This window comes from Cryobacterium sp. TMT2-14, assembly GCF_004402465.1.
Taxonomy (GTDB): domain Bacteria; phylum Actinomycetota; class Actinomycetes; order Actinomycetales; family Microbacteriaceae; genus Cryobacterium; species Cryobacterium sandaracinum.
In genome coordinates, this window is the sequence record NZ_SOFV01000015.1 from 1 (window position 1) to 43,144 (window position 43,144).

Consider the following 43,144-nt stretch of genomic DNA (forward strand, 5'->3'; position numbering starts at 1 on the left):
CACCTGATCGGCATTCAGTGACGACGCCTCGGTGAGCAGCGCCGCCAGGGCCACCCCGAGCTTCTCCGCGGTAACTGCCGCATCGATCTGGCCGAGCCCTGCCCGGATCGCCTCGGCCGCGTCAACCGAGAGCGTGCCGGCGGTGACGGCCCGGGCGATCGGCGCCTGCCACGGCACCTTCGCCTCGAATTCGGCGACCTCGGCGGCATCCCTGTCGGGCGAGGACAGCGCCGCCTCGACGAGCCTGTCGGCCGCCTCGGCATCGGCCATCATGGTGCCGACTGCGACCAGCTTGTAGGCGTCGCCCTTGGACGAGCCGGTCGAGTTCTGAATCAGGGCCTCCGGCGAGAGGTACCCCTGCTGCGCCGCCAAACCCGAGTGCCCGAGCTCCGGTCGGGAACGTTCGGCGATGGTCGCCGCCATCCAGGCAGCATAGGTATCGACGAGACGGCGGATCGAAGCGATTCGCTTCTGACCGGCCAACACCTCGGCATCAGGAAGGGCCGAGAAGTCAGCGCATGACGAGCCCAGCAGGGCCACGGCATCGGCCGCCTGCCTGAGGTCTTCCGCGAGGTTGGTCATGTTANAAGAGAATACCTCAACTCGCACCCAGTGTCGAGAGTTACTCACACAATTTGAGAGAATAATCGAATTTATCTCTGAGCAAATCCGGCCGCTCCGAAGCCGTCCAAGGCCGCCGGTTGCCTCAATGGAGACCCCGGGGCGGTGAAGGTTTCCCGGGCGCAGGCGAGACCCCCGGAACCGCCACCGTGACGCCCGCCCCGACCAACGCACCCACCGCTACAGATTCTCCGACCACCACCACGCCCCCGGCAACCCTCAAGCCGACTCAATCCGCACCCGGGCAGACCGCGGCGCCGGGCGATCCACGTTCAACCGCGTGCACGCAGCTCTACAGCCCGGCCATGGTCGAGGCGCTCGGCGACCTGACCTTGAACCCCGTCTGGAGCCAGGACCCGGATGCCGGCGTGTCCCACGGCACCGACAATGCCGAGCTGCGCGTCCAGATCGACGCTCTCGACCACCTGACCTGCGTCTGGGCGAGCCCGTACGGGGGATCCGACACCGGGATCATCACCACTGTGGTCTGGGTGACCCTGGAACAGACCGTCGCGGTGGAGGCCCGGCTCGTCGCAAACGGACTGGAGTGCTTCACCCAGTCGGAGGGCCGCCGCTGCATCATCCGGACGACACGGCAAACGGCGCTTTCGGTGAGTCCCACTTTCTGAGGGGCGGCATCTGGCTCGCCACGAAGTACACGAATGCCGGCCCGCTGGGCTACACACAGAACATCATCGATAACCTTTGGATGGGCGTCTAGACCGTTTCGAGCAGGCCGAGACCGGCCCGGGCATCGCCCAGCAGCGGCCGTATTCCGCCTGCCGCCCCGCGGGCCGCAACCGGGCCGCAACCGGGTCGAGGCCGTGTCGATGCCGGGTCGATGCCGTGTCGATGTCGGGTCGAAGCCCCGCCCCGTTAGGATCACTGAACAGAGGCTGCTTTCGAACCGTGTCCCCCTCATTGTGGGTCTGGCCGGATTCCCTGCCCCCGAGATAGCGTTGTCCGTTACTTACTTACCGAGCCTGTTCGAGAGGATCGCGTGGCCAGCCTCACCGAAATCTTGATCCTGCACGGTCTGCTGCCGATCGAGGAGCTCGACCACCTCATGGCCGGCGACCCCGCCGATGAGAGCGCCGTCCGCGCCCTCGTCGCCAAGGGCGTCATCACCGAGGTTCAATTCGCCAAGGCTCGGGCCCAGCAGGCCAACCTGCCCTTCGTCGAGCTAATCGACTACCCGGTCGATCGCCTCGCCGTGGCTCTCGTTCCGGTGGCCGTCTGCAAACGCCACGAAGTGCTCCCGATCGCCGTCGACAACGGCCGCCTCATCCTCGCCATGGTCGACCCTGGCAACGTCTTCGCCGTCGACGACGTGCGCGAAGCATCACGGATGCGCGTCACCCAGGTTGTCGCCGAGCGCAGCGATCTACTCGCCGCCATCACCCGCTACCACCGCGCCGACGACGAGCTCAGCGACCTCACCTCCACACTCGAGGAAGAGAACGCCGCCACCGAGAGCTCCTCTTTCGGAGTCTCGGACTCCATCGACGACGATGCCCCGATCGTGCGGTTCGTGAACCTGTTGGTCAGCCAGGCCATCCAGGACCTGGCCTCGGACATCCACATCGAACCCGGCGAGCACAGCCTGCGGGTGCGCTACCGCATCGACGGCGTGCTGCACGAGATGCAGACCGCACCCAAGAGCATCCAGAACGGTGTTATCTCCAGGCTCAAAATCATGAGCGATATCGACATCGCCGAGCGGCGCAAACCCCAGGACGGCCGCATGACCGTGCGCCATGCCGGCCGTCAGATCGACCTGCGCGTTGCGACTCTCCCCACAGTGTGGGGCGAGAAGGTCGTTATGCGAATTCTCGATAACTCGAACACGACCCTCGACGTGCGCGCGCTGGCCCTGCTCGAGCACAACTTCGAGGCCTACAAGACCTCCTACTCCAAGCCTTACGGCATGATCCTGATCACCGGTCCGACCGGTTCGGGCAAGTCCACCACCCTCTACACGACCCTGGGTGCGGTCGCTCGTCCCGAAATCAACGTGATCACGGTCGAAGACCCGGTGGAGTACCGCATGGCGGGCATCAACCAGGTTCAGGTGAACCCGAAGGCGGGCCTCACCTTCGCGAGTGCGCTGCGTTCCATCCTGCGAAGCGACCCGGATGTCGTTCTGCTGGGTGAGATCCGCGACCACGAGACCGCGCAGATCGCTATCGAGGCCTCGCTGACCGGCCACCTCGTGCTCTCTACTTTGCACACCAACGACGCGCCGAGCGCCATCACCCGGCTGACGGAAATGGGCATCGAGCCCTTTCTGGTGGGTTCCGCCCTGGACTGCGTGGTCGCCCAGCGCCTGGCGCGGCGCCTCTGCGACAAGTGCAAGACGCCATCCGTGCTGACCGTCGACTACCTGACGCGCCTCCGCTTCGCGTTCGACCCGGAGCGCCCGCTGCCCACGATCTTCGAGGCGGTCGGCTGCACGCAGTGTTCGAAGACCGGTTACCGGGGGCGCATCGCCGTGCACGAGGTGATGACCGTGACCGAGGAGATCGAGCGGCTCGCCGTGGCCCGAGCATCGAGCGCCGAAATCGGCCGGGTGGCGCGCGAACAGGGCATGATCACCCTCCGCGAGGACGGCTGGGCCAAGGCCCAAATGGGTTTGACATCGATCGAAGAAATCTTGCGAGTGGTCGCATAGTGCAAAAGGGGATATCTGCATGAGCCAGCCCATCTATGAAATTCCGGTCACGCCTCCTGGGGCTGCCGGGGGCAGCTGGAGCCTCGGCGATCCCGATCGTCGTGGTGCCGAACCGACGGAGCACGATGCCGCGCCGGCCGCTCCTGACTCGGCGGAGTTCGAGTTCGTCGATGTGACCGATGCCGCGCAGCCGGCGACAACGGTCCTTCCGGTGGACACCGGCGCGGTCGAGACGACCGGGCGCCGCGCCCGTGCCAACCGCACCGGCGACAACGAGGTCTCCGACCTTGACCTGCTGAACGCCCTGGCCGAGGTTCTCGACCTGAACGCCTCCGACCTGCACATCACCGTCGGAGCGCCGCCGAGCATTCGTGTCGATGGCGGCCTGCGGCCGATTGAGGGCGCGAGCAAGTGGATGGGTGACAAGGTCACCTCTGCGCTCTACAGCATCCTCTCGGCGAAGCAGCGCGCGCAGTTCGAGGAGGAGCTCGAGCTCGACTTCGCGTATACGGCCGGCGGCGCGCGCTTTCGCGTCAACTACTATTACCAGCGCAACTCGATCGGCGGGGCGTTCCGCCTGATCCCGCGCGAGATCAAGCCGCTGAAAGACCTCGGCATCCCCGAGACCGTCGGTCAGTTCGCCAAGCTGCCTCGCGGCCTGGTGCTGGTGACCGGCCCCACCGGTTCGGGCAAGTCCACCACGCTGGCGGCACTGATCGACCTGGTAAACCGCACCCGTGCCGACCACATCGTCACGGTCGAAGACCCGATCGAGTTCCTGCACAAGCACCAGAAGTCGCTGGTCAACCAGCGCGAGGTCGGCCACGACACGAAGAGCTTCGCCTCCGCACTCAAGCACGTGCTGCGCCAGGACCCCGACGTCATTCTGATCGGCGAGCTGCGCGACCTGGAGACCATCTCGGTGGCCCTGACCGCGGCAGAGACCGGCCACCTCGTCTTCGCCACCCTGCACACCCAGTCCGCGGCCCAGACCATCGACCGCGTGATCGACGTGTTCCCGCCGCACCAGCAGGGCCAGGTGCGTGCACAGCTTGCCGCCACCCTGCAGGGTGTGGTCTGCCAGACCCTGGTCAAGAAGGTCGGTGGCGGCCGCGTCGTCGCCACCGAGGTTCTGGTCACGACTTCGGCGGTCGCCAACCTGATCCGCGAGGGCAAGACCTACCAGGTGGCGTCCGCGATGCAGGCCGGCCGTGCGCTCGGCATGCACACCATGGATCAGCACCTCGCCGAGCTAGTTGACGCGGGTCTGATCACCCGGGCGTCCGCCGAGGAGAAGGCGCAGGACCTTGAGGGGCTCAACCAGCTGATCCGTCGCGTGGACCACGTCGAGTCGTCCGTTGGCGGCAGGAACGGCATCGACTTCGGCGACCAGTACTCTCCCCGGGGACAGTAGATGGCAACCAGTCTCGCCTTCTCCTACAAGGGGCGTAACGCCGCCGGCAAGGTCGTGAAAGGGCGACTGGATGCCGCGTCCGAGAACATAGCCATGTCGCGAGTTCGCACGATGGGCCTTACGCCGATCTCGGTCACCGAGGTGGCAGTCGGCACCGGGCTGAACGCGGAGATCAAGATCCCCGGGTTCAGCAAGGGCATCACCCTGAAGGATCTCGCCATCATGAGCCGCCAGATGGCAACCATGACCTCGGCCGGTTTGTCGCTGCTCCGCACACTGAACATTCTTTCTGAGCAGACCGAGAACAAAGAACTCGCCAAGATTCTTACTTCGATCCGCAACGACGTTGAGACCGGAATCTCTTTGTCGGAAGCGATGGACAAGCACTCCACCGTGTTCCCACCGATCATGATCAACCTGATTCGCGCAGGTGAGACCGGTGGGTTCCTCGAGAGTTCGCTGAACTCCGTGGCCGGCAACTTCGAGTCAGAAACCAGGCTACGTGACACGATCAAGTCGGCGTTGGCCTACCCGACCATCGTGTTGATCATGGCGGTCGTTGCCGTCATCGGCATGCTGACATTTATCGTGCCTGTCTTCGAGAAGATGTTTGCCGGTTTCGGTGGACAGCTTCCGCTGCCTACCCAGGTGCTGGTCGTGCTCTCCAAAGCCATGGTTTGGCTCCTGCCTGTGCTCATCATCGGCGGAATTGCCTTCGCGGCCTGGTGGCGGAAGAACAAGAATACCGAGCGAGTACGCAAGGTCATTGACCCGCTCAAGTTGAAGTTGCCGGTCTTCGGACCGCTCATGACCAAGCTGGCCATCGCCCGCTTCAGCCGAAATTTCTCGACCATGATCGGCGCGGGTGTACCGATCCTGCAATCGCTGAATATCGTCGGCGAGACCTCGGGCAACTGGGTCGTGGAATCGGCGCTCCGCAAGGTGCAGGAGTCCGTGCGCCAGGGCAAGTCGATCGCCGGGCCGCTCAGCTTGGAACCGGTCTTTCCCGCAATGGTGGTGCAGATGATCTCGGTCGGCGAGGATGCCGGCGCCCTGCAGCAGATGCTGGGAAAAATTGCGGACTTCTACGACCAGGAAGTGCAGTCAACAGCAGAACAGCTGACCGCCCTGATCGAACCCTTGATGATCGCCTTCATCGGAGTTGTGGTGGGCGGAATGATCGTGGCCCTCTACATGCCCATGTTCAGCATCTTCGAGTACATCAAGTAGCACCCTCCCCGTACTGGGGGCACGATTTCGGCCCTTTACCCCTGAACGCGGGATGGCACAAGGTCGCGTGGCCCATAGGCTCAAATCAGGCAAACGCAATCGCCTTTCCCAGCACCCATTCAGAAAAGGACTTCCACATGATCCGCAGCATCTCGGAAGCGCTTGCCCACAAGCGTTCAGAACTCGGCCAGAAGGAAAAGGGCTTCACGCTCATCGAACTGCTCGTCGTCGTCATCATCATCGGCATTCTCGCCGCGATCGCCATCCCGATCTTCCTCGGACAGCAGGCGTCGGCTCGTGATGGTGCAGTGAAGTCTGACATCGCAAACGCAAAGGTTGCCGCAGTGGGCTTCATGGCCGCCAGCCCGACAGGTGCCGCACCGGCAAACACTGCCGCCCTGACCGACTTCACTCCGGGAACCGACACCAACATCACCGTCACGGCCACTGCGACCGGGTTCTGCATTGCCGGTTTCAGCTCAATCAACGGAACTGGTGCCGTCAAGTACAAGGCGACGGACAAGACGGGTATTACAACAGGTAACTGCTAAGTAACAACCGGTACTGGATCGGTGGGGCACTGCAGTTGCGGCGCCCCACCGTTTCTCAATGAACGAAGTCCGACGGATTCCAGAGAGGGTCTGCGCGATGATTACCCAGCAGCTCCCTGAAGAGTCGGGCGGAAGCGAGAGCGGTTTTGGCCTGATCGAGATCGTGATCTCGATGTTTCTGCTGGGGCTGCTCGCCATTGCGTTCTTGCCCCTACTCGTGACCTCGATCAAGACAACGGGCGTGAACGCCACGGCAGCAACAGCGACGCAACTGGTCAACCAACAGATGGAACTCGCCCGTGGTGCCGGAGACACCTGCACTGCCCTCACGGCATACAACAATGAAACATTGCCGGTGATCACGGACTCCCGCGGCTTTAGCTACCAGCCCACGCGTGCGGGTGAGGACTGCACAGCCCTGGTGAACTATCCGGCAACTGTATGGGTCACTGTCTCAGCTGTTCCCTCCGTGGGGGCAACTGTGAGTGCGACAACCTTGATTTATCTGAGCGGTCCATGATGAAGACGAAACGTCCCTCGGCCGGCCTGCAGTCCTCGAATGCTGGGCTGACCTTAGTCGAGTTGCTCATCTACTCCGTCCTAATGGTCGTGGTCTTGCTCGTTGTGGGCGGAATCCTGACCAGTGCACTCAGGGGGCAGAATACTGTCAGTAGCACAACCCAGGCGAGCAACGCCGGGCAGCTTGTATCCCGGTCGGTCGGCCACGGCATCCGCAATGCCAGCTCTGTCTGGCACAGTCTGCCTGGTGCTGATCCGGAGATTCTTATGGCTCGAACGATGCGTACAGACGCGGCTGGAACGTGGATTTGCCAGGCGTGGGCCTTCGACGGCGGTGCGGTGCGCACGACCACATCCACCGGGCCCATCTCGGCAACTCAGACAGCGACAACATTGCTGTCCTGGACACTTCTTGGAGTTGGGATGCAGTCCGTTTCCGCCGGATCAGCTCCAATATTCACGGTCACCGGAAATCCTGTCGCTCCCTATATCGACCCCTACAGGGTCGACCTCAATCTCGAAGTGGTGGCGACCGGCAGCCGACCTATGCTGGTACAGACTTCATCAGTAAGCCGCCAACCGACTGCAGCGACAGGGGACCCATGCTTCCCGTAAGACAGCTTCGAGGCATTCTCCTGCGTCCTCGCCCTGACGAGACCGGCAGCGCACTGATGGCTGTTATCGGTGTCATGGCGGTCACCGCAATCATTGCCGTCACGGTTAGCGCGGCCACGATCAACGCCCTGGGTTACACCACTACGAGCCGGGCCTCCGTGCAAGCCAGGGCTGCAGCGGATGCCGGGATCGACGTGGCCATTCGAGATTTGCGAACCACGAACGGCTGCGCGACTGACATCAATGGACAGTTCAAGTCAATTCCGGGCGACGTACCTTCATATGACGTACTGCTCGAACACCTCGACCCCGTCCTCGGATGGGTAGTTGGCTGCCCGGATGCGCAGTCAACATCGATGCGGATCACCTCTACGGGCGCTGCGCAGAGCTTGGAGGTGGCGGGCAATCGCTTGGGCGACAGTGCCACGCTAGAAGCCGTTTACGCCTATGTACCGGTCATCGTTCAGGTTCCGTTGGACGGCGTTGCCGTCTACGCCTACACCGTTGACGGTGTGCTCAAGAAGTTCGTCCTGTCGTCTGCGGATAACAGCGTGGCGACGTCCATCATGGTCAGAACTGGCGACGTCGAATGCTCAAACAATGCCAAAATCGGTGGCGACCTCGTCTTGGGCGATGGCAGCGCGACGATGGATATGTGTGACGTGGCGGGTTCCGTTCAGGTGTCTGATGACATCACCATGAACAAGAGCAACATTGGCGGAAACGTCTCCGCTGGAGGTCTTGTGACTCAAACGAATAGCGTGATCGGTGGAGTCGTGACGTCCGGCCCGACGGTCGCTGCGCCGGTAGTGCCTAACTGGGTTGACGTTGGCTATGACCCGGCAAAGTGGGTAGCCCAAGGCTACAACGTTGTCAACTGGACAGGTTCGTGCAGCATCGCAAAAAACAATACTGCCTGGACAAATCTGAAGAACTACACGCATCCGACGGTGGTCAACTTCCGGACCAAGTGTCCGGGGGCAGTAACCACGAGCAACAACATGGACTGGGTCACGTTGAACACGGATCTGGTCCTAATCGCAAATGAGTTCGTTTTTGACAGACTCTACTTCAAGTCGTTGGTGAACGAACATCAGCTGTCGTTCATCGTTCCCGATAATGTTGCGGATGGAAACCCCACTTGTGTGGCCCCCAGCGGCGGTGTAACGCTATCCAACGAGACCGACTTCGGGCTCAATATATCCGCCATGATCTACACACCGTGCAAGGTCTACAGCGACAGGAACGGTTTTCGAGGCCAGATCTATGGCGGCGAGGTAGAATTTGCGCAGCAAGCCCAACTTACGTTCGTTCCGGTCGGCATTTCTGGTTTCGACCTTTCTGGTGGCGTGACAGTGCCGAAGATCACCGGTGCCGAACTGGGCGACCTAACGAGCCGTCGCCAGCTGGCCGGCGGTGATTAGTGCAGTTGCGACCGTCGTCGGGGTCTTCGGTGCCCTGATTGGCTCGTTCCTCAACGTCGTGATTCTCCGTGTCCCCGCCGGTCGCTCGATTGTGTCGCCACCGAGTACGTGTGGCTCCTGCGTGGCCCGAATCCGCCCTTGGGACAACGTCCCGGTACTCTCCTGGCTTCTGTTGCGTGGACGCTGTCGAGACTGTGCGGCGCGTATCTCGGTGCGTTATCCGCTGGTCGAAATGGGCACAGCGGTGTTCTTCGGTTTGGTCGCTTGGTGGGTCTTGTTGGTGGTCTTGACCGGCTCGACCGCCGCGTTCGAAACGACTGCGCTATCCGCGACGGCACTTACGCTTCTGGCATTCCTATACCTCGCGGCGGTCAGTGTGGCCCTAGCGATGATCGACATCGATACTCACACTCTGCCCAACCGAATTGTCGTGCCGGCCTATTCCGTCGGGGCGGTTCTTCTGACAGCGGCCGCCTTGTTGGCCGGTAAGCCGGAACGACTGCTTCCGGCCCTCATCGGTGGTGTTGCACTCTTCGGCCTCTACCTGTTTATGGCACTTTTCTATCCCGGCGGAATGGGCCTCGGAGACGTGAAGCTCGCCGGGGTGCTTGGAATGTTTCTGGGCTGGGTCGGTTGGGCGCCTCTGGTCGTCGGCGCGTTCGGCGCGTTCTTTCTCGGGGGACTGTTTAGTCTTGTTCTAATTCTGACTCGCAGGGCGAATCGGAAGAGCGGCATTCCGTTCGGGCCGTGGATGCTCGCGGGGGCATGGCTCGGCATCTTTGGTGGCGAGGCGATAGCGACGGGCTATTTGTCTTTGTTCGGTTTGGCATGACGGCACGCCAGGTTTGGGAGAACCAATGACAACAAACGTTGTAGGAATCGACATCGGAAGCGTAGCCCTGCGCGCGGTCGAGGTGAGCGACGCGGGAAAGGTCCAGCCCACCCTCGTGCGCTATCACGAGGTTCCCCTTCCCGAGGGTGCCGTCAGCCGCGGCGAAGTCCTCGAGCCGAACACCGTAGCATCGGCGCTCAAGCAGCTGTGGTCCACGGGCGGTTTCAAGAGCAAGAACGTAGTACTCGGCATGGGCAACCACCGAGTGCTGGCTCGAGACCTCTCCGTACCCAAGATGTCGCTCAAGCGCATTCGTGAGTCGCTTCCCTTCCAGGTGCAGGACCTGATCTCAGTTCCCGTCGCCGACGCGCTCCTCGATTTCTATCCAATCTCCGAAGGCGAGGGCGATAACGGGCCGCAGATCAACGGTCTCCTCGTCGCCGCGGTCAAGGACTCCGTTCTGGTCAACGTGCAGGCCGCCGAGTTGGCCGGGTTGAATCCGGTCGAGGTCGACCTCATCCCTTTCGCACTGAGCCGATCCATCTTCCGCGGTGCGAAGACGGAAGACGCTGTCGTGCAGATCGACGTCGGTGCGGGCACGACAACAGTCGTGATCACCTATGCCGGTGTGCCGCAGTTCGTGCGGCTCATTCCAACGGGGGGCGATGACCTGACGCAGGCGCTCATGCTGCGGCTCAGCATCACGGCTGAGGAGGGCGAAGCGCTCAAGCGATCGTTGGGTCTCGCCGTGACAGCACCGGGGAACGAAGCGGCTGTCACGGTCATTCGTGAGGTCACCACCGAACTGCTGAACAGCCTCCGAAACACGGTCAACTATTTTGTCAACACTCGCCATAACGTTCCGGTGATCCGAATCGTGCTGTCCGGGGGCGGTGCCCAGTTGCGCGGCTTTGCCGACGCGCTGACAGAGGTAACACGCCTGCCCGTTGTGGCGCCCGACCCGTCCCGATCAGTCGGCCTCGGCCGCGGCGTGAACGCGGAGGCCCTCACTCAGACCCAAGGCACCTATCTGGTCGCGCTCGGCCTGGCACTGGGGAGCAACGCATGAGCCGCAAAGATGTCAGCGATGACCTGATCATCGGCGGAGAGCCGAGGGTCGACCTGTTGCCCCCCGAAGTGCTCAAACACCGCAAGGCCAAAGCCATGCGGAGAAGCTTGGGGATCGGAGTCGTCGGGCTGCTTGTCGTCGTGCTAGCGGGCACGGCGGGTGCCATGTTCCTCTCAAACCAGGCCCAGGAGAAGCTGCTGGCGGAACAGTCACTCACGTCGGATCTGCTCGCAGAGCAAACCCAATACGGCGAGGTGCGCACCGCACAGGCCCAAGTCGACCTCGTGAAGGCCGCACAGCTGGTGGGGGTGTCGACTGAGATCGACTGGAATCTCTACCTTCAAGGGGTGCAGGCGACGCTTCCAACCAGTGTGGCAATCAAATCGGTGACGATTGATTCGGCAACGCCGATCCTCCTCTACGAGCAGGCGACAGCCCCACTGCAGGGAGCCCGAGTTGCCACCGTGAGCTTCTCCGCGACCAGCGCCACGCTCCCCGACGTACCGACCTGGCTCGACGGCCTCGCGACGCTCCCCGGGTTTGCGGATGCGCTGCCGGGATCTGTCAGCCTCGATGAGACAACCCAGCTCTACACCGTCAACATCACGATGCACGTGAACGAAGACGCGTTCGCCCAACGCTTCGTCGAGAAAGAGAAGTAAACGTGGACAAGAACAGGCTCTGGGTTGTCGGGTCCGTACTGGTCATGGCGGCAATCCTGGCGCTTGGATTCGTGCTCGGCATTCAACCGCAGCTTGCGGCCGCCTCAGCAGCCAATCTGGATCGTGCAACTGTCGAGGCCACCAATGCAGAGCAGAGCGCAGTTCTGGCCCAGCTCAAGGAGGACTTTGCGGGTATCGAGGCAGTTCGCGCAGAGCTGGCGCCACTCGCCTTGTCCGTTCCGAGTGGCACCGAGATGCCAGCCTTCGTGACGCAGTTGTCGGAACTCGCCGCTCAGTCCGAAGTGACCCTCACCGCGATCACGGTCGCCGACGCGCTCGCTTATGCCCCGGTGGTGGCCTCGGTTGTTGCGGACCCCGCGGCAGAAGTGCCCGCCGAAGGTGAAGACACGGCGTCTGAACCGGTCCCCGCGGAGGCAGCCGCCGCCCCGATAGCAACTGCGGGAGTCCCTCCCGTCACAGACCCACGAATCACCGCGAGCAGCTTCGCCTCCCTCGCCGTTCAAATCACGATCAAGGGTGACTACAACCGTGTTCTCGTCTTCGTCAACGGGCTGCAGACGGGCACGCGGCTGGTCCTCGTCTCCGGGCTGAGCACAGTGGAGGCTGACCCTTCGGCAGGAGCTCCACCAGCAGACCCCGATGCTGCAGCGCCGGCAGCTGTTGCGGGTCTCGTCGACGCCACGATCTCCGGGCTCGTCTACGTGCTCATTCCTCCCGCCGCAGCCGGCGTCGTCCAGGCCGCCGGCTAGCTCCGCAGCGCCGACGGCCACCGAGTAACCCGACCCGACACATCGCCCCGCCAGGTCACGCCTCCCTCGACCGGGGGAGTCGCATTGCTAAGATTGCGGCTGAACGTCCCGGCCAACCACAAGGAGCGCACCATGAGCGACACAACGTCCCCTGAGGGCAACCGCAACCGTAACAACGACTCGAATCCTGAACCGGTCGACTACGCCGGCCATGAAGAGCGCACGGATGCCCCCGACTACACCGGCACCGGCTCCCACTCCGCTCCGGCCGAGTCCGGCGACACGACCGATGCTGCCGCTGAGACACCGGCGCACTACCCGGCCACCCCCGTCGGCGAGCCGATCTCCTATGACACCCCCGCGACCTCCCGCGAGCCCGCGACGCCCACCTACGTACCCGCCGCCTCCGTGAACATCGCCCCGGTGAACACCACCGCCGAGACCCGGCGCATCGAGCCCGGCGAGAACCCGGCTGCGACCCCATCAGAGGCCCCACCCGCCGAGGCCTATGCCCCCACGAACACCACGGCGCAGCCCCCCGTCTACATCCAGGCGCCGACCGCGCCCCGCTACAAGAGCAACCGCGGCCCCGGCGTGCTGATCGCCCTGCTCTCCACCGTCATCTTCGCCGTGATCTATGCCATCGTCGCCTTTGTCTTGTCCGGCATCGGCAGCCTCTCGATCACCGACACGGCCTCGAAGTTCACCGACTTCATCGTGCTGCCCATCTTCTACGTGCCGGTCATCTTCTTCTTCGTCGCGTTCGCCCTTCTGGTGCTGATCGTGAACCGCGGCGGCTGGTGGGCCTACGTGCTCTTCGGCTTCCTGGTGGCCGTGGTCGTCTACTTCTCCTACATCGGGGCGGCGCTGTTGAGCGTGCAGGCCTGGAACTTCACGCCCGACCAGGCGGCGCGCTTCATCAGCCAGCAGTGGCTGAACCCGGGGGCCATCGCCGCTGCAGTCGTCGCCCGCGAGGTGCCGATCTGGGCCGGCGCCTGGATCGCCCGCAACGGCCGTGCCGTCACCGAACGCAACGCTGCAGCGAAGGCCGAATACGACCGCGTCCTCGCCGCCGGACCGCAGGGCCTCCGCAGCAACTAGTCGTTCGACGCCCGGCGCTCAGCGTGCCGGGCCCCAGCAGGTACGCCATCAAGGGGGAGCGATGCGAAATTACCAGAAGTACGCGACGGTCGTCGCCGTCTTCGCGGCAGTGCTCCTTGCCGCGCTCCTCGTCGCCGCCTTCGGAATGATCAGCCTGCTGACCGACACAGATGTCATCAGTGACCCCAACGCCGGACCTCTCGTCGGCCCGTTCATGACCGCCGCCGCCGTGGTGCTGGTGTTCACCCTGATGCTGCTGCTCGGGCTGCGCACCAGACCGGAGAACCAGCGGATCGCCGTCGGGTACTCCCTCGGCACCGGGGTCGCCGCGCTTGTCGTCTTCGTTCTGGTGGGCGGGGTGCTCTACGCGCTCGGCACCGGGGTGCCGGCCGACACCGCCGGGCTCCCGGGCGATAGCGTCGGGTTCGCAGCCTCCGTGCTGCTGGGCCCGTTCGCGGTGACCACCGGCATCCTCTCCTTCATCGTCACCCTGCTCTACTCGCTGGTCCTCGCCTCACGGATGCCCGAACGCGGCCCCCCGAAATGGCCGTGGGAGCAAGGCGAAGACTGAATCCCCGCCGGCCTGAAAGTCGCTGACTGCGGAGCACTCCGATCGGGTACCCTTATTTTTCATGGGCGGTTCCATCGAGTTGCGGGTCAGCCAACAGGTTGACGACTGGCTCAACTGGCTGCCGCGCTGGCGCCCGGGCACGCATCGCGGCCGTTCACGCCTGTGCCGCACCTGCTTCGGCTCGCCGGTCATCGCCGCCGCCGGCCTCGCCACGGATGTCCCGCACGCCGTGCAGCACGCCCTCGCCATGCGCCTGAAGCACCTGATCGACGCCGAGGTCGACGAGTTCACCGAGACGCACCTCCCCCTGCTGCTCCGGGAGATCCGCCTGAACGAGGAGCGCAAGCAGGCCGCGTTGACGTACCGCCCCGCTGAGGGTCTGGACCCGGCCTACACCGGCCTCGACCTCGACCCGCCGGCCATGCCCGACGCCCCCTACCTCTTCACCTTCGCCGAACTCGCCCGGCCCGAGGCATCCGTGGTCCTGCCCGTTGACCCGCCTCCCTTGACCGTCGAGGAGAAGGCGGCCATCCGCGCCGAGGTCACACGCGCCGACGAACACGCGGCACTGGTCGGCGGTCGGGTCTGCGCCGAACTGTCCCGGCACCGTGAACGGATGCGCAGCGCCGTCACCGAATTCGCCGAACCCTGGGTGCTCGCTCTCCTCGCCGACCTCGACACCGCGCTCGATTCCCCGCTCTGGCCGCGCGGCCCGTGAACAACACCTGAACGAACCCCCGGGGCCGCGTGATCCATTTGACCCAGCGGTCACCCCCGGGATATCCTTTCAAGGTGTGCGCTTTGTCGTGCGCTTGAGTCATGCCACCGCGATCTTGTCGTGCCGCACCTTAGGCGCCTTGATGTGGCACTCACACAGGGTGTGCTCTCCGAGCAGCCCCCACGGCATACCCACTACGGCCCGCAAAACTCATTCCGCGTGTTTCGGTGGGTCCAGATGAACTCGATCGGGCCGGAAACGGAGCGATTCGAATGCTAACCATCAATGAGCTGTCACCGTGCAGCACAAACAAGGAGTAATTAGTGCCCACCATTCAGCAGTTGGTACGAAAGGGCCGCAGCCCCAAGGTCACCAAGACCAAGGCGCCCGCCCTGAAGTCCAACCCCCAGCAGCGCGGCGTGTGCACCCGTGTTTACACGACCACGCCGAAGAAGCCGAACTCGGCCCTCCGCAAGGTCGCCCGCGTCAAGCTGTCGAACGGTACCGAGGTCACCGCCTACATTCCCGGCGAGGGTCACAACCTGCAGGAGCACTCGATGGTGCTCGTCCGCGGTGGTCGTGTGAAGGACCTCCCCGGTGTTCGATACAAGATCGTTCGCGGCGCACTGGACACCCAGGCCGTCAAGAACCGCAAGCAGGCTCGTAGCCGCTACGGCGCCAAGATGGAGAAGAAGTAATGCCTCGTAAAGGCCCAGCGCCCAAGCGTCCCGTTATCGCCGACCCGGTATACGGCGCCCCCATCGTCTCCCAGCTCGTCAACAAGATCCTCCTCGACGGCAAAAAGGGCCTCGCCGAGCGCATCGTTTACGATGCACTCGAAGGCGTCGTTGCCAAGAACGGTGCGGATGCCGTCGTCACCTTGAAGAAGGCACTCGACAACGTGCGCCCGACCCTTGAGGTGCGTTCGCGCCGCGTCGGTGGTTCCACCTACCAGGTGCCCGTCGAAGTCAAGCCGCACCGCGCCAACACCCTGGCTCTGCGCTGGTTGACCAGCTACGCCAAGGCTCGTCGCGAGAAGACGATGACCGAGCGTCTCACCAACGAAATTCTCGACGCATCCAACGGCCTCGGCGCCGCTGTGAAGCGCCGCGAGGACACGCACAAGATGGCCGAGGCGAACAAGGCCTTCGCTCACTACCGCTGGTAGTCGCGCTCCGGAATCCGGGCTTGTCGAGAGCAGATCTCGATGGGCCCGGCGACCGGATGCCCTGTTTCGCCCCAAGATCCACAAGCAAACTTCCGGAGGACCCCCGTGGCACTTGACGTGCTCACCGACCTGAGTAAGGTCCGCAACATCGGCATCATGGCTCACATTGATGCTGGCAAGACCACCGTCACTGAGCGCATCCTGTACTACACGGGTGTCAATCACAAGATCGGCGAGACGCACGACGGCGCCTCGACCATGGACTGGATGGCGCAGGAGCAGGAACGTGGCATCACCATCACGTCTGCCGCGACTACCTGTTTCTGGGCCTCAAACCAGATCAACATCATCGACACCCCCGGCCACGTCGACTTCACCGTCGAGGTGGAGCGTTCGCTCCGCGTCCTCGACGGCGCCGTCGCAGTGTTCGACGGCAAGGAGGGCGTTGAGCCCCAGTCGGAGACCGTCTGGCGCCAGGCCGACAAGTACGACGTGCCCCGCATTTGCTTCGTCAACAAGATGGACAAGCTCGGCGCCGACTTCTTCTACACGGTCGACACCATTGTCAAGCGCCTCGGCGCGAAGCCGCTCGTCATCCAGCTGCCCATCGGCGCCGAGAACACCTTCGAAGGTGTTGTCGACCTCGTCGAAATGCGTGCACTGACTTGGCGCGGCGACTCCAAGGGTGACGTCGAGATGGGCTCCAAATACGCCATCGAAGAGATCCCGGCCGACCTTGCCGAGCAGGCCGCGGAATACCGCAAGCTGCTCCTTGAAACCGTCGCCGAGACCGACGACGACCTCATGGAGAAGTACTTCTCCGGCGAAGAGCTCACCGTCTCCGAGATCAAGCACGCGATTCGGGGGCTCACGGTCTCCAGCGAGATCTATCCGGTCCTCTGCGGTTCCGCGTTCAAGAACCGCGGCGTTCAGCCGATGCTTGACGCAGTCGTCGACTACCTCCCCACCCCGCTCGACGTGCCGGCCATCGAAGCCCATGACGCGCGCGACGAGGAAAAGGTCATCATGCGTCACCCCGACGCGACGGAGCCGTTCACGGCCCTCGCGTTCAAGGTCGCCGTTCACCCGTTCTTCGGTCGTCTGACCTACGTTCGCGTGTACTCCGGTCACCTTGACTCCGGCGCCCAGGTCGTCAACTCGACCAAGGGCAAGAAGGAGCGCATCGGCAAGATCTTCCAGATGCACGCCAACAAGGAGAACCCGGTGGCCTTCGTGACCGCCGGTCACATCTACGCGGTCATCGGCCTCAAGGACACCACCACAGGTGACACCCTGTGCGATCCGAACGCGCAGGTCGTGCTCGAGTCGATGACGTTCCCTGACCCGGTCATCGAGGTTGCGATCGAGCCGAAGACGAAGCAGGACCAGGAAAAACTGGGTCTTGCGATCCAGAAATTGGCCGAAGAAGACCCGACCTTCCGCACCGAGCAGAACCAGGAAACTGGTCAGACGGTCATCAAGGGAATGGGTGAACTTCACCTGGACATCCTGGTCGACCGGATGCGACGTGAATTCAACGTCGAAGCCAACGTCGGCAAGCCTCAGGTCGCCTACCGCGAGACCATCCGCAGGGCGGTCGAGCGTCACGACTACACGCACAAGAAGCAGACCGGTGGATCCGGGCAGTTCGCGAAGATTCAGATCGCGATCGAACCGCTCGAGATCACTGCCGAGAAGAGCTACGAGTTCGTCAACAAGGTCACGGGTGGCCGCATCCCCCGGGAGTACATCCCCTCGGTGGACGCAGGAATCCAGGATGCGCTGCACGTTGGCGTCCTGGCCGGTTATCCGATGGTGGGCGTCAAGGCAAGCCTGCTTGACGGCGCCGCGCACGATGTCGACTCCTCGGAGATGGCGTTCAAGATTGCCGGTTCGATGGGCTTCAAGGAAGCCGTTCGTAAGGCTGACCCTGTTCTGCTCGAGCCGCTGATGGCCGTCGAGGTTCGTACGCCCGAGGAGTACATGGGCGACGTCATCGGCGACCTCAACTCGCGTCGTGGACAGATCCAGACCATGGAGGACGCTCAGGGCGTGAAGGTAATTCGCGCCAACGTGCCGCTGTCGGAGATGTTCGGATATATCGGTGACCTGAGGTCGAAGACCTCGGGCCGCGCGGTGTACTCGATGACCTTCGAGAGTTACGCGGAGGTCCCCCGGGCCGTGGCCGAAGAGATCATCCAGAAGAACAAGGGCGAATAGCCTGAGGCTTCCGGTCTCTCCGGGCCTTCGGGCCCAAATCGCTTCGGCCTCCCGGCCCGAGTAGCATAAGTACACAAATCCAGCAGTTTCACCGGCCGCAAACCAGCGGTCGATGGAGCCATGAGTCCTGAGGAGGACCCACAGTGGCCAAGGCCAAGTTCGAGCGGACCAAGCCGCACGTAAACATCGGAACGATCGGTCACGTTGACCACGGAAAGACCACGCTGACTGCAGCGATCTCCAAGGTCCTTGCCGACACGTATCCGTCCAAGACGAACGTTCAGCGCGACTTTGCGTCGATCGACTCTGCTCCGGAAGAACGCCAGCGCGGTATCACGATCAACATCTCGCACGTTGAATACGAGACCGAAAAGCGTCACTATGCGCACGTAGACGCACCGGGCCACGCTGACTACATCAAGAACATGATCACCGGTGCTGCTCAGATGGACGGGGCGATCCTTGTGGTTGCCGCTACTGACGGCCCGATGGCTCAGACCCGTGAGCACGTCCTGCTCGCGAAGCAGGTCGGCGTGCCGTCCCTGCTCGTGGCACTGAACAAGTCCGACATGGTTGACGACGAAGAGATCCTCGAGCTCGTTGAGCTCGAGGTTCGCGAACTCCTCTCCGCCCAGGGCTTCGACGGCGACAACGCTCCCGTCGTGCGCGTTTCCGCACTCAAGGCGCTTGAAGGCGACGAGAAGTGGGTCGGCAACATCCTTGAGCTCATGAAGGCTGTCGACGACTACTTCCCGGAGCCCGTCCGCGACAAGGACAAGCCCTTCCTGATGCCGATCGAGGACGTCTTCACGATCACCGGTCGTGGAACCGTCGTCACCGGCCGCGCCGAGCGTGGAACCCTCAAGATCAACTCCGAGGTCGAGGTTGTCGGCATCCGCCCGACCATCAAGACCACGGTCACGGGTATCGAGATGTTCCACAAGCAGCTCGACGAGGCATGGGCCGGCGAGAACTGTGGCCTTCTTCTTCGTGGCACCAAGCGCGAAGACGTCGAGCGCGGCCAGGTTGTCGTCAAGCCGGGTTCGGTCACGCCGCACACCGACTTCGAGGGCACCGCGTACATCCTGTCCAAGGATGAGGGTGGGCGTCACAACCCGTTCTACGCGAACTACCGCCCGCAGTTCTACTTCCGCACCACGGACGTCACCGGCGTCATCACGCTGCCTGAGGGCACCGAGATGGTCATGCCCGGCGACACCACCGACATGAACGTCGCGCTGATCCAGCCGATCGCCATGGAAGAGGGCCTCGGCTTCGCCATTCGTGAAGGTGGCCGCACCGTCGGCGCCGGAACGGTGACCAAGATCGTCAAGTAGTTCCCTTCAGAAAATGGGGTCGGTCCTTCGGGGCCGGCCCTTTTTTCGTGCCCGACTTGCGGGGCCAGTTGATCCCGAATCGCCCAGGAACTAGCCTTGACATGAACCTCAACAGCCCCAGATCGGAGCACCCCGTGAATTTCAACGACATCAGCCGCAAAGCGCAGGAGTTCCTCAAAACAGAAAAGGGCGAGAAGATCGCCGACAAGATCCTCGACGGGGGCGCCGCCGCCGCGAACAAGGTCACCGGCAACAAGCACGCCGACAAGATCAAGGATGCCCGAGCGGCGGCGGACAAACACCTCGGTCGCGGGGACGGTCCGACCGACCGCGACGCTCGAGGCACTGGCCCCGACGGCAGGTAACCGCTGGTCGAGCTCACTTCGGTGACCGAGCGCACCGTGGCGCGGGTCGTGCGCCGGTTCGCGCGTGGCATGCCACCTGCGAACGGGTCCGCGGCTGTCCTGTGGGGACTCCCCACTCTCGCCGGCTGGCCGCCCGAGGTCCACTCCCTCACCGAACGCACCCGCGGCGGACGCTCGACGCCGGGTATCCGCAAGCATGCATTGGGACTCGACACGCGGGATATCGCCGTGGTGAACGGACTCCTGGTCACCAGCGTCGAACGCACGGTCGTCGACCTCGCCGCCACTCTGGATCTGAAGTCCGCGGTCGCCATGGCCGACCGCTCCATTGCGGTGGATCGCAGGGGGCGCATTCTGCCTCTGACCACCAGAGCCAGGCTGCTTGAGACCTGGGAAGGGTTGCTTCCCTTCCGCGGGTCCGTGCGGGCGCGGGCCGTGATCGACTTCTCTTCGACGCTGTCCGGTTCCCCCAACGAGTCCGGAAGCCGCGTCAACGTGGCGCTGAACGGATTTCCGGAGCCGGTGCTGCAGCATCCGTTCGTCGTCGAAGGCAAGACCGTCTTCACGGACTTCTACTGGATCGACGAGAACTCGGTGGGGGAGGCCGACGGCAAGGGCAAATACTTCGACCCCGTGTTGCGAGGCGATCGCACCACCGCCGAGGTGTTCTACGACGAGAAACGCCGTGAGGATGGCGTGCGGCACCAGGTGCACGCGTTCACCCGGTGGGACTTCCCGGTCGGGATGAGTCAGAGTCGGCTGCGCACTCGGCTGCTGCAGTTGGGGCTGCCGTTCGGGCGCCCGCGACTCCAGTTTCGGTGAGGTGCCGGTGGTGCGCGGGTGTTGCGCCGCTGCGCTGGTGGCGTGCCCCGCGCGGAGCGGCGCAGCACTCGCGCGAGGCGTGAATGGCGGCGGCGACGCGCCCGGGGCGAGAGCCGGCCGAGCCGCGGAACGACGCGGATGTGGCGACACGCCGCCCGCGACACGCCCGGGTTGCACAATGACCCAACCCTGTGGCAGACTCTTCTAGTTCAACACTTTCGACTGCCGCGCTGCACGCGGTGTCGGGATCACTGCCAGGCAGTGCATAGCTTGTGCCGTTCGCCGTAAAAGGCGCCAGGTGCACAGTTAGGCCGCGGGTAGCAGAACATAGCTCAAACCAACAGCCGGGACAGCTGGGTAAATCCATGCCTTCCCCCACGCGCGAGTGTGGAGAAGCGGGTTGGCTCGGCATGACCGCTCCGCGGCCCTGCCGAAATTGACAGATGAACAGTGGTGCGACAGCAGCAGTGCTACTACGGCGTCCAATGCAGCCCCTCGGGATGTACGAAGCCTTGACAAGAAAGCGAGTTCGACATGGCGGGACAGAAAATCCGCATTCGACTTAAGTCGTATGACCACGAGGTCATCGACATCTCGGCGCGCAAGATCGTCGACACAGTGACCCGCGCGGGTGCGACTGTCGTCGGCCCCGTGCCGCTTCCGACCGAGAAGAACGTGGTGTGTGTCATCCGTTCCCCTCACAAGTACAAGGACAGCCGGGAGCACTTTGAAATGCGCACCCACAAGCGTCTGATCGACATCATTGACCCGACCCCGAAGGCTGTCGACTCGCTCATGCGTCTCGACCTGCCGGCCGACGTCAACATCGAGATCAAGCTCTAGGGCCCGCGATGTCTTACTCAGATACCAAGACCACCAAGGGTCTCCTCGGCAAGAAGCTCGGCATGACGCAGGTGTGGGATGAGAACAACAAGCTCGTTCCCGTCACCGTCATCGAAATCTCGCCTAACGTTGTCACCCAGATCCGCAGCAAGGACATCGACGGTTACGCCGGCGTCCAGATCGCTGCCGGGGCCATCGATCCGCGCAAGGTCAACAAGCCTTCCGCCGGACACTTCGAAAAGGCAGGCGTCACGCCTCGCCGCCACCTCACCGAGCTCCGCACTGCGGATGCCGCTGACTACACCCTGGGTCAGGAGCTCACCGTTGACGGTGTGTTCGCTGCCGGTACCAAGGTCGACGTCATGGGCACCAGCAAGGGCAAGGGTTTCGCCGGTGTTATGAAGCGTCACAACTTCAAGGGTGTTTCCTCCTCTCACGGTTCGCACCGCAACCACCGCAAGCCCGGTTCCATCGGTGCTTCCTCGACCCCGAGCCGTGTCTTCAAGGGCATGCGCATGGCCGGTCGTATGGGTGGCGAGCGCGTCACCGTGCTGAACCTCAAGGTTCACGCCGTGGATGCCGAGAAGGGCCTCCTGCTGGTCAAGGGTGCCGTTCCCGGCGCCAAGGGCCGCCTCGTATTCGTCCGCAATGCAGTGAAGGGAGCCTAGTCGTATGACTACCTCACTCGATCTCATCGACGCCAAGGGTAAGAAGGCCGGCTCCGTTGAGTTGCCCGCCGAAATCTTTGACGTTCAGACCAACGTCCCGTTGATCCACCAGGTCGTCGTCGCGCAGCTCGCTGCCGCACGTCAGGGAACTCACAAGACCAAGCGTCGTGGCGAGGTTTCCGGTTCCGGCCGCAAGCCGTTCAAGCAGAAGGGAACCGGTCGCGCTCGTCAGGGCTCGATCCGCGCCCCTCAGATGACCGGTGGTGGAATCGTTCACGGACCGACCCCGCGTAACTACGAACAGCGCACCCCCAAGAAGATGATCGCGGCAGCACTGCGTGGATCCCTTTCTGACCGCGCCCGTGGCGACCGCCTGCACGTCGTGACCGCACTCTTCAGCGCCGAGACGCCCAGCACCAAGGGCGCCATCGAGCTGCTCAGCCAGATCGCCAGCAGCAAGCACGTGCTGGTCGTCCTGGAGCGCACCGACGAACTGACGCTGCGCAGCATCCGCAACCTGCCGACGGTGCACGTTCTGCCGTGGGACCAGCTGAATGCCTATGACGTTCTCGTCAGCGACGACATCGTCTTCACCAAGGGCGCGTTCGACGCGTTCGTGGCGAGCAAGACCAAGAAGGAAGAGGTGTCCGCATAATGGCTACCCCGATCAACAAGGATCCCCGCGACGTCATCATCGCTCCGGTCGTCTCTGAGAAGAGCTATGGCCTGATCGACGAAGGCAAGTACACCTTCATCGTGGACCCGCGCTCGAACAAGACCGAAATCAAGCTCGCGATCGAAAAGATCTTCAAGGTGGAGGTCGCTTCGATCAACACCATGAACCGCATCGGCAAGACGCGTCGCACGAAGTTCGGTCAGGGCAAGCGCAAGGACACCAAGCGTGCCATCGTCACGCTCAAGTCCGGTTCCATTGACATCTTCACGGCCGTCGGCTAAGCGGCGCGGACTAGAGGAATAAGAAATGGCTATTCGTAAGTTCAAGCCCACGACTCCCGGTCGTCGCGGTTCATCTGTTGCAGACTTCGCAGAGATCACCCGCTCCACGCCGGAGAAGTCCCTGCTTCGCCCCCTGTCCAAGACCGGTGGCCGTAACAACCAAGGTCGCATCACCACCCGTCACATCGGTGGTGGACACAAGCGCCAATACCGTCTGATCGACTTCCGTCGTAACGACAAGGACGGCGTCAACGCCAAGGTTGCTCACATCGAGTACGACCCCAACCGCACGGCGCGCATCGCGCTCCTGCACTTCATGGACGGCTCCAAGCGCTACATCATCGCCCCGAACAAGCTGAACCAGGGCGACATCGTAGAGTCGGGCGCCGGTGCTGACATCAAGCCCGGTAACAACCTGCCGCTGAAGAACATCCCGACCGGTACCATCATCCACGCGGTCGAACTGCGTCCGGGCGGTGGCGCCAAGATGGCCCGCTCCGCCGGATCATCCGTTCGCCTCGTTGCGAAGGATGGCATCTACGCCCAGCTGCGCCTGCCGTCCGGAGAAATCCGCAACGTCGACGCCCGCTGCCGCGCCACGATCGGCGAGGTCGGCAACGCCGAGCAGTCGAACATCAACTGGGGTAAGGCCGGCCGGATGCGCTGGAAAGGCGTTCGCCCGACCGTTCGTGGTGTCGCCATGAACCCGGTTGACCACCCGCACGGTGGTGGTGAGGGTAAGACGTCCGGTGGACGTCACCCCGTCAGCCCTTGGGGCCAGAAAGAAGGGCGTACCCGCCACCCGAACAAGGAAAGCGACAAGCTCATCGTTCGTCGCCGTACCGTCGGCAAGAAGCGTAAGTAGGAGTAGACGATGCCACGCAGTCTCAAGAAAGGCCCGTTCGTTGACGACCACCTGCTTCGCAAGGTTGTCAAGGCGAACGAAGCCAGCAGCAAGAACGTAATCAAGACCTGGTCGCGCCGTTCGATGATCATCCCCGGCATGCTCGGGCACACCATCGCCGTGCACGACGGACGCAAGCACATCCCGGTGTTCGTCACCGAGAGCATGGTCGGGCATAAGCTCGGCGAGTTTGCGCCCACCCGCACCTTCCGTGGACACGTGAAGGACGACAAGAAGGGCCGTCGCCGCTAACGCGGGGACGTGAAGGAGGATAAGAAATGGTGGAGTCGATCGCACGCGTGCGTCACATCCGCGTTACCCCCCAGAAGGCTCGTCGCGTTGTCAACCTGATCCGCGGCAAGCAGGCCTTCGAGGCCCTGGGAATTCTGAAGTTTGCGCCGCAGGGCGCGAGCGACCCGGTGTACAAGCTGGTTGCCTCGGCAATCGCCAACGCGCGAGTCAAGGCTGATGCAGCCAACACCTTCCTCGACGAGCAGGACCTGTTCGTCAGCCAGGCGTTCGTAGACGAGGGTACGACCCTCAAGCGTTTCCAGGCCCGTGCACAGGGTCGCGCATTCCAGATCAAGAAGCGCACGAGCCACATCACGGTTGTGCTCGCCACTCCTGAGGAGGGTACGAAGTAATGGGTCAGAAAGTAAACCCCTATGGCTTCCGTCTGGGAATCACGACCGACCACGTGTCGCGTTGGTTCTCTGACAGCACGAAGCCGGGCCAGCGTTACAGCGACTTCGTCGCTGAAGACGTCAAGATCCGCCGCCTGTTGAGCACCAGTCTCGACCGCGCCGGCGTGTCCCGCATCGAGATCGAGCGCACTCGTGACCGCGTTCGCGTCGACATCCACACCGCCCGTCCGGGCATTGTGATCGGTCGCCGCGGCGCGGAGGCTGAGCGCATTCGCTCCGACCTCGAGAAGCTCACCGCCAAGCAGATCCAGCTGAACATCCTCGAGGTGAAGAACCCCGAGGTCGACGCTCAGCTGGTCGCTCAGGGCATCGCCGAGCAGCTCTCCGCTCGCGTGGCATTCCGCCGCGCGATGCGTAAGGGCCTGCAGGGTGCCCAGCGCGCCGGTGCCAAGGGTGTTCGCATCCAGGTCTCCGGTCGCCTGGGTGGCGCCGAGATGAGCCGTTCGGAGTTCTACCGCGAAGGCCGTGTGCCCCTGCACACTCTGCGCGCGAACATCGACTACGGGTTCTACGAAGCCAAGACCACCTTCGGCCGCATCGGCGTGAAGGTCTGGATCTACAAGGGCGACATCACCAACAAGGAACTCGCTCGCGAGCAGGCCAACGCTAAGTCGACCCGCCCCGAGCGTCGTGACGACCGACCGCGTCGTGCGCCCCGCGCAGAGGCAGCGGCACCGGTTGCAGCAGGAGTTGAGGCATAACCATGTTGATTCCACGCAGAGTCAAGCACCGCAAGCAGCACCACCCGGGCCGTACCGGCCACGCAACCGGTGGTACCGAGCTGTCGTTCGGTGAGTACGGCATCCAGGCCCTCACGCCCGCCTATGTGACCAACCGTCAGATCGAGTCCGCTCGTATCGCGATCACCCGTCACATGAAGCGCGGCGGCAAGGTCTGGATCAACATCTACCCGGACCGCCCGCTCACCAAGAAGCCGGCCGAAACCCGCATGGGTTCCGGTAAGGGTTCCGTCGAGTGGTGGGTTGCCAACGTCAAGCCCGGTCGCGTGCTTTTCGAACTCAGCGGTGTCACTGACATCGTCGCAAAGGAAGCGCTGACCCGCGCTATCCACAAACTGCCCTTGAAGGCACGCATCATCAAGCGCGAGGAGGGCGACGCATAATGGCGATCGGATCCAAGGAGCTCGCCTCAGTCGAGCTCGACACTTTTGAAAACGAGCGGTTGTTCGATGAGCTGAAGAAGGCGAAGGAAGAACTCTTCAACCTTCGCTTCCAGTCGGCCACCGGCCAGCTCGAGAGCCACGGCCGCCTCCGCGCGGTCAAGCGCGACATCGCTCGCATCTACACGGTTCTCCGTGAGCGCGAGTTGGGCATTCGTCCGACTCCCGCACCAGTCGAGGCTCCGGCCAAGGCTGAGAAGAAGACCAAGAAGGCCAAGCCTGCAGTGGAGTCCGTTGACGACTCCGCTGCGGCCGACGCCGCCCAGACGAAGGAGGCCTAGTCATGGCGAAGACTGACGAAAAGGTCGTCGCTGCCGAGGCTGAGGCTCTCGTTCGCGGCTACCGCAAGACGCTGCGTGGTTACGTGACCAGCGACAAGATGGACAAGACCATCGTTGTCGAGGTCGAAGACCGCGTGAAGCACCCCCTGTACGGCAAGGTCATCCGCCGTACGTCCAAGCTGAAGGCTCACGACGAGGCGAACATCGCCGGCGTCGGCGACCTGGTCCTGATCAGTGAGACCCGTCCGCTCAGCGCCTCCAAGCGCTGGCGCCTGGTCGAGATCCTCGAGAAGGCCAAGTAAGCCTCGCGCTTACTTGATAGAAGGGTATAAAAAGTGCTTCAGCAAGAATCACGACTCAAGGTTGCCGACAACACGGGTGCCAAGGAGCTGTTGACCATTCGCGTGCTCGGCGGCTCCGGCCGTCGCTACGCAGGCCTCGGCGACACCATCGTCGCCACGGTCAAGGATGCGATCCCGGGCGGCAACGTCAAGAAGGGCGACGTCGTCAAGGCCGTCGTCGTTCGCGTCAAAAAGCAGACCCGTCGTTCAGACGGTTCGTACATCAAGTTCGATGAGAACGCCGCAGTGATTTTGAAGAACGAAGGTGACCCCCGCGGCACCCGAATCTTCGGACCGGTCGGTCGCGAGCTTCGCGACAAGAAGTTCATGAAGATCATCTCGCTGGCACCGGAGGTTATCTAAATCATGGCCAGACTCAAAAAGGGTGACCTCGTAGAGGTCATCACCGGCCGCACCCAGGCCCGCGGCGGAGACCGTGGCAAGCAGGGCAAGGTCATTGCCATCCTGGTGGAGAAGAACAGGGTCCTCGTTGAGGGCATCAACTTCGTCACCAAGCACGTTCGCGTGGGCCAGACCCAGCGCGGCACCAAGACCGGCGGCATCGAGACCATGGAGGCGCCGATTCACGTGTCCAACGTGGCCCTCGTCGACCCGGAGACCAAGAAGCCGACTCGCGTCGGATTCCGCCTCGAAGAAGTAACGAAGGACGGCGTCACCAAGACGGTCCGCATCCGTTACGCCAAGAAGTCAGGGAAGGACCTCTGATGACCGACACTTCAGTTGCAGCAGCAGAAGCGCCCGTTGAGGCCGCCCTGCCGCGTCTCAAGCAGAAGTACCGCGATGAGATCATGGCCCAGCTCAGCAAGGACCTCGGCTTCACCAACGTTCACCAGATTCCGAACCTGGTCAAGATCGTTGTGAACATGGGTGTCGGCGAGGCAGCACGCGACGGCAAGATCATGGATGGCGCCGTCTCCGACCTCACCAAGATCACCGGTCAGAAGCCGCAGGTCACCAAGGCCCGTAAGTCGATCGCGCAGTTCAAACTGCGTGAAGGACAGCCCATCGGCACGCACGTCACACTTCGTGGCGACCGCATGTGGGAGTTCCTCGACCGGCTCCTGAGCCTGGCGCTTCCGCGCATCCGCGACTTCCGTGGTCTGAGCGACAAGCAGTTCGATGGCAGCGGTAACTACACCTTCGGTCTCACCGAGCAGGTCATGTTCCACGAGATCGACCAGGACCGGATCGACCGTATCCGCGGTATGGATATCACGGTTGTGACGACGGCCAAGAACAACGAAGAAGGCCGCGCGCTGCTCAAGGCGCTGGGCTTCCCGTTCAAGACGGCCGAAAACACCAAGTAAAGTAGCTCTTTGGCTCTTGTAGTACAAATCCGGGGCTGGACAACCGTCCAGCCCCACCACGACCAAGGTCGTCACCCGTGTAACGGATGAACGAAACCAGGCGAGAAAGGCACCACAAATGACAATGACAGATCCGGTCGCAGACATGCTGACCAGACTGCGCAACGCTAACTCGGCGTTCCACGACACCGTGTCCATGCCGCACAGCAAGCTCAAAGCGAACATCGCAGACATTCTCAAGGCCCAGGGTTACATCTCGGCGTGGGATGTCAAGGATGCAGTGGTCGGCAAGACCCTCACGCTCAACCTCAAGTTCGGTCCGAACCGCGAGCGTTCCATCGTCGGCATCAAGCGGGTTTCCAAGCCCGGCCTGCGCGTGTACGCGAAGTCGACCGAAATCCCCACCGTTCTCGGTGGTCTCGGCGTTGCCATCCTGTCCACCTCCAGCGGTCTGCTCACCGACCGCCAGGCTGAGAAGAAGGGCGTAGGCGGAGAAGTTCTCGCCTACGTGTGGTAGCCGACAATGTCACGTATTGGAAGACTTCCCATCCCGATTCCCGCGGATGTCACGGTCGCCACTGAAGGCCAGCGCGTCAATGTCAAGGGTCCGAAGGGCGAGCTCGCGCTCACCGTCGCGAACCCCATCGAGGTCAAGATCGAGGACGGCCACGTCGTCGTCACACGCCCGAACGACGAGCGCAACTCGCGTTCGCTGCACGGACTGACTCGCACGCTGATCGCAAACCAGATCATCGGGGTGACGGTGGGTTACACCAAGTCTCTCGAGATCGTCGGTACCGGTTACCGCGTCGCCCAGAAGGGCAGCTCGATCGAGTTCGCCCTCGGCTTCTCGCACCCGGTCCTCGTCGAGGCACCTGCCGGCATCACCCTCACCGTGGAGAGCGTCAACCGCCTCACGGTCGGTGGCATCGACAAGCAGGCTGTCGGCGAGGTCGCCGCCAACATCCGTAAGATTCGCAAGCCGGAGCCCTACAAGGGCAAGGGTGTGCGTTACGCCGGCGAGATTGTTCGCCGCAAGGCCGGAAAGAGTGGTAAATAACCATGGGTCTCGGAACTAGAGGTAAGAGCAAGGCCGCTGCCCGCGGACGCAGGCATGCACGTCTTCGCAAAAAGATCGAGGGGACCGCGCTTCGTCCGCGTCTCGTCGTGACCCGTTCGGCTCGCCACGTGTTCGTGCAGGTCGTCGATGACAGCAAGGGTTTCACCCTTGCTTCGGCGTCCACGCTCGAAGACGGTCTGCGCACCTTCGATGGTGACAAGACCGCCAAGGCCCGCAAGGTCGGCGAACTCGTCGCCGAGCGTGCGAAGGCCGCCGGCATCGACGCTGTCGTATTTGACCGTGGCGGAAGCAAGTACGCAGGACGCGTCGCTGCGATCGCCGATGGAGCTCGAGAGGGTGGATTGAACCTGTGAGCACTGAAACCGCTAGCACAGCAACCAAGGAGACCGTGGTGGCCGCAGAGGCACCCGTCGAAACCGCTGCCTCAACGGCACCTGCCCAGAACGAGCCTCGTGAGGCTCGTCGTGGCGGTCGTGAGCGCAACCCGAACAAGGACCGCGGAAGCCGCGATGCCGACAAGAGCCAGTTCCTGGAGCGCGTCGTCACCATCAACCGCGTTTCCAAGGTGGTGAAGGGTGGTCGTCGCTTCAGCTTCACCGCTCTCGTCGTCGTCGGTGACGGAAACGGCCTCGTCGGCGTCGGATACGGCAAGGCCCGCGAGGTGCCGACCGCCATTTCCAAGGGCGTCGAAGAAGCGAAGAAGAACTTCTTCCGCGTTCCCCGCGTCGGTCTGACGATCCCGCACCCCGTGCAGGGTGAAGCCGCAGCCGGCGTCGTCCTGCTGCGTCCCGCCGCCGCCGGTACCGGCGTTATCGCCGGTGGCCCGGTGCGCGCCGTTCTCGAGTGCGCGGGCATCCACGATGTCCTCAGCAAGTCGCTCGGTTCGTCGAACACCATCAACATCGTTCACGCCACGGTCGAGGCCCTGCACCAGCTCGAAGAGCCGCGTGCAGTTGCGGCTCGTCGTGGCCTCGCGTACGAAGACGTCGCTCCGGCGCGCTTCCTGCGTGCCGACGCCGCCGCAGCAGCAGCTGCAGCGGCAGCAAAGGCAGGTGCCTGATGGCTCGCCTCAAAGTGACACAGATCAAGTCCAAAATTAGTGAGAAGCAGAACCAGCGCGACACGCTTCGCAGCCTGGGTCTCAAGCGCATTGGCGCAGTCACGATTCGCGAGGACAACTCGCAGAACCGTGGCTACGTCAACACCGTTGCTCACCTCGTAAAGGTCGAGGAGATTGACTAATGGCTGACGAGAAGGAAGCTGCCACGGCAGCCGCCAAGCCCGCCACTGCACAGAAGGCAGCCCCCAAAAAGGCTGCCTCCGCCAAGGTCGCAGTGAAGGCTGCTCCGACCGAGAAGCGCGAGCAGGTTCTGAAGGTTCACCACCTTCGCCCCGCCCCCGGAGCCAAGAAGTCGCGCATGCGTGTCGGTCGTGGTGAAGGATCCAAGGGTAAGACCGCCGGCCGTGGAACCAAGGGTACGAAGGCGCGCTACAACGTGCGCATCGGGTTTGAGGGTGGCCAGATGCCGCTGCACATGCGTACTCCGAAGCTGCGCGGGTTCAAGAACCCGTTCCGCGTCGAGTACCAGGTCGTCAACCTCGAGAAGCTCGCCGAGCTTTACCCGAACGGCGGCGATGTAACCATCGCCGACCTGGTCGCCAAGGGTGCCGTTCGCGACAACGAGAAGGTCAAGGTTCTCGGCAATGGTGACATTGCGGTTAAGCTGAACATTGCAGTGGATAAGGTCTCCGGCTCAGCAGAGCAGAAGATCGTCGCTGCGGGTGGCTCAATCAAGTAAGTCCGTAGACGCTGAGCGAGCTTGTCGAGGCCACCAATCGAAATCTTTCGATGCTGGTCTCGACAAGCTCGTTTTTCACGTTATTAACTGGAGGCATTGTGTTCAGCGCCATCGCGCGGATATTCCGCACACCCGACCTGCGCAGGAAAATCGGGTTCAGCTTGGGTATCGTTGCCCTGTTCCGACTGGGCTCGTTCATCCCTGCCCCCTTCGTCGACTTCGGAAACGTTCAATCGTGTCTGGCGGCGAACCAGGACGCCAGCGGCCTCTATGAGCTCGTCAACCTCTTCAGCGGCGGCGCGCTGCTGCAACTGTCGGTCTTCGCGCTCGGCATCATGCCGTACATCACGGCCTCGATCATCGTGCAGCTCCTGCGCGTGGTCATCCCACATTTTGAGACACTGCACAAGGAAGGCGCGTCCGGACAGGGCACGCTCACCCAGTACACTCGGTACCTCACCATCGCCCTCGCGATCCTTCAGTCGACGACGCTGATCACGGTGGCCCGCAGCGGAGCGCTCTACGGCACGTCCGCCAGCGCCGAGTGCTCGCAGCTGCTCACCAACGACGCCTGGTACGCCATCATGCTCATGGTCATCACCATGACCGCCGGCACCGGCCTGATCATGTGGATGGGTGAGCTCATCACCGAGCGCGGCATCGGCAACGGCATGTCACTGTTGATCTTCACCTCGATCGCAGCCCTCTTTCCGGGATCGCTCGCCTCCATCGGGCAGCAGAAGGGCCTCGACATCCTGATGATTGTGATCGCGGTCGGTCTGGTCGTGGTCGCCGCGGTGGTCTTCGTCGAGCAGTCCCAGCGTCGCATCCCGGTGCAGTACGCCAAACGGATGGTCGGACGCCGCACCTACGGCGGGAACAACACGTACATCCCGATCAAGGTGAACATGGCCGGCGTCGTGCCCGTCATTTTTGCGTCGTCACTGCTGTACCTTCCGGCCCTGATCGCGCAGTTCAACCAGCCGGCGGCCGGACAGGCGCCGGCAGCGTGGGTCACCTGGGTCACCAACAACCTCACGCAGGGCAACGATCCGCTCTACATGGCGCTGTACTTCCTCCTCATCGTCGGATTCACCTACTTCTATGTCGCGATCACCTTCAACCCCGAAGAGGTCGCCGACAACATGAAGAAGTACGGCGGATTCATCCCGGGCATCCGTGCCGGTCGTCCGACCGCCGAGTACCTGGACTTCGTTCTCACCCGGGTGACGCTGCCCGGTGCCCTGTACCTTGGCCTGATCGCCCTGCTGCCGCTGATCGCGTTCTCCGCGATCGGAGCCGACCAGAACTTCCCGTTCGGCGGCGCCAGCATCCTGATCGTGGTCGGTGTCGGACTCGAGACGGTCAAACAGATCGACGCGCAACTCCAGCAGCGCCACTACGAAGGGCTTCTCCGATGACCCGTTTGCTGCTGATCGGCCCGCCCGGCGCGGGCAAGGGAACTCAGGCCGAGCGCCTGTCCGAGGCCTTCGACGTTCCGGCCATCTCCACCGGTGACATCTTCCGCTTCAACGTGAAGAACGACACCGAGCTGGGTCTTCAAGTCAAGGCGTTCATGGATGCCGGCGCGTACGTGCCCGATTCCCTCACCAACGCGATCGTGTCCGATCGGTTGCAGCAGCCCGACGCCACCGGGGGATTCCTGCTGGACGGCTACCCGCGCACGCAGGAGCAGGTTCTGGAACTGGACCGGTTGCTGGAGGCCGACGGTGACGCACTCGACGCCGTCGTGCTTATCGTCGCCGACACCGAAGAGGTCGTCGCCCGACTCCTCAAGCGTGCCGCCGAGCAGGGGCGTGCGGACGACACCGCTGACGTCATCCGGCACCGCCTCTCCGTCTACGAGGAGCAGACATCTCCTCTGATCGACGTTTACTCCTCCCGCGGTCTCGTGGTCACGGTCGACGGCCTCGGTGCCGTCGACGAAGTGACCGGGCGCATCCTCGCGGCTCTGACCGGGCGCGGACTCTCCGTGCCCGTCACCAGCGTGCCCGTCACCAGCGTGCCCGTCACCAGCGGAGACGCAGCCAGCGCCTCCTAACCCGGTCGTGCACGCCCAGCGTGCGCGTCCTCAGCAGTTTGCAGAGATCTTCACGATGAGCCTTCGACGATCCATCTACAAGTCGCCGGCGCAGATGCGGTTGATGATCGCGCCCGGACTGGCCACGGCCGCATCCCTGGATGCGGCCCGGGCGGCCATCCGGGTCGGTGCGACCACCCTCGAGCTCGACGCGGCCGCCGAGGCGGCCATCGTGGCTCGAGGCGGCCTGCCGAACTTCAAGCTGGAGCAGGGCTACCACCACACGGTTTGCGCGTCCGTCAACGAGGATGTCGTGCACGGCATCCCGGGGGCTCGCGTGCTCGCCGCCGGCGACATCGTGTCGATCGACAGCGGTGCCATCATCGACGGCTGGAACGGCGACGCGGCCTTCTCCTTCGTGATTCCGGACCCGGCCCGGCCCGAGGTCGTCGCCGAGCGCGAGAAACTGTCGCACGTCACGGAGCAGTCGCTGTGGCACGGGATCGCCCGGCTCGCGGTGGCGCGTCACCTCAACGAGGTCGGCGATGCCATCGAGGACTACGTCGAGTCTCAGGGGGACTACGGAATCCTCACCGACTATGTCGGTCACGGCATCGGCCGGTCCATGCACGAGGCCCCGCCCGTGTTCAACTATCGCGTTCGCCAGAAGGGTCCGGACGTGACGCCCGGTCTCGTGATCGCGATCGAGCCCATGGTCGTCATGGGGTCCATCGAGACGTTCGTGCGCGACGACGACTGGACCGTCGCCACCAGCGACGGCCTGGCCGCCGCGCACTGGGAGCACAGCGTGGCCGTGCACAAGGACGGCATCTGGGTGCTCACCGCCGCCGACGGCGGCGCTGCGGGGCTGGCCCCGCTCGGCATCACGCCCGTTCCGCTCCCGTAGCCGCACACGGCCCGAACCAGCCGCACACGGAACGTCGGATCTCACCGCACTGCGTGGACGCCGTTCCGCACGCGAAACGTCGTGCGCGATGCCAAACCAATTCGACGGAGATTTTGGGTCAAACACCCGTTTTCGTGCCCGAAAGCGGTGTTTTGGGCAGAATCTCCGTCGAATTCGTTCGGGGTGAGTCGATCCCGGGCTCCGGACTCGTACGAGACGGCGGTTGCAGCGCGCATCCACCCCGCGCTGCGGTCAACTTCTCGCCTGTCCGAGAAATGGACCAATCGCCACTCACCCGCCACCCGCGATCGCCCCTCACCCGCGGCAATCGGAACCCGCTCCCGGAGCCACACACGGCCTGAACCAGCCGCGCTCGGGGGCGGGGATCTGGTCTCTCCGGGACTCCGGAGGCGGGAGGATGGAGGAGAGGGCAAACCGTCCGTCGCGGCTCAGGGAAAGAGCGATTCCATGAAGATTCTCATCGTCTGCGGTGCTGGCGCCTCCAGTGCCTTTGTTGCACATCGGGTTCGGCACACGGCCGCGGCCCGCGGTCTGGATGTCCACGTCTTCGCGGGGAGCGAATCGGATCTGCCGGCCTCCCTCGGCCCGGTCGACGTGCTTCTGGTGGGTCCCCACCTGGCACCCCGGTTTGAGAAGATCCGCCTTCAGGCCGTGCACGCCGGGGTCGGCATCGCCCTGCTGGAGGAGACCGTCTTCGCCTCGCAGAACGGCGACGAAGCGCTCGATGCCGCGATCTATGCGTACAAGACGCGTGACTGGGCTGAAACGAAGAAGTAGCCCGACCGGTGGCCTACTGGTCCATCAGGTGCACGAGCTCGTCGATGAAGGATGCGAAGTCCACCGACCGCTTGACCAGCCGCTGCACGTCGGCCCGGTCTGAGAAGACCTCCACGAACTGGTCGAAGACGGTCTGGAAGCTCTTGCGCCCGGCGGCGCTGAAAGCGACCATCGCCACCACGTTGACGCGGTTCTCGCCCCACGCCATGGGTGTGTCGTTGATCACGACGGCGATCGAGGTACGGATTGCCGTCATCGACATCGAGTGCGGCACCGCCACGTTGTCCGTGAACGCCGTCGACGACATGAGCTCGCGCTCGATCGCGCCGTCGATGTAGCTCTCGTCGATATCGCCGTGTGCGATCATCCGTTCGCCGAGAGCGCGGATCATCGCGGTCTCGTCAGCGGCGTGGAAGTTGTGCGCGAACAGGGACTCGTCGAAGAATTGCAGCAGCTCGTCCTTGAGAGCGGCGCGACGGCGAAGACGGCGGATGCGGCTGGCGGCCTTCCGCACGCGGTCGATGTCGGCCTCGGTCAGGAACGGCTGGATCACGATGACGGCCTCGGCCGGCGACTGCGGTTCGATGGTGGAGAGCACGAGTTTCGCATCCAGGGCCTTCCAGTCGACGTCGCTGCGGGTGACCACCGACACAACTTCGAGCTCGTCACCGAGGACCCGCTCGATCCGTTCGCGCAGCAGCACGTGCATGTCGTAATAGTTCGGGCAGATCAGAGCGCACGTGACCAGGTCCTCGCGCCGGGACTGCTGCTGAAGGTGGGCACCGACGTGCATCGCGATGTACGCGATCTCATCGTCGTTGATCACGATCTGCTCCTGCCGCTGCAACTGGCTGGCGATGTAGACGGCGACCTCATAGATCATCGGGTAGGACGTCTTGATCGACCTGGTGAGCGGGTTGTGCGAGTACGAGCGGTCTGTCGCCCGGTTGATCAGGTTGCGCACGTGCAGCGTGAGCCTCACGATGAAGTTCTCCTCCGCGAGGTCCAGCAGGAACTCGTCCCCGGCCTGGCCGACGATCCGGCGCACGGCGTCGAGATCTTCGGGGCGGACGAAGCTCTCGATCAGAACCTGCGCCGGCTGGTCCTGCCCGGGTGTGATCACCCGGGTCTTGAGCAGGAGTGCGATGTAGTCGAGGTCACCGTCACCCAGTTCGACGTGGAAGTGGCGCCCGATCAGCCCGGAGAGGGCGAGGGTCATCGCGTCGGGGGAGCCGACGGATGCCGCGGTCTCGGCCACCACGGGGGAGGTGCGCCTCGTGACCCGGTCGATGGCGATGGCGACATGGAGTAGAACGTCGTTGGTGCCGTACTCGTTGACGAAATACCCCTGCGAGTCGAGCATCGTGATCAGATCCGTCTTGAACTCTCCGAGGCTCTCGGAGGCGAACTCGCGCTGAATCGCCTCGAGTTCGAGCAGACCGCGCGAACTCTCCTCGCGGAACAGCCGGCTGAGCAGCCTCCGCCGGTCGGTCTCGGAGCCGGCGAGCGTGACCACGCTGCCGTGGCGGGTGAGCGTGAGCCCGGTGGCGGGCAGTAGCTGCCGCACCTTGGTCAGGTCGGAGTCGATCGTGGAGTCGCTGACGAACAGCTCGGCGGACAGAGCGTAGACGTCGAGCCCCTCGTGGGACTCCGTGAGCCGGCGCACCAAAGCGTAAAGGCGATCCGTCGGGGTCTCGGCTTCGTCCGAGTGAATGCGCCCCCTGGCGCGGAACACGGCGAACGCCTCGAGGTCCAGCCGGTACCCGGCCGGCCCCGACTCGATGATCTCGAGCGGCCCGGCTGCCAGTTTCAGGTTCGTGACGTAGCTGCGCACGGTTCGGGGCGTGACGCCCAGGAGGTCGGCAAGCTCGCCGGCGGTAACCCAGGCCGGTGTCTGCGACAGAAAATCCAGCATCCGTGTCTGTTTGTCGCTCATCGCATGAAACTCCCAAGTAAAAAGCAAGTCTCCCACGCCGCTCCCGGCCGGATCTCTGCCACGAGATTTCCGGGGGTGCGGAAAAGTCTCTGGTGGCCCCGCACGACCACCTTGGTCAGACTTGAATAAGTCGCAACGTGACGGGGCAACTCCTCATCGCATCCCTACGAAAGGCAGAGAAATGACGACGACGTCAGCTACCAAGACCAAGAGCGGAGGAACCCGTGTGCACGTTCAGCGCTTCGGAACCTTCCTCAGCGGAATGGTCATGCCCAACATCCCTGCATTCATCGCGTGGGGATTGATCACCGCATTCTTCATTCCGACCGGTTGGACCCCGAACGCGACCTTGGAAACGCTCGTCGGACCGATGATCGTGTACTTGCTGCCGCTCCTGATCGCCAACACCGGTGGCCGGATGGTCTACGGAACGCGTGGTGCGGTCATCGCCTCGATCGCGACCATGGGTGTCATCGTGGGCAGCGAGATCCCGATGTTCATCGGCGCCATGATCGTCGGCCCGGGATCGGCGTACCTCCTGAAGAAGCTTGACAGCCTCTGGGCCGGCAAGATCAAGCCCGGGTTCGAGATGCTGGTCGACAACTTCGCGTCCGGCATCCTCGGAATGATCCTCGCGCTGGGTGCGTTCTTCGGAATCGCCCCGCTCGTGACCGGGATCAGCAATTTCCTCGAGATGATCGTCGACTGGCTCGTCTCCAACAGCCTGCTGCCCATCGCCAGCATCTTCATCGAGCCCGGCAAGATCCTGTTCCTCAACAACGCCATCAACCATGGCGTGCTCACGCCGATCGGTGTGCAGCAGGTTGCTGAAAACGGCCAGTCGGTGCTGTTCCTGCTGGAGGCGAACCCCGGCCCCGGCTTGGGCATCCTGCTCGCCTTCTCCTTCTTCGGAGTCGGCATCGCACGGGCAAGCGCACCGGGCGCCATCATCATCCACTTCTTCGGCGGCATCCACGAGATCTACTTCCCGTACGTGCTGATGAAGCCGGCACTGCTCCTCGCCGCAGTCGGCGGCGGCATGACCGGTGTCGCCATCAACGTGGCCTTCGCAACCGGCCTGCGCGCCCCAGCCTCACCCGGCAGCATCATCGCTATCCTGATCCAGACCGCCCCGGGTAGCTACGTCGGCGTCATCCTCTCCGTCATCGGCGCAGCCACGGTGTCATTCCTGATCGCAGCCGTCATCCTCCGTGCTAGCCGCAAGCGCGACCTGACCGCCGGCGATACCGGTGACATGGCCGAGGCCATCGCCAAGACCGAAGCGAACAAGGGCAAGGCCAGCACCATCCTCGGCGGCCTCGGAGCCTCCGGCACTTCGGCCACCGCCGCTCGCCGTGTCAAGAACATCATCTTCGCGTGCGACGCCGGAATGGGCTCCAGCGCCATGGGCGCTTCGGTGCTGCGTAACAAGATCAAGAAGGCCGGTCTCGACGGCATCACCGTGACCAACCAGGCGATCGCGAACCTCGACGGCACGGCCGACCTGGTCATCACGCACCAGGACCTGACCGCCCGGGCCCAGTCGAAGTCTCCTGACTCGACGCATGTCTCGGTCGAGAATTTCATGAACAGCCCGAAATACGATGACGTCGTCGCCCTGATTCAGGGCCAGGCGGCCGAGGAGGTAGCGCGATGACCGACCGCATTCTGGAACTGGGCAACGTCGTGGCCGCGGGGTCGGCCACCACGAAGCTCGACGCAATCCGTGAGGCCGGCGCCCTGCTCGTCACCGCAGGCGCCGTGCGCGAAAACTACGTCGACTCGATGTTCGACCGCGAAGCCAGCGTGTCGACCTATATGGGAAATTTCCTGGCGATCCCGCACGGGACCAACGACGCCAAGGAGTCGATCGTCCGGTCGGCCCTGTCGCTCGTGCGTTACGCCGAACCGATCGATTGGAACGGCCAGCAGGTGCGTTTCGCCGTCGGGATCGCGGGGCTCAACAATGAGCACCTCGAAATCCTGCAGAAGATCGCGATCGTCTTCTCGGACGAGGACGAAGTGCAGAAATTGATTGACGCCGTCACAGCAGAGGACATCTTCATGCTCCTCGAGGAGGTAAACGCAGAATGAAGGCCATTCACTTCGGTGCAGGGAACATCGGCCGCGGATTTGTCGGCCTCCTGCTTCACGATGCCGGATACGAGGTTGTCTTCGCCGATGTGAATGTCTCCCTGATCGACGCTTTGCAGGCTGCCGGCAGCTACGCCGTGCACGAGGCAGGGGAAGTGTCGACCACCCGCGTGGTCGACACTTTCCGGGCCATCAACAGCGCCACGGATGAGGCCGCACTGATCGACGAGATCGCGACGGCCGATATCGTCACCACCGCGGTCGGCCCCACCGTCCTCCGCTTCGTGGCACCGGTCATCGCGGCCGGACTGGGGCGGCGGTCGGCCGAGTTGCCGCCCCTGGCCGTGATGGCGTGCGAGAACGCCATCAACGCCACGGATGTCCTCGCCGAACAGCTCTGGGCCAACGTGCCGGAGCCGGAGCGAGCGGCTGTGGCCGAGCGCGTCGTCTTCGCCAACACGGCAGTCGACCGCATCGTGCCCGGCCAGGCCGAGAGCGACGGCATCGACGTAACCGTCGAGGCCTTCTACGAGTGGGTCATCGAGCAGGGCGCCTTCAACGGCGCCGTGCCGGTCATCCCGGGTGCGACTTTCGTCGACAATCTCGCGCCGTATATCGAGCGCAAGCTGTTCACGGTGAACACCGGACACGCGACCGTCGCCTACCTCGGCGGTGTCGCCGGGGCTTCCAAGATCTCCGACGCGCTCCTGGTGCCGGCGGTGCTGGACGGCGTCCGAGCGGTACTCGAGGAAACCTCGGCCCTGCTCCTGGCCAAGCACGGCCTCGACGTAGACGCCCAGCGCGCCTACCGGGAGAAGATCCTGGTGCGCTTCGCCAACCCGTCCCTGCCCGACACGGTAGAGCGCGTCGGCCGCCAGCCGCTGCGCAAGCTCAGCCGCCACGAACGGTTCATCGGCCCTGCCGCCGAGATCGCCGAACACGGCACTCGCCCGGTCGCGCTGCTCGCAGCCGTCGAAGCCGCACTCCGGTTCGACGTCGCCGACGATGAGCAGAGCGCCCTGCTGCAACGGATGCTGCGCGACGAGACAGCCGAATCGTTCACCGCGTCGGTGTGCGGTCTGGACGTCGCGCATCCGCTGTTCGCCGACGTGGTCCTGGTCGTGGCCGCGGTGCAGAAGGCCCTCTGAGCGGAGAATCCCGCGAAGGATTATAGGGAAGAATTGCCAAAAGGCAACTCCGTACCATAGAGTAAATCCTTGGTGCCTTGTGCGCACGTATGCGGCGTATCAGTGCACCACAATCCACGCACGACCAGCAATCAATACCCTAGCGATAGTGAGTTATGGCCAAAAAAGACGGTGTCATCGAAATCGAGGGCGCGGTAGTCGAAGCTCTTCCCAACGCGATGTTTCGCGTCGAGTTGAGCAACGGCCACAAAGTTCTTGCCCACATTTCAGGCAAGATGCGTCAGCACTACATCCGTATTCTCCCGGAGGATCGTGTGATCGTGGAGCTGAGCCCGTACGACCTGACTCGCGGCCGGATCGTTTACCGCTACAAGTAGAGAGTGCTGTAAGTAACGGCCCGAGGCGTTCCTGGGGTACGAAGACAGCGAATACAAGGACACACCATGAAGGTCAAGCCCAGCGTCAAGAAGATCTGCGACAAGTGCAAGGTCATCCGCCGTAATGGCAACGTGATGGTCATCTGCGAGAACCCTCGTCACAAGCAGCGTCAGGGCTGATCTCGACAGGCTCGATCACGGTCGAGTCGGTCGAGATGCAACTGAATACAGAAAATAGCAGTGCCGGGAACCCTTCGGGGGGACACCATCGGTTGGAGGCCGATGAACAGGCACTGTCACAGACCTCCACTCATATACAGGAGAAGCCACAATGGCACGTCTAGCCGGCGTTGATATTCCTCGCGATAAGCGCGTGGAAGTTGCACTGACTTACATCTTTGGTGTTGGCCGCACGAGGGCACTCAAGACCCTCGCCGACACTGAAATCGATGGAAACATCCGAGTCAAGGACCTGAGTGACGAGCAGCTCGTCGCCCTCCGTGACTACATCGAAGGAACCTTCAAGGTTGAGGGTGACCTCCGCCGTGAGGTTGCCGCTGACATCCGCCGCAAGGTCGAGATCGGCAGCTACGAGGGCATCCGCCACCGCAAGGGCCTGCCCGTTCGTGGCCAGCGCACCAAGACCAACGCTCGCACCCGCAAGGGCCCGAAGCGCACCGTAGCCGGCAAGAAGAAGGCGCGCTAGGCCTCGGCCTGGCCCGTCTCGCCTTTAGGATTCAGGAGAAATTCATGGCAGCACCAAAGTCGGCCGTTCGGAAGCCGCGCAAGAAAGAAAAGAAGAACGTCGCTGTGGGCCAGGCCCACATCAAGAGCACCTTCAACAACACCATCGTCTCGATCACTGACACCACCGGTGCGGTCATCAGCTGGGCGTCCTCGGGTGGAGTCGGCTTCAAGGGTTCGCGCAAGTCGACCCCGTTCGCCGCGCAGCTGGCTGCCGAGTCGGCTGCCCGCCAGGCGCAGGAGCACGGCATGAAGAAGGTTGACGTCTTCGTCAAGGGACCGGGATCGGGCCGCGAGACCGCGATCCGTTCGCTCCAGGCCGCCGGCCTCGAGGTCGGTTCGATCAACGACGTCACCCCCCAGGCGCACAACGGATGCCGTCCGCCCAAGCGTCGTCGCGTCTAACCAACCGGCATCTCGCCATCGGCCGGGCCCGTCACAAGACGGGCCCGGCTGTGGCGGGTCGTGGGGCATCACCCCTCCCTCGTTCGACGATGTGCTCGATTGTCGGGCTTGTCGAGAGACACACAACTCAAAACCTCGCCACGCAAGTGTCATATAGCGGACACTTAGCCGAAAGGAATCAACAGTGCTTATTGCACAGCGCCCCACGCTCACCGAAGAGAACATCTCGGAGTTCCGATCCAGGTTCGTCATCGAACCTCTTGAGCCTGGTTTCGGTTACACCCTCGGCAACTCGATGCGCCGCACCCTCCTGTCATCGATCCCCGGAGCCGCTGTCACCAGCATCCGGATCGACGGTGTGCTGCACGAGTTCAGCACCGTTCCCGGTGTCAAGGAAGACGTCACCGAGATCATCCTCAACATCAAGGGCCTCGTCATCTCCAGCGAGCACGACGAGCCCATCACCGCGTACCTGCGCAAGCAGGGTGCCGGCCAGGTCACGGCCGCCGACATCTCGGCTCCGGCCGGTGTCGAGGTGCACAACCCCGAGCTGGTCATCGCCACGCTGAACGACAAGGCCAAGTTCGAACTCGAACTGACCATCGAACGCGGCCGCGGCTACGTGTCGGCCACCCAGAACCGCAACGAGTACTCTGAGGCCGGCCAGATTCCGGTTGACTCGATCTACTCGCCCGTGCTCAAGGTGACCTACCGTGTCGAGGCAACTCGTGCCGGTGAGCGCACCGACTTCGACCGCCTCGTCGTTGACGTGGAGACCAAGTCGGCCATTTCGCCTCGCGACGCCATCGCATCCGCCGGTCGTACGCTGACCGAGTTGTTCGGTCTGGCCCGTGAGCTGAACACCGCCGCCGAGGGCATCGAAATCGGCCCCGCGCCGGTCGATGTCGTGCTGTCGACCGAGCTGTCGATTCCGATCGAAGACCTCGATCTGTCGGTTCGCTCGTACAACTGCCTCAAGCGCGAGGGCATCAACAACGTCAGCGAACTGGTCGCCCTCTCGGAGACCCAGCTGATGAACATCCGCAACTTCGGACAGAAGTCGGTGGATGAGGTCAAGGACAAGCTCGTTGAGCTCGGACTGTCCCTGAAGGACTCGGTGCCCGGATTCGACGGCGCCCACTTCTACAGCGGCTACGACGAAGAAACCATCTAAAGCAGTCGTTCAGACTGACTTTCGACTTTGATACTGGAGATAACCAATGCCTACCCCCACTAAGGGAGCCCGCCTCGGAGGCGGACCGGCCCACGAGCGCCTCATGCTCGCCAACCTGGCCGCATCCCTATTCACCCACAAGTCCATCAAGACGACCGAGACGCGCGCCAAGCGCCTGCGTCCGGTCGCCGAGCGACTGATCACCTTCGCAAAGAAGGGTGACCTGCACGCCCGTCGTCGCGTGCTTGCCACTATCGGCGACAAGACCGTCGTGCACGAGCTCTTCACCGAGATCGCACCTCAGGTTGCCCTTCGTGAGGGCGGTTACACCCGCATTACGAAGCTCGGCTTCCGCAAGGGCGACAACGCTTCGATGGTACAGATGGAGCTCGTTCTCGAGCCCGTCACCCCGAAGGTCAAGCGCTCCTTCGCCAAGGCTGCTTCCAAGCCCGCCGCGGCAGCGCCCGATGCCGAGGCTCCGGCCGAGGTCGTCGTCGAGGATGCTGCTGTCGAAGCTGACGTCGTCGAGGATGATGTCGCTGCCGCTGAGGAATCCAAGTAAGCACTCTGCGCTGTATCGGCTCAACTGAATCGCTGTGTTGAATTGAGAGGGGCCCGACTTCGGTCGGGCCCCTCTCTGTGCCCCGGCGACGGGCTAGCTGTTGTTCCCACTGACGTTGTGAGCACGGTTGATGGGTGATTTGCCGCCGATGCCTGTATGGGGTCTGTGGTGATTGTAGCTATGGATCCAGTC

At 63.3% G+C, this 43,144-nt stretch carries 56 protein-coding genes; 53 read left to right on the plus strand and 3 right to left on the minus strand.

Annotated features, from left to right (window positions below; genetic code table 11):
- The coding region (locus E3O28_RS05990) for a DUF222 domain-containing protein (RefSeq protein WP_241973033.1) at positions 1-582 on the minus strand (582 nt) is incomplete at its 3' end.
- Positions 583-770: 188 nt separating this feature from the next.
- Here E3O28_RS05990 and E3O28_RS05995 point away from each other — a divergent pair.
- The 44 genes from E3O28_RS05995 (at position 771) to E3O28_RS06210 (ending at position 34,512) form a co-directional block, all read left to right on the plus strand.
- Positions 771-1,250 (plus strand): hypothetical protein, encoded by a 480-nt coding sequence (locus tag E3O28_RS05995; protein WP_134415420.1) that lies wholly within the window; start codon positions 771-773, stop codon positions 1,248-1,250.
- 371 nt (positions 1,251-1,621) lie between these two features.
- Positions 1,622-3,292 carry an ATPase, T2SS/T4P/T4SS family gene (locus tag E3O28_RS06000; RefSeq protein WP_104100986.1) on the plus strand — a complete coding sequence of 557 codons (1,671 nt, stop codon included), beginning with the start codon at positions 1,622-1,624 and terminating at the stop codon, positions 3,290-3,292.
- 19 nt (positions 3,293-3,311) lie between these two features.
- Positions 3,312-4,706 carry a type IV pilus twitching motility protein PilT gene (locus E3O28_RS06005; protein WP_134415421.1) on the plus strand — a complete coding sequence of 465 codons (1,395 nt, stop codon included), beginning with the start codon at positions 3,312-3,314 and terminating at the stop codon, positions 4,704-4,706.
- Entirely contained in the window at positions 4,707-5,936 is a 1,230-nt protein-coding gene (locus E3O28_RS06010; RefSeq protein ID WP_134415422.1) for a type II secretion system F family protein, read from the plus strand.
- A gap of 137 nt (positions 5,937-6,073) precedes the next feature.
- Positions 6,074-6,487: a prepilin-type N-terminal cleavage/methylation domain-containing protein gene (locus E3O28_RS06015; RefSeq protein WP_134415423.1), complete on the plus strand. Its 414-nt coding sequence runs from the start codon at positions 6,074-6,076 to the stop codon at positions 6,485-6,487.
- A gap of 58 nt (positions 6,488-6,545) precedes the next feature.
- Positions 6,546-7,007, plus strand: a complete 462-nt coding sequence (locus E3O28_RS06020) for a type II secretion system protein (protein ID WP_134415424.1) — start codon at positions 6,546-6,548, stop codon at positions 7,005-7,007.
- Positions 7,008-7,608: 601 nt separating this feature from the next.
- Positions 7,609-9,045, plus strand: coding sequence for a hypothetical protein (locus E3O28_RS06025; RefSeq protein WP_134415425.1), 1,437 nt, complete (start codon positions 7,609-7,611; stop codon positions 9,043-9,045).
- Positions 9,038-9,877 carry an A24 family peptidase gene (locus E3O28_RS06030; protein ID WP_198411545.1) on the plus strand — a complete coding sequence of 280 codons (840 nt, stop codon included), beginning with the start codon at positions 9,038-9,040 and terminating at the stop codon, positions 9,875-9,877. Before E3O28_RS06025 ends, E3O28_RS06030 begins: the two co-directional genes overlap by 8 nt.
- A 25-nt stretch (positions 9,878-9,902) precedes the next feature.
- Entirely contained in the window at positions 9,903-10,946 is a 1,044-nt protein-coding gene (gene pilM, locus E3O28_RS06035) for a type IV pilus assembly protein PilM (protein WP_134415426.1), read from the plus strand.
- The gene (locus E3O28_RS06040; protein WP_134415427.1) at positions 10,943-11,608 is read left to right on the plus strand and encodes a hypothetical protein; all 666 of its coding nucleotides are present in this window, start codon (positions 10,943-10,945) and stop codon (positions 11,606-11,608) included. The genes pilM and E3O28_RS06040 overlap by 4 nt, the downstream gene beginning before the upstream one ends.
- 2 nt (positions 11,609-11,610) lie before the next feature.
- Entirely contained in the window at positions 11,611-12,378 is a 768-nt protein-coding gene (locus E3O28_RS06045) for a hypothetical protein (RefSeq protein ID WP_134415428.1), read from the plus strand.
- A gap of 132 nt (positions 12,379-12,510) precedes the next feature.
- Positions 12,511-13,479, plus strand: coding sequence for a hypothetical protein (locus tag E3O28_RS06050; RefSeq protein WP_134415429.1), 969 nt, complete (start codon positions 12,511-12,513; stop codon positions 13,477-13,479).
- 61 nt (positions 13,480-13,540) lie between these two features.
- On the plus strand, positions 13,541-14,050 hold the full coding sequence (locus E3O28_RS16270) for a DUF6121 family protein (RefSeq protein WP_104194972.1): 510 nt from the start codon (positions 13,541-13,543) through the stop codon (positions 14,048-14,050).
- A 61-nt stretch (positions 14,051-14,111) separates the two neighbouring features.
- On the plus strand, positions 14,112-14,768 hold the full coding sequence (locus E3O28_RS06060; RefSeq protein WP_134415430.1) for a spermidine/putrescine ABC transporter substrate-binding protein: 657 nt from the start codon (positions 14,112-14,114) through the stop codon (positions 14,766-14,768).
- Positions 14,769-15,091: 323 nt separating this feature from the next.
- The gene (rpsL, locus tag E3O28_RS06065) at positions 15,092-15,466 is read left to right on the plus strand and encodes a 30S ribosomal protein S12 (RefSeq protein ID WP_055811472.1); all 375 of its coding nucleotides are present in this window, start codon (positions 15,092-15,094) and stop codon (positions 15,464-15,466) included.
- Complete coding sequence (gene rpsG, locus E3O28_RS06070; RefSeq protein ID WP_066597688.1) at positions 15,466-15,936, plus strand: 30S ribosomal protein S7; 471 nt, start codon at positions 15,466-15,468, stop codon at positions 15,934-15,936. The genes rpsL and rpsG overlap by 1 nt, the downstream gene beginning before the upstream one ends.
- Positions 15,937-16,041: 105 nt before the next feature.
- Complete coding sequence (gene fusA, locus E3O28_RS06075; RefSeq protein ID WP_104100974.1) at positions 16,042-18,156, plus strand: elongation factor G; 2,115 nt, start codon at positions 16,042-16,044, stop codon at positions 18,154-18,156.
- Positions 18,157-18,299: 143 nt separating this feature from the next.
- Positions 18,300-19,493, plus strand: a complete 1,194-nt coding sequence (tuf, locus tag E3O28_RS06080) for an elongation factor Tu (protein ID WP_104100973.1) — start codon at positions 18,300-18,302, stop codon at positions 19,491-19,493.
- Between the two features lie 134 nt (positions 19,494-19,627).
- The gene (locus E3O28_RS06085; RefSeq protein WP_134511889.1) at positions 19,628-19,858 is read left to right on the plus strand and encodes an Rv0909 family putative TA system antitoxin; all 231 of its coding nucleotides are present in this window, start codon (positions 19,628-19,630) and stop codon (positions 19,856-19,858) included.
- A gap of 21 nt (positions 19,859-19,879) precedes the next feature.
- Complete coding sequence (locus E3O28_RS06090; RefSeq protein WP_104100971.1) at positions 19,880-20,680, plus strand: hypothetical protein; 801 nt, start codon at positions 19,880-19,882, stop codon at positions 20,678-20,680.
- A gap of 534 nt (positions 20,681-21,214) precedes the next feature.
- Complete coding sequence (gene rpsJ, locus E3O28_RS06095; protein WP_035834607.1) at positions 21,215-21,523, plus strand: 30S ribosomal protein S10; 309 nt, start codon at positions 21,215-21,217, stop codon at positions 21,521-21,523.
- A gap of 8 nt (positions 21,524-21,531) precedes the next feature.
- Positions 21,532-22,191 carry a 50S ribosomal protein L3 gene (gene rplC / locus E3O28_RS06100; RefSeq protein ID WP_104100970.1) on the plus strand — a complete coding sequence of 220 codons (660 nt, stop codon included), beginning with the start codon at positions 21,532-21,534 and terminating at the stop codon, positions 22,189-22,191.
- A gap of 4 nt (positions 22,192-22,195) precedes the next feature.
- On the plus strand, positions 22,196-22,846 hold the full coding sequence (gene rplD, locus E3O28_RS06105; protein WP_104100969.1) for a 50S ribosomal protein L4: 651 nt from the start codon (positions 22,196-22,198) through the stop codon (positions 22,844-22,846).
- A complete protein-coding gene (rplW, locus tag E3O28_RS06110) occupies positions 22,846-23,148 on the plus strand; it encodes a 50S ribosomal protein L23 (protein ID WP_104100968.1) in 303 nt (100 codons plus the stop codon). Before rplD ends, rplW begins: the two co-directional genes overlap by 1 nt.
- Positions 23,149-23,173: 25 nt before the next feature.
- The gene (rplB, locus tag E3O28_RS06115) at positions 23,174-24,013 is read left to right on the plus strand and encodes a 50S ribosomal protein L2 (RefSeq protein ID WP_104100967.1); all 840 of its coding nucleotides are present in this window, start codon (positions 23,174-23,176) and stop codon (positions 24,011-24,013) included.
- Positions 24,014-24,022: 9 nt separating this feature from the next.
- Positions 24,023-24,304, plus strand: coding sequence for a 30S ribosomal protein S19 (gene rpsS / locus E3O28_RS06120; RefSeq protein WP_104100966.1), 282 nt, complete (start codon positions 24,023-24,025; stop codon positions 24,302-24,304).
- Positions 24,305-24,330: 26 nt separating this feature from the next.
- The gene (gene rplV / locus E3O28_RS06125) at positions 24,331-24,696 is read left to right on the plus strand and encodes a 50S ribosomal protein L22 (protein ID WP_104100965.1); all 366 of its coding nucleotides are present in this window, start codon (positions 24,331-24,333) and stop codon (positions 24,694-24,696) included.
- The gene (gene rpsC, locus E3O28_RS06130) at positions 24,696-25,457 is read left to right on the plus strand and encodes a 30S ribosomal protein S3 (protein WP_104100964.1); all 762 of its coding nucleotides are present in this window, start codon (positions 24,696-24,698) and stop codon (positions 25,455-25,457) included. Before rplV ends, rpsC begins: the two co-directional genes overlap by 1 nt.
- Positions 25,458-25,459: 2 nt before the next feature.
- Positions 25,460-25,879, plus strand: coding sequence for a 50S ribosomal protein L16 (rplP, locus tag E3O28_RS06135; protein ID WP_104100963.1), 420 nt, complete (start codon positions 25,460-25,462; stop codon positions 25,877-25,879).
- A complete protein-coding gene (rpmC, locus tag E3O28_RS17210) occupies positions 25,879-26,217 on the plus strand; it encodes a 50S ribosomal protein L29 (RefSeq protein ID WP_134342141.1) in 339 nt (112 codons plus the stop codon). Before rplP ends, rpmC begins: the two co-directional genes overlap by 1 nt.
- A gap of 2 nt (positions 26,218-26,219) precedes the next feature.
- Positions 26,220-26,519 (plus strand): 30S ribosomal protein S17, encoded by a 300-nt coding sequence (gene rpsQ / locus E3O28_RS06145; protein WP_104100961.1) that lies wholly within the window; start codon positions 26,220-26,222, stop codon positions 26,517-26,519.
- A 33-nt stretch (positions 26,520-26,552) separates the two neighbouring features.
- Positions 26,553-26,921, plus strand: coding sequence for a 50S ribosomal protein L14 (gene rplN / locus E3O28_RS06150; RefSeq protein WP_104100960.1), 369 nt, complete (start codon positions 26,553-26,555; stop codon positions 26,919-26,921).
- 3 nt (positions 26,922-26,924) lie between these two features.
- Entirely contained in the window at positions 26,925-27,284 is a 360-nt protein-coding gene (rplX, locus tag E3O28_RS06155; protein ID WP_104171759.1) for a 50S ribosomal protein L24, read from the plus strand.
- A complete protein-coding gene (gene rplE / locus E3O28_RS06160) occupies positions 27,284-27,886 on the plus strand; it encodes a 50S ribosomal protein L5 (protein WP_104100958.1) in 603 nt (200 codons plus the stop codon). The genes rplX and rplE overlap by 1 nt, the downstream gene beginning before the upstream one ends.
- 118 nt (positions 27,887-28,004) lie before the next feature.
- Positions 28,005-28,403: a 30S ribosomal protein S8 gene (gene rpsH, locus E3O28_RS06165; RefSeq protein WP_104100957.1), complete on the plus strand. Its 399-nt coding sequence runs from the start codon at positions 28,005-28,007 to the stop codon at positions 28,401-28,403.
- A gap of 6 nt (positions 28,404-28,409) precedes the next feature.
- Positions 28,410-28,946: a 50S ribosomal protein L6 gene (gene rplF / locus E3O28_RS06170; RefSeq protein ID WP_104100956.1), complete on the plus strand. Its 537-nt coding sequence runs from the start codon at positions 28,410-28,412 to the stop codon at positions 28,944-28,946.
- 2 nt (positions 28,947-28,948) lie between these two features.
- Positions 28,949-29,320 (plus strand): 50S ribosomal protein L18, encoded by a 372-nt coding sequence (gene rplR, locus E3O28_RS06175; protein WP_134342143.1) that lies wholly within the window; start codon positions 28,949-28,951, stop codon positions 29,318-29,320.
- Positions 29,321-29,355: 35 nt separating this feature from the next.
- Positions 29,356-30,027, plus strand: a complete 672-nt coding sequence (gene rpsE, locus E3O28_RS06180) for a 30S ribosomal protein S5 (RefSeq protein ID WP_104101028.1) — start codon at positions 29,356-29,358, stop codon at positions 30,025-30,027.
- Complete coding sequence (rpmD, locus tag E3O28_RS06185; RefSeq protein WP_174235710.1) at positions 30,027-30,209, plus strand: 50S ribosomal protein L30; 183 nt, start codon at positions 30,027-30,029, stop codon at positions 30,207-30,209. Before rpsE ends, rpmD begins: the two co-directional genes overlap by 1 nt.
- A complete protein-coding gene (rplO, locus tag E3O28_RS06190) occupies positions 30,209-30,766 on the plus strand; it encodes a 50S ribosomal protein L15 (protein WP_104100954.1) in 558 nt (185 codons plus the stop codon). Before rpmD ends, rplO begins: the two co-directional genes overlap by 1 nt.
- A gap of 98 nt (positions 30,767-30,864) precedes the next feature.
- The gene (gene secY, locus E3O28_RS06195; RefSeq protein WP_104171762.1) at positions 30,865-32,187 is read left to right on the plus strand and encodes a preprotein translocase subunit SecY; all 1,323 of its coding nucleotides are present in this window, start codon (positions 30,865-30,867) and stop codon (positions 32,185-32,187) included.
- Positions 32,184-32,828: an adenylate kinase gene (locus tag E3O28_RS06200; protein ID WP_134415431.1), complete on the plus strand. Its 645-nt coding sequence runs from the start codon at positions 32,184-32,186 to the stop codon at positions 32,826-32,828. The genes secY and E3O28_RS06200 overlap by 4 nt, the downstream gene beginning before the upstream one ends.
- 55 nt (positions 32,829-32,883) lie before the next feature.
- Positions 32,884-33,714: a type I methionyl aminopeptidase gene (gene map / locus E3O28_RS06205; RefSeq protein ID WP_134415432.1), complete on the plus strand. Its 831-nt coding sequence runs from the start codon at positions 32,884-32,886 to the stop codon at positions 33,712-33,714.
- A 468-nt stretch (positions 33,715-34,182) separates the two neighbouring features.
- Complete coding sequence (locus E3O28_RS06210; RefSeq protein WP_104171764.1) at positions 34,183-34,512, plus strand: PTS sugar transporter; 330 nt, start codon at positions 34,183-34,185, stop codon at positions 34,510-34,512.
- Between the two features lie 13 nt (positions 34,513-34,525).
- Here the strand turns inward: E3O28_RS06210 and E3O28_RS06215 are convergent, their stop codons facing one another.
- The gene (locus tag E3O28_RS06215; RefSeq protein WP_134415433.1) at positions 34,526-36,448 is read right to left on the minus strand and encodes a PTS sugar transporter subunit IIA; all 1,923 of its coding nucleotides are present in this window, start codon (positions 36,446-36,448) and stop codon (positions 34,526-34,528) included.
- A 181-nt stretch (positions 36,449-36,629) separates the two neighbouring features.
- Between E3O28_RS06215 and E3O28_RS06220 the strand changes: the two genes are divergently transcribed.
- From E3O28_RS06220 to rplQ, 9 genes are all read left to right on the plus strand, one after another.
- On the plus strand, positions 36,630-38,105 hold the full coding sequence (locus E3O28_RS06220; protein ID WP_134342150.1) for a PTS mannitol transporter subunit IICB: 1,476 nt from the start codon (positions 36,630-36,632) through the stop codon (positions 38,103-38,105).
- Complete coding sequence (locus tag E3O28_RS06225) at positions 38,102-38,542, plus strand: PTS sugar transporter subunit IIA (RefSeq protein ID WP_104100948.1); 441 nt, start codon at positions 38,102-38,104, stop codon at positions 38,540-38,542. The genes E3O28_RS06220 and E3O28_RS06225 overlap by 4 nt, the downstream gene beginning before the upstream one ends.
- Positions 38,539-39,690 carry a mannitol-1-phosphate 5-dehydrogenase gene (locus E3O28_RS06230; RefSeq protein WP_104100947.1) on the plus strand — a complete coding sequence of 384 codons (1,152 nt, stop codon included), beginning with the start codon at positions 38,539-38,541 and terminating at the stop codon, positions 39,688-39,690. Before E3O28_RS06225 ends, E3O28_RS06230 begins: the two co-directional genes overlap by 4 nt.
- Positions 39,691-39,845: 155 nt before the next feature.
- Positions 39,846-40,067, plus strand: coding sequence for a translation initiation factor IF-1 (gene infA, locus E3O28_RS06235; RefSeq protein ID WP_055965022.1), 222 nt, complete (start codon positions 39,846-39,848; stop codon positions 40,065-40,067).
- Positions 40,068-40,133: 66 nt separating this feature from the next.
- Positions 40,134-40,247, plus strand: a complete 114-nt coding sequence (rpmJ, locus tag E3O28_RS06240; RefSeq protein WP_035834639.1) for a 50S ribosomal protein L36 — start codon at positions 40,134-40,136, stop codon at positions 40,245-40,247.
- Between the two features lie 151 nt (positions 40,248-40,398).
- Positions 40,399-40,773: a 30S ribosomal protein S13 gene (rpsM, locus tag E3O28_RS06245; RefSeq protein WP_104100946.1), complete on the plus strand. Its 375-nt coding sequence runs from the start codon at positions 40,399-40,401 to the stop codon at positions 40,771-40,773.
- 44 nt (positions 40,774-40,817) lie between these two features.
- Entirely contained in the window at positions 40,818-41,216 is a 399-nt protein-coding gene (gene rpsK, locus E3O28_RS06250) for a 30S ribosomal protein S11 (protein ID WP_022883249.1), read from the plus strand.
- A 184-nt stretch (positions 41,217-41,400) separates the two neighbouring features.
- Entirely contained in the window at positions 41,401-42,390 is a 990-nt protein-coding gene (locus tag E3O28_RS06255) for a DNA-directed RNA polymerase subunit alpha (RefSeq protein WP_104100945.1), read from the plus strand.
- Between the two features lie 46 nt (positions 42,391-42,436).
- Complete coding sequence (gene rplQ, locus E3O28_RS06260) at positions 42,437-42,952, plus strand: 50S ribosomal protein L17 (RefSeq protein WP_104100944.1); 516 nt, start codon at positions 42,437-42,439, stop codon at positions 42,950-42,952.
- 93 nt (positions 42,953-43,045) lie between these two features.
- Here the strand turns inward: rplQ and E3O28_RS06265 are convergent.
- A partial coding sequence (locus tag E3O28_RS06265; protein WP_134394301.1) for an integrase core domain-containing protein occupies positions 43,046-43,144 on the minus strand: 99 nt, incomplete at its 5' end.

Excerpts from the sequence above, each read along its gene's own strand:
- rplO (WP_104100954.1), top strand. The coding sequence starts at position 30,209 with ATGGCTGACGAGAAGGAAGCTGCCACGGCAGCCGCCAAGCCCGCCACT.
- rplR (WP_134342143.1), top strand. The coding sequence starts at position 28,949 with ATGGGTCTCGGAACTAGAGGTAAGAGCAAGGCCGCTGCCCGCGGACGC.
- E3O28_RS06010 (WP_134415422.1), top strand. The coding sequence starts at position 4,707 with ATGGCAACCAGTCTCGCCTTCTCCTACAAGGGGCGTAACGCCGCCGGC.
- E3O28_RS16270 (WP_104194972.1), top strand. The coding sequence starts at position 13,541 with ATGCGAAATTACCAGAAGTACGCGACGGTCGTCGCCGTCTTCGCGGCA.
- rplF (WP_104100956.1), top strand. The coding sequence starts at position 28,410 with ATGTCACGTATTGGAAGACTTCCCATCCCGATTCCCGCGGATGTCACG.
- rpsH (WP_104100957.1), top strand. The coding sequence starts at position 28,005 with ATGACAATGACAGATCCGGTCGCAGACATGCTGACCAGACTGCGCAAC.
- rpsS (WP_104100966.1), top strand. The coding sequence starts at position 24,023 with ATGCCACGCAGTCTCAAGAAAGGCCCGTTCGTTGACGACCACCTGCTT.
- rpsC (WP_104100964.1), top strand. The coding sequence starts at position 24,696 with ATGGGTCAGAAAGTAAACCCCTATGGCTTCCGTCTGGGAATCACGACC.
- E3O28_RS06060 (WP_134415430.1), top strand. The coding sequence starts at position 14,112 with ATGGGCGGTTCCATCGAGTTGCGGGTCAGCCAACAGGTTGACGACTGG.
- rpsM (WP_104100946.1), top strand. The coding sequence starts at position 40,399 with ATGGCACGTCTAGCCGGCGTTGATATTCCTCGCGATAAGCGCGTGGAA.
- pilM (WP_134415426.1), top strand. The coding sequence starts at position 9,903 with ATGACAACAAACGTTGTAGGAATCGACATCGGAAGCGTAGCCCTGCGC.
- rpsJ (WP_035834607.1), top strand. The coding sequence starts at position 21,215 with ATGGCGGGACAGAAAATCCGCATTCGACTTAAGTCGTATGACCACGAG.
- E3O28_RS06200 (WP_134415431.1), top strand. The coding sequence starts at position 32,184 with ATGACCCGTTTGCTGCTGATCGGCCCGCCCGGCGCGGGCAAGGGAACT.
- rpmC (WP_134342141.1), top strand. The coding sequence starts at position 25,879 with ATGGCGATCGGATCCAAGGAGCTCGCCTCAGTCGAGCTCGACACTTTT.
- E3O28_RS06015 (WP_134415423.1), top strand. The coding sequence starts at position 6,074 with ATGATCCGCAGCATCTCGGAAGCGCTTGCCCACAAGCGTTCAGAACTC.
- map (WP_134415432.1), top strand. The coding sequence starts at position 32,884 with ATGAGCCTTCGACGATCCATCTACAAGTCGCCGGCGCAGATGCGGTTG.
- E3O28_RS06225 (WP_104100948.1), top strand. The coding sequence starts at position 38,102 with ATGACCGACCGCATTCTGGAACTGGGCAACGTCGTGGCCGCGGGGTCG.
- rpmD (WP_174235710.1), top strand. The coding sequence starts at position 30,027 with ATGGCTCGCCTCAAAGTGACACAGATCAAGTCCAAAATTAGTGAGAAG.
- rplX (WP_104171759.1), top strand. The coding sequence starts at position 26,925 with ATGGCCAGACTCAAAAAGGGTGACCTCGTAGAGGTCATCACCGGCCGC.
- E3O28_RS06020 (WP_134415424.1), top strand. The coding sequence starts at position 6,546 with ATGAACGAAGTCCGACGGATTCCAGAGAGGGTCTGCGCGATGATTACC.
- E3O28_RS06220 (WP_134342150.1), top strand. The coding sequence starts at position 36,630 with ATGACGACGACGTCAGCTACCAAGACCAAGAGCGGAGGAACCCGTGTG.
- E3O28_RS06215 (WP_134415433.1), bottom strand. The coding sequence starts at position 36,448 with ATGAGCGACAAACAGACACGGATGCTGGATTTTCTGTCGCAGACACCG.
- rpsK (WP_022883249.1), top strand. The coding sequence starts at position 40,818 with ATGGCAGCACCAAAGTCGGCCGTTCGGAAGCCGCGCAAGAAAGAAAAG.
- infA (WP_055965022.1), top strand. The coding sequence starts at position 39,846 with ATGGCCAAAAAAGACGGTGTCATCGAAATCGAGGGCGCGGTAGTCGAA.
- E3O28_RS06230 (WP_104100947.1), top strand. The coding sequence starts at position 38,539 with ATGAAGGCCATTCACTTCGGTGCAGGGAACATCGGCCGCGGATTTGTC.
- rplB (WP_104100967.1), top strand. The coding sequence starts at position 23,174 with ATGGCTATTCGTAAGTTCAAGCCCACGACTCCCGGTCGTCGCGGTTCA.
- rplC (WP_104100970.1), top strand. The coding sequence starts at position 21,532 with ATGTCTTACTCAGATACCAAGACCACCAAGGGTCTCCTCGGCAAGAAG.
- E3O28_RS06050 (WP_134415429.1), top strand. The coding sequence starts at position 12,511 with ATGAGCGACACAACGTCCCCTGAGGGCAACCGCAACCGTAACAACGAC.
- rpsQ (WP_104100961.1), top strand. The coding sequence starts at position 26,220 with ATGGCGAAGACTGACGAAAAGGTCGTCGCTGCCGAGGCTGAGGCTCTC.
- rplP (WP_104100963.1), top strand. The coding sequence starts at position 25,460 with ATGTTGATTCCACGCAGAGTCAAGCACCGCAAGCAGCACCACCCGGGC.
- rplE (WP_104100958.1), top strand. The coding sequence starts at position 27,284 with ATGACCGACACTTCAGTTGCAGCAGCAGAAGCGCCCGTTGAGGCCGCC.
- E3O28_RS06040 (WP_134415427.1), top strand. The coding sequence starts at position 10,943 with ATGAGCCGCAAAGATGTCAGCGATGACCTGATCATCGGCGGAGAGCCG.
- E3O28_RS06025 (WP_134415425.1), top strand. The coding sequence starts at position 7,609 with ATGCTTCCCGTAAGACAGCTTCGAGGCATTCTCCTGCGTCCTCGCCCT.
- rplW (WP_104100968.1), top strand. The coding sequence starts at position 22,846 with ATGGCTACCCCGATCAACAAGGATCCCCGCGACGTCATCATCGCTCCG.
- rpsG (WP_066597688.1), top strand. The coding sequence starts at position 15,466 with ATGCCTCGTAAAGGCCCAGCGCCCAAGCGTCCCGTTATCGCCGACCCG.
- rplD (WP_104100969.1), top strand. The coding sequence starts at position 22,196 with ATGACTACCTCACTCGATCTCATCGACGCCAAGGGTAAGAAGGCCGGC.
- rplV (WP_104100965.1), top strand. The coding sequence starts at position 24,331 with ATGGTGGAGTCGATCGCACGCGTGCGTCACATCCGCGTTACCCCCCAG.
- rplQ (WP_104100944.1), top strand. The coding sequence starts at position 42,437 with ATGCCTACCCCCACTAAGGGAGCCCGCCTCGGAGGCGGACCGGCCCAC.
- E3O28_RS06210 (WP_104171764.1), top strand. The coding sequence starts at position 34,183 with ATGAAGATTCTCATCGTCTGCGGTGCTGGCGCCTCCAGTGCCTTTGTT.
- E3O28_RS06005 (WP_134415421.1), top strand. The coding sequence starts at position 3,312 with ATGAGCCAGCCCATCTATGAAATTCCGGTCACGCCTCCTGGGGCTGCC.
- rpmJ (WP_035834639.1), top strand. The coding sequence starts at position 40,134 with ATGAAGGTCAAGCCCAGCGTCAAGAAGATCTGCGACAAGTGCAAGGTC.